Raw genomic sequence first — 57,671 nt, 5'->3', positions numbered from 1 at the left:
CATCCGTTTGTGCCCGAGAACGGCCAGGTGTGCGCGCGCCGAAACAAGAGGGCCGCAATCATCGACACGTTCTCTTCCACCGGAGCTCCCCCATGAGACGTCGGTTCTTCCTCACATCCGCTGGTATCGCCCTCGCGGTCAGTACGCTCGGCGCTTGCGCATCCCACCCGGAGTCCCACCCCACCATGGCTGGCATCACGGCGGCCCAGGAGACGGACGCGGCGGCCTGGCGGGCGGCGCGACGCTTCGCTCCGCTCTCATTCGGAAAGATTGCCTACGTGGAGCGCGGCTCGGGTGACGCGGCCCTGTTCCTCCACGGAGCCCCCCTCAACGGCTTCCAGTGGCGCGGCGCGTTCGACCGGCTGTGCGACGTCCGGCGCTGCATCGCCCCTGACTTCATGGGACTGGGCTACTCGGAGGTCCCCGAGCACCAGTCGCTGGCCGCCACCGCCCAGGTGGACATGCTCGCGGCCCTGCTCGACTCGCTCGGCGTCTCACAGGTCGACATCGTCGCCAGTGACAGCGGCGGCGCGGTCGCCCAGCTCTTCCTGGTCAAGTTCCCGCAGCGGGTCCGCACCCTCCTCCTGACGAACTGCGACACCGAGCCGAACAGCCCTCCGCCCAAGGTCATGCCGGCCATTGAGCTGGCTCGCGCTGGGACGCTCGCGTCCTCCACCGCGGCGTGGCTCACCGACCCGGCCATGGCCCGCTCGACGTTCGGCGCGGCTGTCTTCCAGCACCCCAACACCCTCACCAACGAGGTCATCGAGACCTACGCCTCGCCCGTCGTGAGCTCGCCCAAGCGACAGGCGCAGTACCACGCCTTCCACAAGGCGATGCTCCCCAACCCGCTGGCGGGAATCGAGGCGAAGCTCCTTGGCGCGCGCGTCCCAGTCCGCATCGTCTGGGGTGAGAACGACGACATCTTCTCGAACGAGGACGCGCACTACCTCGACCGCACATTCCCCGGCTCCCGGGGGATCCGCTTCGTGCCGGGCGGGAAGCTGTTCTTCCAGGAGGAGAACCCCGACATCATCGCCGAAGAGGCCCTCCGCCTGTGGAAGGTCGACTGAATGCGTCCATCCTCCCGCCGCGCGCGGCCAGTGGGCTACTCGCCCTTGGGGGCGTAGAACTCCCTCGGGCCGGCGAGCCACACGGTGGTACCCGCCGTGCGCTCCAGCAGTTCCTCCGCCAGCTCGGCCCAGTCCTCATACGGGCCCATGGCATCCACGCTGGAGGGCACGTAGCCGAGGAACTTCTGGGGGCCGACGGCGAGGACTGTCGCGGAGGGCGCGCGGTACGGGCCCTCGGTGTGGATGCCGTAGACACCCCAGGTCTTCCAGGAGCGACTCAGCGCGTCGTAGCGCAGCGGCGCGCAGCTCGTCTCGGCGATTTGCTTGGCATCCTTGTCGCTCTCACCCGAGCAGACCTGAAGGCTGTCACCGAGCTTCACGTCCTCGAGCGGACAGGAGACCTGGAGGGAGTGATTGCAGTGGCCGATGGGGCTGGGCGTGCCGCGGTCGCTCCAATAGGTCTGGATGAAGGCCGCCAGGCCCTTCGGGTCCTCCCACTGGATGGATTCGCCCAGACCCTGGAGGACGACCCATGGCACCGCAGTGGCTTCCACGAGTGACCCGGCCAACCGCTCCTTCTCCGTGGAGTATCCGATGGGCTCCATGCTGAAGGGGACGAACGCCACATAGCCGCCCGACTCCAGGGCCGCCAGGGTGCCGGCGCCGTCGAGCGAGACGCCGCTCCCCGTCGAACCTCCCGGACGTCCCAGGACACCGCCGTTGTTGCCATTGCCAGCCCCCGGCGAGTCCTTGCTGGCCCTATCACAGAGGATGGTGCAGGAGGTCTCGGCGTCCCTGTCGGCCCACGCCTGGCTCTCGTTGGAGCAGCCCATGGCGGAATCGAAGCTGGCGACGGTAGGGGGAGTGCAAGTACAAGGTTTGTAGGTCGCCCTGTACTTGCAAGCCGCCTCGACCCACGGCGGCGGGCCTCGACGGTCGTAATACCCGACGCCGATGACGCCCCCGGGCGCACGCGCCTGAGCCGGCGTGCTCCAGGTGACAGCGCTCAGGATGGACAGGAGCGCGAGCAGGGAAATCCTCGACGTGAAACGAATCAAGCGCGATTGCGGGAACATGTGACCTCCATCGGTAATTCGTACGAAACCCCAGACAGTCCACTGACTGCGGCTGGACAGCCATGGCGCGCCCCTCTGGACGGGCGCATGCTGACTCTCCGGCGCTCAGCTCCCAGGCCCGTTGGGCCAGGAAGTAGCTCGCGGAACGTACGAGAACCTGTTGAGTAAGGGCATCACCCATAAGGGTGACGCCCTCCCGAGCCAGTCATGAGGGGACAGTCGTCACCGTGCATGGGACACCTGGCTGTCTGTCTTCACGAACCGGCTGAAATGAAAACGGCGGCCTTCCCCAAGGAAGGCCGCCGCTCTCACTGCTTCGGACTCCGGACTACTGAGCGGTGGTGAGGGTACCCACCGCCACGTTGATGGACTGCAGCGAGCCGGAAGCCGGCAGCGCATGCGCCTTGATGACGTTCAGCGGCACCACGGTACCGGCCGGCGTCTCCGCGTTGGCCTCCACGGTCAGCGACACGGACAGCAGCGCGCCGTCGTAGGCGTGCGCCGGAGCGTCCTTCTGGTACACCCCCACGCTCAGCCTGCTGCCCTTCACACCCGACTTGAGCAGGTGGGGCGCGGCGCCGAGCTCGTAGCCACGGTTGGCCACGTACTCGGAGCCGTCCACGGTGGACCAGGACGCGGTGGCCGCATCCAACCCCAGCGTCAGGTCCGCGCCGCGGCCGGACTGGCCCGTGGGGCCCACCAGGTCCAGCACCAGCGTGTTGCCCGAGGACAAGCTGGCGTTGCGAACCAGGCGCCAGCCCGTACCCGTGGGGTCCACGTAAGCCACCGTGCTGGCGACGGGCACGGTGATGACGGCGGAGTCCGTCTTCGACGCATCCGCCACGCTGGTGGCAGTCACCGTGTACGTGCCCGGCCGGCCTGGCGCGGTGTACACGCCCGTGCTGCTCACGGTGCCGTTGGCCGAACCGCCCTCGACGGCCCAGGTCACCGCGACGACGGAGGTGCCCGTGACTTCGGCCGTGAGGTTGACGACGGCTCCCGGCCCCACGGTCGCCGTCTTCGGAGTCACACTCACCGCCACCGTCGGAACGACGATGGGGTCCACGGTGAGGGTGGCCGAGTCGGACTTCGTCGGGTCCGCCACGCTGGTGGCCGTCACGGTGAACGTGCCCGCGCGGCGCGGCGCCCGGTACACGCCCGTGCTGCTCACGGTGCCGTTGTCGTCACCGCCCGCCACGGCCCACTGCACCGCGAGGTTGTTCGTCCCCGTGACGTGCGCGGACAGGGAGAAGGAGCCATCCTGCTCCACCGTGCCCGTCTTCGGAGAGACGGTCACCGCCACCTCCTCGACGACGACAGCCTCCACTGTGATGGAGGCGGAGCCCTTCTTCGTCGGGTCCGCCACGCTGGTGGCCGTCACGGTGAACGTGCCCGTCTTCTTCGGCGCGCGGTACACGCCCGTGCTGCTGACGAAGCCGTTCGCGTCGCCACCTTCCACGGACCACTGCACCGCGAGGTTGTTGGTGCCGGTGACCTCGGCCGTCAACTGGACGGTGCCATCCCAGGTGGTGCTGCCCGACGAGGGGCTCACCGTCACCGTCACCTCCCCGACGACGACAGGCTCCACCGTCACGGAGGCGGAGCCCTTCTTCGTCGGGTCCGCCACACTGGTGGCCGTCACGGTGTACGTACCCGGCGCGTTGGGCGCCGTGTACCGGCCCGTGCTGCTGACAGTGCCGTTCTCGTCGCCACCCTCCACGGACCACTGCACCGCGGTGATGGAGGAACCGGAGACCTCCGCCGTGAGGTCGGTGGAGGTCCCCTGCCCGATGGTCACCACCTCCGGCGTCACCTTCACGATGACCGTCGGAGTCTGGACCGCCTCCACCTTGACGGTGGCCGTGTCCTTCTTCGAGGTGTCCACCGCGTTGGTGGCCACCACGGTGTACGTGCCAGCCTCGGCCGGCGCGGTGTAGATGCCCGAGCTGCTGATGGTGCCGTGGGAGTCGCCTCCCTCCACCGACCAGAGGACACGCGGGTCCTTCGCGTCCTTCACCGAAGCGCTGAAGGTCGCCTTCTCACCGGCCTTCACCGTGACGGTCTTCGGAGTCACCGTCACCGGCCCCGAATCGGAGTCGGAGCAGGCCACCAGCGCCCCAATCAGGAGCGGAACAATGAGCTTCATCCACGTTTTCATGGGGTTACCGTCCGAACTGGCTGACGAAGAGGGAGATGTCGCTGTCATTCACGGAGCCGGCGCCGTCGAGGTTCGTCTCCTCGGAGCCGTTGGTGCCGTAGTCCTGCGCGAGCAGGCCCATGTCCTCTCCGTCCACGACGTTGTCGCCATTGATGTCGCCCGTGTAGACCCGGATGGCCGCCACGGCCTTCGCCGTCGGCACCACGACGCTCACCGCGGACACGTGGCACAGACCACGGACCTGCGGCGCGGCGTAGACGCCATTCTCGTTGACGGTGCCGCAGATGCGGCCCTCCGCCACGGACCAGCTCACCGTCGTGTCCACCGCGTTCGCCACGTTCGCCTGCAGGGCGACGGAGCCCCCCACCGGCACCACGTGCTGCGCGACCGAGAACTCCACCGAGACGGGGTGGAGCGTGAAGGGCGTGGTCGCCTTGGACCAGTTGCCGTAGGCGTCGTACGCCACCGCCTCGAGGACGTGCTCCCCCGCCGCCAGTGGAATCGGGAACAGCGGCAGCGTGTACGGCTCGGACGAGCTCCTCCCCTTCAGCGCGCCGTCCACGTAGAACTCCACGTAGGCCACGCCCGTGTCGTCGGTGGCCTCGGCCCGCATCGTGTAGTTCTCATACAGGCCCTCCACGCTGGCGGTGATGTGCGGCGCGCCCTGGTCCTGGATGGTGGAGTTGCGCACCTCGAAGGTCACCGTGCGCTCCGTCGTGTTGCCCGCCTTGTCCGTGGCCGTCGCCTTGAACTGGTGCGAGCCGTTGGACAGGCTCCGCGTGTCGAACGCCGTCGCGTAGACGCCCTCGACGTTCGTGAACGAGCTCACCGGGGTGCCGTCCACCTGGAACGCGAGGGTGGGCGTCCACACGTTGTCGGTCACGGAGGCCCGCAGCTGCACCGTCCCGTAGCTTCCCTCGACCGATGCGGAGAGCGTGGGGCTCTGGAGATCCGCCTGGGTCGAGGTGACCAGGTTGACGTCGTCCAGGAAGAACTGGGTGACTTCGTCGGGGACTTGCGGGGCCGCCGTCTGGTCCACGTCGAAGAACAGCTGCACCGTCTGGCCCGCGTAGGCCGTCAGGTCGAAGCGGTGCTGGATGTACTCCGCGTTGGTGTCATCCACGTTGGAGAGCGTCCTCAGCGTCGCCAGCTCGGTACCGGCGGAATCCCGAACCTTCGCGCTGAAGGTGTGACGGGCCACCGCGTCGGTGAACGCACCGTTGTAGATGCGCAGCCAGAAGCTGAAGATGGCCGAGGTCGCGGTCGCCGGAATGGCCACGGACTGACGCACGGAGTGCCGTGCCGGACCCGCGTTGGTCCAGAAGACATACATGCGGGTGCCGGTGTGCGCGAAGGACGCGCTGCTGAAGATGCCCGCCGAGCCCGACAAGGTCGTCGCACCCGTCCAGCTCGCGGAGGTCTCGAAGCTGGGATTGAGCACGCGCTGCGTGGCGGTGGTGTCCACGTAGAACGTCACCGCGGGAGATTCCCCCACGTTGCCGCCCGCGTCCGTGGCCCGGGCGACGAGCGTGTGCGCGCCGGCCGTCAACGAGGAGAGGGGCGCGACCCGGGCGAACGATTTGACCGAGTTGCCCAGGGACACGCCGTCGACGAGGAACTCCACCGCGTTGACGAAGCCGTTGTCGGACACGTCCGCGAGGTAGCCCACGCGCGTGCCGGAGAAGAGCACGGAGGCCCTCACCCGGGGCGCCTCGGCATCCGCCGCGTGCGTGACGCGCAGCGCGAAGTCATCCAACTGGAAGCTGGTGGCGACCGAAGCGTTCTCGCGGCCCTCCACGAAGATGCGCACCGTCTGGCCCGCGTAGGCCGTCAGGTCCACGCTCTGCTGCACCCAGCCCGGCGTCGCGTCCAGGTTGGACCACGTCGCCAGCGTCCCCAGCACCGTACCGGAGGTGTCCTGTATCTGGAGTGTCAGCGTGTCGCGGACGGCGGTGGTCGTCGTCTCGGAGGTGATGAGGTTGAGGAAGAAGGTCAGCGAGGCCCGGGTGGCGCCGGCGGGAATGGTGACGTCCTGCCACAGCCGGTCGACGTGCGTCGTGCCCCAGCCGTTGAGCCACACGTAGCCCTGGCCAGAGTGCGTGCCGGAGGAGACCGGGAAGTTGATGTTCTCCGGCGGGTCCGCCATCCAGCCCTGGCCGGCCAGCTCGAAGCCCGGATCGCTCAGGAGCTGCTCGAAGCTGTTGGAGACGGTGAAGCTCGCGGGAGCGGACGCGGTGGAGTTGCCGGCCGCGTCGTACGCCACCGCCACCAGCTGGTGCGCGCCGTTGGACAGCGGGGTCGCGTCCAGCGGAATCTGGTACGGCTGGGCGGAGAGGTTCCCCGCCAGGGCGCCGTCGACGAAGAACTCCACGCGGGCCACGCCGACGTTGTCGTCGGCCTGCGCATGCAGTTGGAACTCGGGCGCGCTGCCAGAGACGCTCGCGACGACGGTGGGGGCCGTGCGGTCGTCGTACGTCCCGGCGGTGTAGCCCACGTTGATGGCCGCGAAGGCGTTCTGCACCGCGCGGTACTCGTTGGACTGGGAGCCGAAGAGGTCCGCCGCGGCCTGGAGGCTGCTGGTGCGGGCCGACATGTAGTTGGACGACGGGAACAGGTAGACGGTGAGCGCGCGGTACCAGATGGCCGCCGCCTTGTCGTTGCCGATGCCCCTCATGCCCGTGGGCAGGTAGGTGCTGGAGTAGTCCGTGCCGATGGCCAGCGGCTGCGCGCCCTGGGACAGGAAGTAGAAGGCACGGTTCATCGGGCCGCTGCTGAAGTGCACGTCGATGTTGCCGAGGCCGGGGTACCAGGCATCCACGCTCGCGCCGTCCAGCGACGGGCGGAACATGACGCGCAGCGGGAAGGCACTGAGTTGCTCGGCCATGAGCCAGTTGCCGCCGGTGTCACCAATGGTGCCGCCGCGGCCGTTGGCCACCCAGAACTCCGTCAGGGTGCCGAAGATGTCCGAGTTGGCCTCGTTGAGGCCGCCGGACTCACCCTCGTAGATGAGGCCGGCCGTGTGCGAGGCGACGCCGTGGGTCATCTCGTGGCCCGTCACGTCGAGCACGCCCATGGACCTGAAGCCGCCAGCGGCCGGGAACGAGCCGTCGCCGTAGCTCATGCAGAAGCAGCCGTCACTCCAGAAGGCGTTGTCGTAGAGGTTGCTGGCGTGCACCCGGTTGTAGGTGGGCGAGCCGAAGCCGTCCACGCCGTCGCGGCCGAAGATCTTCTTGTAGAAGTCCCACGTCGCCAGGAGGCCGTAATGCGCGTCGACAGCGGCCGTCTGACCGTTGGCGCTCAGGGTGTTGTTGGCGCCGACGATGTAGTTCTGCCCGTCGCCCCAGACGTTGTCGGCGTCGGTGTAGAGGGTGAGCGTGGGAATGACGCCGTTCTGCACGGCGGCGTGGTTGACGTCGTAGGTGCGGATGCCCTCGCCACCGGCGCGCGTGACGTCGCGCAGCTCGAAGAGGCCCTGGGGGTTCTGGAAGACGTCCAGCGGGACTTCACCGCTGTATTGCGAGCGGCCGAGGCCCTTGGCGGCGGCCGTCTGGAGCGAGCTCCACTTCTTCAGCACGTCGCCCGAGTGCGCGTCGATGATGAAGTCCGTGTGCTTGACGCCGTCCTTCGCGTTCTCCAGCTCGGTGTGCACGTGGTACGCGAGCCGGTAGGCAACGACCTGCGTGTCGAAGTCCGCCGCGTTCTGCTTCGCGACGGGCTTGCCGGGGTAGCGGTTCACGAGCCGCGTCTGGGGGTAGACGATGAGCTCGCTCTTCGGCGCGACGCCGAACTCGCCCTTGGGCGCCAGTTCCTGGGTGGCCTTCGCCACCGCGGACTTCGCGTCCAGCGTGGGCGTCACGTCCAGGCGGATGCCCTTGCGCAGGCCGTCGCTGGTGAGGCGGATGTCCCCCGCTGACAGTCCCTGGTGGGTGATGGCCACGGCACCCCATACGGGTACGCCCTGGTATGTCTGCGCGAAGCGCGCGTGCGTCTGACCAAAGGAATCCGTGCTGGAGCTGGACAGCTGAAAGCCGTCCCGCGAACCCAGCCCGAGTTTGAGGCTTTGCGTCTTGAGGTTTGCCAGGGATTCCGCCACACGCGCTGGCTCCCGGACCTGGAGTTGCGTCAGCGTGGGGAGGGAAACAGGGGTGAGCTTCTCAGCCGCGAGGGAAGAGCTCGCCGAGAAAAGACTGGCGAGGAGCAGAGGCCACCGAGGCCACGGCTTGGGCATTGAATTGACTCCACACAGCGTTCAGGGGAACTCCCGCCGTCGGCACCCGTGGTGGCGTGCCGCCGTCGGAAGGATCACGCTCATGGCGGAGGGGCCGAACAGCCTCGGACCTTTGCCCCGTGGGGTCCATGGTCAGCGTAATTATCCGCCAGCATACATTATCGAAACCCAAATGAAATGGGGGGGTCCCTGACGGACACAAACGGAAACAAGAACCACACAGAGTTGCGCCTGCTTCACATTGAGTCCTGGGAGATTGGTCAGACAACAAGGAAGACCCTGCCTCAATAGGAAGACATGGAAAGCGGCCAAACAGACCCGTCTGACAGGGAAGTCTGGTCTTGGCACCAGCATTGACGGACGACCGACCCGAGGCTTCGGCTGAGGTGGAGTCCAACGAGACCTACACGCTCCATCCGCACGCGAAGTAGGATGTGCGCATGCTCAAGGTCTATGGCTTCTCACGAGTGAACAAGATGGCCCGCACCAGGACCCGCGACCTGCGCGTGCTGTGGGCCCTGGAGGAGATGGGCCTGCCGTACGAGGTGGTGGGGATGGACCATCCGCGGCACGACCTGGATACGCCCGAGTATCGCGCGCTCAATCCGTTCGGACAGATTCCGGCGATCGACGACGATGGCGTGGTCGTCACCGAGTCGGGCGCCATCCTGCTCTACCTCGCCCGCAAGAGCGGCAAGCTGATGCCGCGCGACCTCGCCGGCGAAGCGCAGGTGCTGCGCTGGTGCGTCGCGGCGCTGAATTCAATCGAAGTCCCGCTCCTGAGCGCGTGGTTCGTCGACCTGAACGGCGGCAAGGGCACCCAGGGAAGCAATGCGCTTCACCAGTGGGGGGAGATGCGCCTGAAGCAGCTCGACGGCTGGCTCGCGGGCAGGGAGTTCATCGCGACCGACGCGTTCACGGTCGCGGACCTCTTGATGACGCACGTGCTGGGCGCCGGCATCGACGAGAGTGTCGTCAAGGACCATCCCAACGTGCTCGCCTTCCAGAGGCGCTGCATCGCGCGCCCGGCATGGAAGAAGACGTTCGACGCCTACTGCGACCGCGTCGAAGCGGGCTGAGCGCGGCGCTTCGGGGCGGACCCATTCCTTCTGATGTCACACCTGGAGTCCTCGATCGGGGGCGGCAGAGTGAAGGGCACCGCTGCTCGGCGGCGCGCCGTCTCTCTCAGACTGCTTCAGGGCCACCGGTAACCCCGTCGACTTCACAGGCGACGAACGCTGAGGCGGATGCTGCCCACGTCCTCCGAGGACAGGCCATCCACGACGATGTTGATGGCTTCACCCTCCGACAGCTCAACCTCGACCCGCGTCGGGTAGTCGCTGTTCGCCGGAGTCCCGTCACACACCTTGGCCTGTTCAGGACGGCATGACGCTGGGTAGACCGCGAGCACGGTCCCGATGCTGGAGCCCGCCGTATCAATCCGGTACGTGCCCGCCTCAGGCGCCACCCAGAAATACACCTTCTCCGGGCCCGTCGATCCAAACCCACAGGCGTCGTGGTCGATGCGACTCACACCCGACGTGTTCGCCGTCGTCCAGATCGGCAACGGATCGGTCAGCACGGTGCCTTCGATCCCCTGGCAGTTCGCACGCTCCGTCATCCCCGACGCCGACACACATTCTGGATCGGCGGGGTAGTCGACACGCCCATCCCCATCATTGTCGACGGCATCGGAACATGTCGGCGGCACGGAAGGGTCCTCCTCATCCGCGTCCATTGGGGACTCACACCCTGGCTCATGGGGGTAGTCGATGAGTCCGTCGGCGTCATCATCAACCCCATTGCCGCACTGGAAGGGCATGTCGACCCTCAATGCAAAGTCAGCGGCCTCCCTGCTATCGATGACGACCACGACATGTTCGTGAGCGGCGAGGGATACCACATACTCGGCGGATCCACCTTCCGCCGTGGACTGACACGACGCGAAGCCCTCCCCTCTGCACGTTCCTCTCCGGAGGGAAAGGTATGCAGTGGCAGCGCTTTCAACCCGGAACCGGTAGGCCCCCGGCATGGGAGCAATGAAGTCATAGGCGTTGGCATGTGCGACGGACCTCGACACGCAGGTGCTCACGTACTTGCCTGACTCGAGCAGTCGTCCCTGAATGACCAGCGAGGACAGGGGCAGGTTCGCGGTGGTGAGCACCTCGCCGCAGTAGAACTCGTCGTCATCCGCCGCGCTCATGCACGACGGATCCACCGTCGGGTCCCACGACTGACCAAAGTCGATCTGGCCGTCCTTGAATCCCTCGGGCTCGTTGTCCAACGCGTCACCACAGGCCGGCGCCGGAACGGGATCCGTCTCGTCGTCGTCAGACGGGTCCACGCATCCTGGGTCATTGGGGAAGTCGGACTGTCCGTCCCCATCGTCATCTTCACCATTGCCGCATCGGGGCGATCGACACTGGAACTCCGACGAGGACACCGCTCCACCCGGGTCCACCTGAGGAAAACACCCCTGCCCTTCGCGACACGGAAACCACGGCTGAGAAGGATCGCAGGTGGCATCCGTGTCCAGGAATCCGCTGATCTCAACCTGGCCCACCCCCGCGCCCTCGACCACGGCGTAGATCGGCCCCCGCTGGTCCACCCACAAGCCCGTGGAGACAGCGCGGGTCTCGCCAGCCTGCCGCGCCTGACATGACGCGTCCCGAGTCGAGTTGGCGCAAGCGCTCCGCAATGACAATCCGAGGACCTGCGCATCGCCCGAGAGGGTAATGGAGCCCGGTCCAGGCATGAGGATGCCAATGACGCGGTCCCCCAGCGCAACACCTGGCGACGAACAAACCAACGACTCATCGTCCGAGGCCACTCCGAAGTCGAACGTGAGCACGGCCTGAGTCGTGCTCTCCTCCATGGCTGTCATCAGGTCAATCGGCTCGGAACAGGTCTCTCCCGCCCCATTCTCGGACTCACCCGCGGCGCTTCCGCAGCCGGGATCCTCGGGCCAGTCCTTGCGCCCGTCCCCATCGTTGTCCACATCGTCGGAGCACTCGGGCAGAGGCCCCACGTCTGTCTCATCATCATCTTCCGGTGAGTCACAGCCCGGGTCGTTCGGATAGTCCGCGACGTCATCTCCATCCCCATTGTTCACCCCGTCATCGCACTGCCTGCTCTGGCAGCGATACTCCGGCGATTCCGGCGTGCCCTCGGACTGGCACGTGCCACGGGCGCACGTGAACGCCTCCGAAGACGGAACACACAAGGCCCCAATCCCCAGCTTCGCGGAGCGAATCCTGATCCCCTGGTTGAAGGGCATCTGGGGAATGAAGACCTTCGCGTCTCTCGATAGCGGCCCCGTCGTGAGTTCATAGCTTGCCGAAGAGAACCGGCACGTCACCGCGCCAGTCACCGGCGTGCATCCTTCCATCCCCGTCATGTCCTGGACGAACAGGGTCGGTAGACGATTCGTGGACTCCAGGACGAGGGTCTCGACGGGCCCATCGAATGGAAGCGAATGCCACGACCCCGTGCCAAAGAATGGCGCACCCGTGCAAGGGTTCGTGAAGGACGGATTCACCTGGACACCCGTCGGGTAGAAGTACGACCCCATGGGCATCACAACGGCTCTGCCACAGGATTCCCCTGCCCCCGTGGGGAACACGGGCAGTTCCACGGAGGGCGAGGTTCCAACCAGTCCCAGGGAATCCGTCGCTGTCGCCGCGAACGACACAGCTCCCGCCGTGGCGGGCGTGTACGAGCCCGTCAAGAAGAGCCCTCCCGGGGACACCTCCTGCGCACCTGTCCCCGCGAAGGAGACCCCATTGGCCAGGATGTTCATCGAGCCGAGCGCCCGCTCGTCGAACGCCGTGGCATCGACCCGCATGGGGCGCCCCACGACGCCATAGCTCGGCCACGGGCGAGCCTCGAGCCTGGGCGGAGCATTGACCCCGACCGAATAGGATCTCGTCTCCGTGGCAATCCTGCCGCCCACATCCGTCGCCAGCACACTCACGACGAGTTCTCCTTGCGTGAGCACCAGCGGCCCCACCGTCCCCACGCAGCTGGTCGGAGACGGACAGGTCACGGTCCCCCCGGTGGAGGTCCCATCTGGCAGGGTCGCGACCATCGTCATCCCAGCGATTCCAGACAAGTCGTCCGCGTAGGCGACGATTTCAACCGGATATCCCGCCGCCAGGGGCAGGGACCACCCCTTGGGATCGACGTAGATGTCTGGTGGCCTGTCCTCTTGGACGAAGATCTGGATGTACCGCCGCACCTCATGGCCTGACAGGTCCGTCCCCACCGCCATCAGCACCAGCTCGTCCTGATCCGCCATTCGAGGGTCCGACAAGAGCGGCACCGTGAACGACGCGTCGAGCACATCGCCTTGGACCTCCATGATGTGCGCGGGGGCCGAGCCTCCCTCGATTCGCACGCGATCAATGTAGGTCGCGCCATAGATGGCCCAGACACTCACGCGCTCCAGGTCTCCATCGACATCGGAGGCCTCGACATGAATGGAGGTCGCTGTTCCCTCCATGATGCCGCTCTGGGCATCGAAGACGTCGATCGTCGGGATGGCCACGAGGGGGTTGAGGACATACCTCAGCTCCCCGGTGTCCAGCTTTTGCCCCAGGGTGTCCTCGACGACGACCCGCAGCCACACGGTGTCGCCCGGCAGCTTCGTGGGAATTTCCAGCTCGCAGTCCAACTCGTTCGGGCTGCCACCCCACTGATGGTAGTTGCTCGCGACGACGACCCCGTCAACGTAGAGCCGGAGAACGTTCGGTCCATCATCCACCGCGGACAGATGGATGCGATTCTTCACGGGAGCCACGAACAAGCGCTCCGGCACCCCCTGCAGTTCGCCGGGAACGCCCGTGGTGCGCTCCGCCTGGATGAACCTCGACTGGCGCAGCGACTGACCCGAGCTGTCCAGGACGTCGATGTGCAGGGTCGCCCCACCCTGGAGCTGCGGCGGCATGCGCATCGAGCCTTCGTACCGACCTCCTGAACCTGGGACGGGCGTGAGCAGACCCAGGACCAGGTCATTCACGCTCGCGCTGACGGTATACGGCGGATGTCCGCCCCAGATCCTCGTGGAGACCCTGATGGGCTCTCCCGAACGATACGGGGTGTCATCCCAGGGGCGTTCAATCGCCATCGCGAGCGGCTCCTCGGAGGGAGACACTCCCGCGCGGACAACGCGGCGCTCGGAGACGCCTGTCATTCCACCGACACCCCGGGCGCGAACCTGAAGCGTCCACTCCGTGCCCTGCGCTGAAGACGACGGCACCCTCCACTGGCCCGTGGAGGAGACCCCGGGCTCGATCCGCGCCCAATGCTGGCCGTTCACCAGGAGCTCGGCATCGTCCACCTTCGCGCCAGACGTCCTCGCCTCGAAAGTCACGAGCTCGCCAGGCGCCGTGACGAGCGGCTCCACCGGCCGCACCCACTCCGCGATGGGAGCTGGCAGGATGGCGGGCGCGGCGAAGACTCGCAATCCATCGTGGCCTTGCGCCACCACCACGCTCTCGCCCGCGACCACCGCGTCCCGGGCATCCGGCGCGGCATGCCTCGCCAGCAACACGGGCGAAACAGGCTCGACATCCCAGAGCTGCACATCCTGCTCGGTCGTGACGACCGCCAGACGTCCCGTCATCCGGAGGCGGCGAATGGGCGACTGCGTCCCCGCCGCTCCTCGCGACACCAACCCTCCCGCGCTGTTCAGCGTGTAGACACGGAACCCGGTGGTGCCACCAGCAAGCATGAGGTCACCGTCCAGCGCCACGGCGTGGATGGCCTCGGTCGTCAGGCTCGCGCGACGGAACAGCTCGCCGGTCCGGTCCACCTCGACCACCGTCAAGCCCGCGGCCCCCCGAGCCACGACCGCCCGACGCTCGTCTCCGGCCACGTCCAACACCGACCCCTGCAGGTCGAGTTGCTTGACGGTCAGAACCCCGGGAAGCGCCGCCGTCGAGACGATGCCCGCCCCCACCGACCACAGCCGGCCCGGCCTGACGTGGAACCGGTCCACGACACCCAACGTCGCCAGCCGTGAATCCCGCGAGCTGTCCGCGAAGTACAGGCCATCCGAGGTCCGCTGCGTCAGCACGGACAGCGCGCTCGCATTCAGGAGGAAGGTGTCCGTCCCCAGCTGCTCCACCTGTCGCACCGCGGTCCGGCTCGACACGGCCTGCTGCCGCGCCGGACGGTACGGAAGGCCGACGTCCACCAGTGAGGCGCCATCCAGGCCAGCAGCCACGATGACACCCCGACGGGCCGGCGTCAGGCCCACGACAGCGTCGGTCGTGGCCCACGCTCCCGGGGTGGCAGCGGTCGCCACGTCGGCGACGTTCACCAACGACTTCAAGACGAGCCCGGAGTCCGTGGCGGCCAACAACAGCCCCCCGGAGACGCGAAGCGCATGGGCCGCGAGAGGTTCACGCCCCACAACGCGAGGCGCATGAGGCTCGCGGACGTCCACCACGCGCAGGATGCCGTCGGTCCCCACCACATAGGCACGCCCCTGGCTCACCGCCAGGGCTCGCGCGCCCACTCCCAGCATCACGCTCCCTTGCGCGGTGAGGCTCGAGGTCTCGAGCGCGGCGACATGAACCCCCACGTCCGTCCCCACCACGACAGTGCTCCCCTCCACGTCGACGACGAGAGGTCGTCCCGCGAACTGCGCGGCGAGCGCGGCGACATAGTCAGCCGGAGGCGTCACGCTCACCTGGGTGGCCTGGAGCCACGAGCCCGAGGCATGGAACATCCGCTCACCGGTCACCGCCAGCAACGGCGCGGCCCCCGCCATGGCGGGCCGGTTGACGTAATGGACGAAGCTCGGCACCTCGGGACTCGACAGGTCCAGTTCGAAAAGGCGTGCATCGCCCCTCACCGCGAAGGCTCGACTCGCCGCCTTGAGCGACGTGACATCATTCGTATCGGACCAGCCCACGACTCGCGGCAGCTCGGGCCGGGAGACATCCAGTGCGAAGACCGTCCCCTGCTCGACCGCCACGAGCACGTGCTGCCCCAGGACAGCCAGCTCCCGGGGCGTCCCCTCGACTCGCACCGTCCCCAGTGGCGTGACGGAAGCGTTGGTTCCGGAGTGGACCAGCCGCCCCAGTGAGACGCCCTTCCCGGTCGCGACAGCCACCACGTCGCCCAGCACCGTGACGTCACGCGCCCCCGCGAAGAGCCCCCCGTACACGATGGCCTCCGGGCCCACGACGGGCGCGGTCACCTCTCGCTGCTGGAAGACTTCCTTCAGATGACCCCGAGCATCCGTCGCCCAGGCCTCGATTCGCAGCACGGTCCCAGCAGGCGTCCGAGCCGGAACCGCATAGCTCACGGAACCACCACCCGTCGCCACGACGGTCTCGCCCAGCCTCACGCGCAGGCCCAGCTCCGCCACGTTCCGCGAGTCATCGCTCACCTCCAGCGTCGCGGCGACCGTGGAGCCCGCGGCCACCACCGAGCCAGTCGGCTCCACGTCGAACCGGGTGATGCTCGGGGACGCCGAGTCAGCCGCCACCGTGACCTGGGTCCACGCCACCGACTCACGTCCTTCATCGTCGATCAGCCAGGCGATGATTCGCATGGGGGCACTCGTCACCCCCTCCGGCAGCCAGGGCATCCTGAGCATCGTGAACGCCTCGGGCGAAACGAGGACGCGCTGCTCAACGGCGGCCTCCTCCGTCAGGCCGACGGAGAAACTCAACGTGTACGGGAAGCCCGGAGGCACCTCGCCGGGGAAGTGCGCTGACACCGAGAGGGCCTGCCCCTCGACGACCTGCGCCGACACGGCCTGCAGCGAGAACGGACGCCCCGAAGGCAGGCTGTTCGGCAGGATGCGCACGACCACGGGCGCGGAGATGGCCTGGCGCGTCCCATCGGAGGCGACGGCCTCCAGCGTCACCGCGCGACCATACTCCTCGGTGATGCCGAGCACGGGAACGGACAGCACCGCCTTCAACGACGGAGCGCTCACCGTGACGGAGTCCAGCACCGTGGCTCCGTCCCGCAGCTCCACCGTGACGAACTTCACCCGCGCCGGGTCGACGAACACAGGCACCACTTCCAGGCGCGCGCCCTCCAACACGGAAGGCCGGGCCTGGAGCGAAATGAACTCAGGCCCCGAGGTGGGCTCGGTCAGGTTGACGGTGTCCTCCGCCTTGACGGAGTTGCCGGCCTGGTCATGCACCCACAGCTCAAGACGCGCCGTGGCTCCCGTCAGGGGCAGGTCCACCGAATCAGGCACCTGTCCGTCGAGCACCTCCACGGTCCGACCGTTCACCTTCAGCTCCGCCACATAGGACTGGAAGGCGTCCACGCCATCATTCACCGTCGCGGCCAACGCCACCCGAGCACCCTTCACACCCGTCTCCGGCGCCACCAAGGACACCGCGGGCACTCCCGGACCACGGCCCAGCGGCAAGCGTGACACTCCGCGAGCATTCGCCGCGTAGAGGTCCGCGGCCCCAGCGGCGGCCATGCCCTCGAGCGCGGGGAACTCACCGACGCTGAACGGATAATCCATGGCCGCGCGAGGCTCCGACCTTGCGTCATGGACGAGAAGCCCCTGCGCCGTGCCCAGGACAAGCCACGGCCCCAAGACCGAGGCGGACTGCGCGGGCACCTCGAACCGAGCGTCCGTGGCCCCCAGGCGCGCGAGGGCACCGTCAGCGTCCTCGTAGCAGCGGACAAAGCCCGCTCCGGTGCGAACTCCGACCACGCATGCACGGTCCGGTGCCACGGCCGCGACGAAGGACGCCCCTTCGATAGACTCCGAAAGCCGCGCCTTGGGAGCGTGCGGAACCGAGAGGTCCACGGACTTCAACCGCCCCGTCTCCAGCACCCAGCCCCGCTCCGCATTCGCCGCGAGCGCCTTGACGGGGCCCCCTGACAGACGCCCCATGAGCGCACCCGCCGCCGTCCGCACCTCCAGCCCCTCATCCGTGCCCACCAGAAGCCAGGCACCTCGCGAGGAGGCCACCGCGGTCGGAGGACGGCGCAGCGACACCGTCGTCGTGACCAGGTCAGGCAAGGACAACAGCTCGAGGACGCCCGAGCCCACTCGCTCCAACACCACCGCGAGCCGGTCCTCCACGAAGGCCAATCCAATCGCGCGCCCCTTCAGCTTCCGCGTCCCCAGGACCTCGAAGCTTCCACGAGCGCGAAGTTCGACGACGCTCTCTCCCGCGAGGTCATCACGCAGGACGGCCCAGACATCGCTTCGCGCCGCCACACCGACCACCGGCGCCCCGACCTCTGGCTTCACGCTTTCCGCACCGCGAGCGAAGACCGCCAGTGTCCCCTGCTTCGTCGCCGCGAACCGCTGCGAGCCCGTCTCCAATGCCCCCACCGTGGCAATCACCGGCGCGGCCTCTTCGCCCAAGGGCAATCGGAAGGCGCCCTCTTGCGTCGCGAGGATGGAGGCCCCCGCCACCCGCAGCGAGGCGGTGGAGGTCAGCGCGGCCTCCGTGTCGTCCACTCGCAGGGTGGAGCCACCCAGCCAGACCGGGCCCTCCGGTCTCGTCGAGACAAGGAGCTCGGGGGTCGGCAGCTCCCAATCGCTCACGAGCCAGAAGAACTGCGCGAGCGGTTCGCTTTGCAGCCCGTTCACGTCCGTCGCGCTCGCATGGACGGGGATCCGGTACGGCTGCTCTCCCACGAGCAGTGGGAGCTTGAACACATGGCGCCAGGGAGCATGTGTCAGCGTCACGCGCTGGGTGTCGACGCCCAACGTGACCGAGGCCACACCCGCCGGTGAGACCACGTCGACGACGACCTCCACGGTCCTTCCTTCGATCAGATCTCCCCGGTCCCTCGTCGGCTCGAGCAATGACACGTACGGCTTCGCGGCGCCCGGGGCCGCGGGAACCACCGTGACGTCGAGCAAGGCTTCGCCTTCATTGCCACGACCGTCCCGCGCGACGACCCGGAGCTTGACCTGGGTGTCCTCGTGAACAGTGGGCGCTACCCACCGCAACGGCTCGGGGAGCCCCTGGAAGGAAGCAAGCTCCTTCAGCATCCCGGCGCCCACCCGCTGTTGGAAGACGGTGGTGACGACACGGGTGTCATCGGCGACGGCGACCCGGAGATCCATCGCAGCCCCCGAGGTCATCCTCGCGCCCTGCGACGGCATCCGCCACGAGACGGTCGGACGGGTGACGTCGCGCTCAACCATCACCTGCAGCAGCGTCGGAGGCGACGTCTGGCCTCGTGAATCGACCGCCACGGCGACAAGCTCGTGGAGCTCCGACACGTCACCCGCCAGGGTCAACGAGAGCGTCTCCTCCAGAATCTCCTGCGTCTTCGCGGCGATGGTGATGCGCCGGAGCGGCACGCCGTCGAGGCTCAGCTCGATGGCCCGGAGTTCCTCGGCATCGTCCGCACTCACTTGCAGGGCCAGCGACGCGCCCTCCTTGAGGCTGACACTCGCCTGCCCCGGCTGCGTGAAGCGGACCGACGGCAACCGGTCGCTGGTCAGGTTCACGGTCGCCGACAACGTGCCGACGTTGCCACCACCATCCGTCACCCTGGCCAACAGGCTGGAGGTTCCCCCCGGGGGAACGGCCCGCCACACGTGACGGAACTCGTGTGTCGCGGCATTCGAGACCGAAAGCGGCACCCCGTCCACGAGGAGCTCGACCTTCGCCAGATGGTTGCTGTCGTCCGTCGCCTTCACGACGAAGGCGTACTCGGTACCCACGCCAAGCATGGCATTGCCCACGGGCTCGTTCCGTCCCGCGAAGGCCAGCGACACCGTGGGGTCCACGGTGTCTTCCGCCACGAAGTCATGGGGCGCTGGCGCCGGTCTCTGATTGCCCGCGAGGTCATAGATGTTCGAGAGCGTCAGCCTGTAGGTGCGGACCGAAGGAAGGTCCGCGGCCCCTGGCGGTCGCGTGAACACCACCATCGCGCCCGAAACGCTCACGGTTCCAGGCATGGCGAGCCCTGTCGCGAGGTCCGTCAAGACAGCCGTCGTCGGCGCATCCATCCCCGTCCCCAGGCGCACGGGCTCGTCGAACGTCGCGCTGAACACCTTCTCGTCGCTGGCGACGGCGCCCGCTGGTGCATACGTCGGCTGCTGTGTCGGCGGCCGCAGGTCCCCTCGGTGGAGCGACTGAGTCAACGTCAGGCTGGCCCCCGACTGCGAGAGGAACAGCGGCACCCAGCCTTCGCCTCCCGGAGGAACGAGCACGTCCACACGGCCCGTCGCGAAGTTCATCAACCGCGCCCGGGCTCCATGCTCCGTGAAGCGGACCTCGAGACCGCGCGTGAAGCCGGTGCCCAGCAACGACACCCACTGGCCCCCGAAGTCGACCTTCGACGGAACGACCTCCGAGACGGCGAACGGCGCCGTGTAGACGAAGCCTCCCGGCACGTCCGCGGTCCCCGCGCCACTCACGACGCGCACGCGGACAGGGCCCGCATGCGCCGTGGGCGGAGTCAGGACCCGCAGCTCCGAGGACGAAGCCTCGTGCGTCGGGTCATCCGTCGCGAGCGTGGCACCGAAGAACACCTGTGTTCCCGGAGCGAAGCCCGCTCCCGACAACGTCACGACGGTGCCACCCGCGACCGGACCCTGAGCTGGCACGAGCTCGCTGACGGAAACACCCGGAGCCAGTGCCCCACTGCGCAGCTCGAAGTTCCAGGTGCCACGCAGATTGCCGCCCATGAACGACGTCGGCTTGAGCCCGACACGCGCCGCGTAGACACGGCCCGGGGTCAGCTCGCCCTGCGGCAGGAAGCGCAGAGTCGACCCCGAGCGCGACACGGACGACGCCGGGACGACGGTCTCCCCCTCCAAGATTTCGAGCGTCGAGCCCGAGGCCACGGTAAGCGGCAGCTCGCTCGCGAAGGACACCGTCACCGGAGCCCCGAGCGGTAGCTCCTCGCCCGGACGCGGCGACGTGCGCCACACCGTCGGGTACGGCAACGTGTCGAAGAGCTGGGTACCGGAAGACTGGCTCACCAGTGCGAGGCCATCTCCGAGCAGGGCCTTCGGCGATGTGGACGCGGCGTGGAGGAAGAAGGTCCGCTCCACGAACGGCGCCGACGCCGTGGTGTCAACCCACGAGGCGCGCTCGGTGCCCACGGCCAACAGCCAGGGCCCGGCCAGCGCCAGGGAGCGCGGCTGCGTTCCCACGCCTCCCTGGGCGGTCCAGGAGCCAAGACGCCTCGGCGCCGTCGGGTCCATCACCTCCAGGAGATGCGCGGACGCACCCGTCGCCACGGCGACCCGACTGCCATCCACCACCAGGTCATGTGCCGTACCCGGGAGCCCCTGCACCTCACTCAGCAGATGCAGCGCGCCATCGTCCAAGCTCCGGAGTTCGAGCCGCGAGACCTGCTGTTCCTCCAGCAAGAGCACGAGCGAGGAGCCCACGACACCCAGCCCGGCGATGCGCGCCGGTGCCACGGAGTGCTGTGCCACCACCATGAGCCGGTCTCGCGCCTGCCCCGCGTCTCGCAGCATCGTCAGCACCACCAGCTCACTGCCACCCGACACCGCGACCGTCGTCGCGTCCGGCGTCGCCGCCACCGAGGACAGCGACTGTCCCGCCACCAGCGGCACGCGGTCGACCTCCACGGGGCTGCAACCCACACCAGGCCCACTGCCACAGCTCCCCAGCGCGTAGCGCACCACTTCGCGCTCACCCAGCAACACGGCATGGCTTCCGGCGACAACCAGCGCCGTGGCACCACTCACACCCGGGACACGCCCCAGCTCCAGCTTGTTGCCCGACGTCGACAGGTCGACGGCGACCAACTCACCCGCGCGAGCCTGAAGCAGGGTGCCACCCACGAGCGCGCTCGCGGGGCCGCCGCCCTCCATTTCCTCGCGTCGGGCCAGCGTGAAGGTAAACCCACCCAGGAGCTGGCTCGACACGGAGCCCCCCGCTGTCGGCGTTTCGACTCGCACATCGACGGGTCCCACAATCCCGTCGGGCAGCGTCGCCGTCAGGGTGCCCGACACATCCACCGAGGTGGCGCGGGCGGGGATGCCGGAGAACGTCACGCGAGAGCCCGCGTAGAACCCCTCACCGTGGATGCGAATCTGCTCGCGGCTCATCGTCTCCGCGAAGCTCGGCACCACGCTCGAAATCCTCGGCGCCACCAGATAGCGGTACGCCCCAAGTCGGGACACGCCAAGGCCGTCCAAGTTGACGACTTCAACCGAGGCGGCGCCAACGACTCCAGGCGGCGCGGTGACGGTGATTCGCGTTCCGGCATCGGACACCACGCAGCTCCCCGCCGCCGTGGCCCCCGCGAGCTGTCCACCGATACGAACCTTGCAACCCTCCTTGAAGCCCGTACCGAAGAGATCCACCGTCTCACCCCCCGACGTCAGGCCGTAGCCGGGCGTGACCTCGGCCAGCGTCGGCCTTTCAACCGAGGCCTGTGACGCGGTCTGGAACCGGACCTCCGCGTCCGTCCCCAGCACCCCTCCCTGAACATCGGCGAGTCCACTGCCCACCTTGAGGACGTAGTGCGCCGCCACCTGAAGGTTCGTCGCGGGGTCGAACACCGCGCGAGCCCCGCCCTCGTCGGAGCGAGCCTCGACAGTGCCGGCCACGGGCTGTCCACCCAGGGTCTCCAGGCGGACCTCCGAAAGGGTGGCGGCGCTCGGCAGCTCCGACAGAAGCACCGTCGGCGAGATTCCCACGGGCACCACCTCGCCCTCGGAGGGAATGGTGCCGCGCAGCTCGATGTGGTCCAGCTTCACCGAGGCAATCGTCCCGGCGAGTGCTCCCGAGCCATCCTCGGGAGGCTGGATGGGCAGCTCCACCGCCCGGCCTGCCTTGTCGAGGACGAGCGTCCCCACCAGGAGGTGGCGGTCCATCATCGCCAGCGTGCTGGCATCGCCGTGGACCAGCGCGTGTGAGAGCTTCGTCGGAGAGCCTGCCAGGGGCACGCGGAAGCGCTGCACCTTGCCTCCGCCCGCGGCGACGTAGGCGATTCCGGCGGCCACTCGCGTCTGCTCCGCGGACACCCGCCCGCTGTTCATCACGTCCTCGAGCAACAATGCCCCCGCCATTGAAGGCCGCGCGGGAGTCGACAGGTCGACGATGGCCACCCGGGCCTTCTCTCCGAGCGACACGAAGGCGCGAGCTCCCTCGGTCGTGATGTGGCTCGCGGGTCCCAGCAATGGCAGCTCGCTCACCTTCGCCAGATCTCCCCTGCGCGCATCCAGCACGAGCAGCCGCGCTCCATCAGCGCCTTCGGCCGCGGCGAGCAGGTAGTCACCATGCAGGGCAAGCGCCGTCACCCCTCCCGGGATGAGCCTCTGCTGGGTCAGCCGAGGCTGCTCGGCCTCCGTCGTGCGGTAGGCACGAACGCCCGAGGAGTCCGCGGCGAAGAGCATCTCGCCCCCCACCGCGACGCCCACGGTCGTTCCCGTGCCAGCCAGCGTGTACCTCAACGACGGCGTGGAAGGCCGCGTCACGTCCACGACCTTCAGGCCACCCGTCCCCGCGGCGACGTAGAGCAACGAGCCCGCCTTCACGAGCTGATACGCCCCCGACCTCGAACTGTCCGAGAACATGAGACGCGCCACCTGTCGGACGGCCGTCGGCTCCGAGGGGTCCGCGATGAACAACCCGCCCTGTGCCTGTGCTCGCTCACCACCGCCGGCCACGGCAACGCCCTGAGGGCCTGTCACCTCGACCTCACCGCCGATGGACGCATACACGACGCCCCGGTCCACGACGACGTGGCGCAACGGAGGTGTCTCAAGGCGCGCGACCGCACCCGCGCCATACAGGAAGGGGCGTGGGCTGACGGCGGAGTGCGATTGTGTGCCGCCTGAATGGGTCGGCGTCTGGAGCTGGGCCCTGACCTCCACGAGTCCAGCCGCGTGCGGCGGCGCCACGGCGGTGACGCGCACGGAAGAGTGAACCCGGACATCGAGCGAGGGACTGTCACCGAAGAGGATGCCCATCCCCGGCATGAAGCCCCTCCCAGTGAAGGCCACCTCGACGCCTCCCGACTGACCGGCATGGTCCGGCGTGGGCGCCCCCAGCGTGAGCGGCTCGCGATAGACGAAGCCTCCCAGTCGCGTGGCAACCGCGCCCTCGGGATAGCCGACCTGCACCGCCGCCGGCCCCGCGACCGAAGCGGGCGGAACCTTCACGGTGAGCGCCTCCAGCGCGCCAGCGGTCCACACGACATTGCCCGCGCCAGTGATGGGCTTCCCCCCGATGGAGACGACCCGTCCGGTTCCACCGAAACCCGTCCCCTCGATGCGGACCGTCGTCGTCTCCGTCAACAGCCCGCTGGCGGGCACCACCTTGGAGATGACCGGCTGTGGGCGGCCTCCTGAGTCCACCTGGAACCCGAAGGCGACAGGGCTCGCCAGGGAGCGCGTCACCCCCGACTCCAACAGCAGCGACTTGATGCCATGGGCGGCGAGCGAGACCTCAATCCGCTCTCCTGGCGCGAAGCTCGAATCCGGCGTGAAGAGGAGATACGAACCTCGCGTGCCGGAGAAGATGACCTCGCTCTCGCCACTCACCGTGCGACCCGTGGGGGCCGGATGGGCCCCCGAGAACGCCTTCACCACGAAGCTCGCGGCCTGGAGCGAGCTCTCATCGACGTGCATGTTGAAGTCGATGTGGATCCGCGAATCCACGGCCGCCACCGCACCCTGCGCGGGGAAGTGTCCCACCGCGAGCAGCTCCGTGGGCGAGACCTCGACAATCGTCTCGTTCGCGTCGCGCGTGGCCACCAGCAGGCTGCCGCCGTACCACGTCAAGCCCGTGCCCTCGGCCACGAGGGCCGTGGCCTGGAGCTTCACGGGTTCCGCCTCGTGCTGCGGCGACACGTCGAAGACGTAGAGACGCGTCCCCACGGAGACATAGGCGCGGCCCGAGCGCACCGCGATGCGCGCGCGCAGCAACGCGTCCAGGGGCAGGCCCGCGTCGATCACCACCCCACCCTTGCGTGCGCCCTCCCGGTCGTAGACGCCGAGCCGCAACCCGTTGGCGACTCCGTCACGGATGTTCGACGTGAGGACATAGAAGCGGTCCACTCCCAGGTCGAGCGCGAGGCCGTCCTCCGGATAGAGCGGCGCGGCACGAAGGAACACGGGTTGCGGAGTGGCGAGGTCGAAGACCTGGATCTGCCCGCTGGCCGCTCCTGGCTGCGTCACGCTGACATAGGCCAGCGTTCCCTCGATTCGGACACCCGTGGCGAGGCCACCCGTGGTGGCCCGGCCCACGAAGTACGGACGCTTCAGCTCGGACACGTCCACCACGGAGATGCCCGCCCCCTCGGCGAGCACCGCCAGGTTTCCGCTGACATCCAGACCCAGCACCGCCTGCTCCGTCGCCACGCCGCCCAGACGCAGGGGACGCTCCTCGAGGGTCATGTCGAAGATATCCAGCCCCACCGAGTGGGACGGACCGCTCACGCCGACGAACAACGTGTCACTCACCCGCTTCAGCTCTGACACCTGCTTGGGTGGATAGCCCGGCAGGTCCAGGTTCATGCGGAATGGCATGTCATAGGCGAAGGTCGCCAGCGGCCACCCGTCGGCCCCTGCCTGCCCCTGCGCGGCGTCGACCAGCTTGACGGTGGCAAGCCCTGCCTCGTTGGCGCGTGGCACCGTGAAGCGCACCGTGCGGAGGTCGACGACGTCCACATCCACCGCCGGCGCACCCGCCACGCGGACCGTCATCCCCGGCATCAGCGCATCTCGGTCGAGCACCATCGTGACCCGCGTGCCTCCCGCCACGGGGCCATGGTCTGGAGACAGGGTCGCCTGAGCCTCGGACGCGGTCTCCAGATAGAACAGCGCGGAGTGCAGCTCGGACGAAGGCCCTCCCGGGTGGACGACCTTCACCTCCACGGCTCCCGACCGTTCCGCGCCGGGTGCGGTGAGAGTCAGCGTCGTCCCCTCTCCCGCCACGACACAGCCACCGACCGAGCAGTCCACCACGCGCGGCTCCTGCCCGCTGCCCGTGAAGATGACCCGCTCCGTGCCCGTGAACCCCGTCCCCAGGAGGGTCAGGCCCCCACCCGTGGCGCGTGGAAGGCTCCGCGGCTCGAGGTCGGCCACCAACGGCCGACGGCTGTTCGCCTTGCCTGTCTGGAACGTGGCGGCGAAGGGCAACAACAGGCGCCCGCCAGACTGGTCCGTCACGCCCGTCGTCAGCCGCAGCACATACGACGTCTCGGGCTTCAGCGTGCCCTGCACGCGAACCTTCACGCCATGAAGGCGCGTGTCGAGGTCGTTCTCCACCGTCAGCGTGACACCCACGGGCTGTCCGTCCGCGCCAACCGCCGGAAGCCCGTCGGTGCCCACGAGCTGGACCGTGCCCGGATGGACGCTCGGAGCGTGGATGGGGCGGTTGATCCTGACGAGCAGCTCCGGCCCATCGGGAGGGATGATGGACCCGCGTGAGGGCACCACGTCGGTGATGAACGAGAAGGGAACGACCAGCTCCGTCAGCCGGTCACCGCCCGCCAACACCAGACGGTCCCCGGCGACCGCCGTGTCGAAGGCCACCTCGGTGTTGCCGCCACTGATGAGCTGGGGCGCGCGCGGGTTCGCGACGTCCACCAACACCACGCCGCCTCGATTCGAGGCCACGAAAAGCATGTCCCCCAGGAGTCGCAGTCGCTGCGGCTCACCGGGCGTATTGGAGAGCTCTTCGTCGAAGGGGATGCGCAGGGCGGTCAGCTCCACCGCGCTCGCCGGCTCGGAGACATCGAAGAAGAGCACCCCGAGCTCCGCCGCCGCGACGATGGCCGTGTCACCCACGACCACCACGTCGGTGAAGGTGGCTGGGTACTCCAGCCGCTTCACCCGCGCCGCGCCTGGATGCGCGGACGCGTAGATCTCCAGGGCGCCTCGGGGGGCCGCGCCCTCGGAGTGATACGTCGTGCGCTGTCCGCCCCGTGCACCACCGCCCAGGGAGTACTCGGGCGGCGGAGGAAATGTTCCCTGCGGGTTGGCGCAGTAGTGCACGCCTTCATGGTTGCCGGTGACCACGTAGAGTCGGCCAGCCCCCACCGCCATGCCATACGGCTCGTCCTGCAGGGGAATGCTCCCGACGAGCAACGGGTCTGCCGGATAGCGCGTATCCATCAGCCTCAGCACGCCGGACGTGCCGACCGCGGGCTCCGAGAGGATGCACTGGCCAGCCCCTGGCGGAGGATTGGGCGTCATGCCGTTGAACGCCACCCAACCGCCGACCTGGGTGGGGAGCAGGCGCGTGGCGAGCTGTGGCTCTCCCCACGTCCCGAAACTCGCGCGCCCCAGCACCTCCATGGCAGTGCCCGTCGAGCGCGTCACGGCCAGGCCCGACGCACCATTCGCGACGAGCACCTGCCCACCGCGCGTCGCCACGTCGAGCGAGTCCGGGGTGAGGTCCAGCTCGGGCCACGGAGTCTCGGCGGGCAGATAGCCCGTCAGGATGGCCTGGAGCACATCCACTCGCGAAGTGTCGGGCTCGGCCCGCGCTTCCAGCGACGCCATGGGAGCACCCGCGCGCTGGACGTCGAAGCTCCCCACGACGAACGCGTCGAGGAAGTGGCCCGACGGGTTGTACACGCCCGAGTACTCCGTCCGCAGGCGGTTGCCGCCCACGGACGCACCCGCCGAGGCGTAGAGCATCAAGGGATTGTCCGACGCCACGGCGAGTGACTTCGGCATGAACGAGTTGACCGCGACCTCTCCCGGAGTGGGCGGCGGTGGCAACGGGTCCACGACACCACCGCGTTCCAGGCCATACGTCACCGCCTGGTCGAGAGCGTGCTCTTCGTCCCACACCGCGCTGGTGCCCTCGCCCGAGTTGCGCGGCAGCGAGGACACCACCTTGATTTTCGCATAGCGCTCGAGTGAGTCGAACGAGCCTGGCGGCGCCGTCACGCTCAACTCGGTGGTCGACACGACTGAAACGGACGCGGACTCAAGCCCGCCGACGAAGACCCTGGGCGCGCCCAGGGCGCCATAGGCCCAGGCTGGCAGGAAGCCGTCACCCGTGATTCGCATCTGGCTGTTGCCCTTCGGGTTGAGGAACCGAGGCGTCGCCTTGGCCAGATACAGAGGAGCCTTGTAGAGGAAGGCCCCCGCGCGCCGATCCCACAGGCCCGAGCCAGAGCCCGGCACGAGCTGCCCCTGGGAATCCAGTTCGCCATTGAGGACCACCACGTCGGCGAGCCCTGGGAGCCCCGGCGGGACGTTGACCACCAATCGCGTCGGGTCATGAGGCAACGACAGCTGCACTTCGGCAGGAACGCCGCCGATGAGGACGGTGGTCTTCTCCGCGAAGTTCTCGCCCAGAATCTGAACGAAGGCGTCCCCCTCCGTGGAGGCGACCCGGGGGACGACCTGGCCGAGCACGGGACGAAGGCCATGGGCGGAGGCCGCCGCGAAGCTCACCTCGAAGGGCGACAACAGATGACGCGCATCCGGGGTCAAGAGCGCCGTCGAGACCGAGAGTCGCAAGCTGGCGCCCTGCGGAAGCCGCGACTCCGGACGCAAGCGGATGAGGACCGTGCTGACAGGCTCCGCCTCGCTCCCTGCTTCCAGGTCCACGAGCGGCGATGCCGTGCGCAGCCACTCCTCGCCATTCACGGTCAGCGACACCGCGGCACGAGCGCTCTGGGCAGCCACCGTCGAGGAAAAGGTAAGCAACAGTGACGACAGATCGCGAGGAACGATCTCACCGGCCTTCACGCTCGCGGAGACCAGCGTCAACTCGGCCGCCGGGCCGAACTCCAGGGACCAGCCATGAGCGCCCCGGTCGCGCGCGCTGACCACGCGTCCACCCGCCACGGCCACCCGCTCGGCGGAGCCTCCGCTGGCCCCCGCGACGTGGTGCGACAGCCGGGGGTTCAGCACGTCACTCAGGTCCACCACGGCCACGCCCGCCGCCCCAACGGCCACGTACGCGAGCTCTCCCACCAGTCGGACATCGGACGCGAAGCCCTTGAGCACGTCGGTGCCGAGCGAGGGCCCTCGGTGGATGTCACCGGGCTGGGACACGTCGACCAACACGAGGCCCTCGTTACCAGCAGCCACCACCGCCCAGTGATCCGGACGCAAGCGGACCCGCTGCACGTCGAGCGCCAGGAAATCCTGATGTGTGGGGGCCCGGTCCACGCGAACCGTGTGCAGACGTCCCCCGGTGAAGCGGTGGCCAGGAGTCCAACGTCCGGAGCCCACGACCGCGAGCCCGTCTTCCGCCGCCAGGGCCGAGACCTCGGGGCCGCTGCCTTCCGACCCCAGGGGGGACGGCAACACGTTCATGAGGAAGGGCCTGTGGGTGATATCGAAGCCGCGCAGACCCGCCGAGCCAGCGGCGGCCAGCAGGCGATCCCCACGCGCATCCAGACCGAACACGCCCCCCGCTCCGGAGGACGTCACGGTCACTTCCTGGGGCTCGGCGGGCCGGGAGATGTCCAGTTCGATCACCTGACCCTTGACGTACGTCCCTTGCTCGGAGAACACGCCCGCGCCCACGAAGAGCCGGTCATTCCATTCCGACGTGTAGGAGAGGGAGAGCAGCTCGCCCCCGGCGTAGCTCCACGCTCCGACGATGCGGTCATCCACCCGGTCGCCGTCCTCGTCGATGAGTTCGTTGCGTCGCTCGGGCGGGATGGGCGTTCCCGCGAGCCTCCCCAGGCGATAGAGGCCGGAGAGGTCGACGATCCGCAGGCCCTCCGCGCCCACCATGTAGACATGGTCACCGATGGCCACCATGTCCCGAATCCCCCCCTTGAAGGCGACCGAGGAGTCGGTGGGCTGGTCGAAGACGTACGCCTCCTGCAACGTGTCTCGCGCGCCGTTCGGATGAACCACCGTCACATCCACCGCGCCGCGGAGCCCGTTGGGAGTGAAGGCTTCGATGCGCTCCATCCCCAGCGTGCGAACGCGCAGGGCTGGAGTGCCGTCGAACAGGACCTGCATCAGCCCGGTGGTCGTGAAGCCACGACCCGTCAGCACCACCTTCGAGCCGCCTGACGAAGGCCCTCGTCCAGGAGAGAGGGAGAGCAACTCCAGCGGCTGCATGTAGATGAAGGCGCCGGTGCGAATCAGTGTTCCGCCCGACGGATTGCGCACCTCGAGCGCCACCGCTCCCGCCGCCAGCGCCGCCGGGGTCCGGACCTTCAACTCCGTCGGAGAGACGGACTCGACCACGGCGGGAACACCGCCGAAGCGGACCTCCAGCCCACTTTCGAAGCTCGCACCCGACAGCGTGACGAGCGTCCCGCCCGCCACCGGCCCCTCGCGAGGAGACAGCGCCGCGACGACCGGCTGACGAGACACCGTCTCGTCCGACGCCTCGAACTCCATCACGAAGCGACCGGGCATGAGGGAGCCCACCTGGGCGCCCTTCAGTCCCGTGACGACAACCCGATAGCGCATCCCCGTCTCGAGGAGGTTGGCGGGCGTGATGACGATGCGGTCGGGACGCTCCTGAGGGAGCGTGACGGTCGCCGTCACCCACTCACCCTCGACGGAGCCGTTCAGCTTGACGAGCCGCACATCGAGCCGTCCCGGAGTCGCCACGGGCATGTTGAGGTCCAGGACGACGTTGATCGTCCTGGGCACCCCCGTCTCGTGAGCCCGGGGCTGCGTCGAAACAATCATGGGGAACGGCACTTCGATGATCGCCAACCCATCATTCGGAGCGACCTGGTTCGGCGGCGAGTAGACCTCGCTGAGGGACGCCACCACCACGCCGCGGTCCATCGCGATGCCGCCCAGGGCGGTCGCCGGCCAGAGGTCCACGGCGTCCACGGGGAGCGGCTCCAAGGGCTCGGAGCTCGCGGTGAGCTGCACCACGCTCCCACCAGCGCTCACGCCCAGGTGAGGACCCAGCGCCGACATCGAGAAGCGGGTTTCGACCAGCGCGGCCACGGAGGAGACCTTGCGCGGAAGCGTCGGCGGCACCAGGGAGGCGAGGCTCGCCTCGCCATTCACCGCGGACAGGCCCGTCCCCTCGAAGAGGGCCACTTCTCCCAGCGCCGGGGCCTCGCCCACCACGGGAAAGCCGGGGCGCGCCAGGTCCACCACGAGTGTCGCTCGCGCGTTGTCCGAGGATGCATCGAGGACGCCATAGCGCCCCATCACCTTCACGCTCTGGATGGAGACGGGCCGCACCGCCCCCTTCATCAGGAAGGACCGGAGGGCGCCCAGCAGCGAAGGACGCAGCGGGTCCACGACCGAGAACACCGCGAGGCCGCCTTCACCCGCGGCGACGAGCGCGAGGTCATCCACCACGGCGACCTCCAGCGCCTTGCCTTCAAAGGGAAGCGCTGACACCAGCCGAGGCTGCGCCGGAAGGCTCACGTCCACCACGAGCAGCGAAGCTCCGCCCTCCCCCACCATGTCCACATAGGGAAGCTCTTCCGCCTCCGCCGCCACATAAGCGACGCTCCCACGCACGGTGAGCGCCTGGGGCTTGTACGGAGGAGGAAACGACGCACCGCCCATCACGCTCGCGCTCGCGGGCACCGCGAAGTCCACCACGGAGAGAGCACCCAGGGTGCTGCCCTTCAACACCTCGGTGATGTCCTTCGACTCCTTCGCGATGGAGGCGTCGGAGAGCAGATAGGCCCTGTTGTCGGCGAGCACGACCCGGCCGGGACGCCCCTGGGGCAGCCGATCAGCGGGACGACCTTCCGGTCCATCCACGACGGGCGTGTAGCGAGCGATCCGCTTCGTCGTCGCCAGATTCGAATACAGGTACGCGCTCTGCGCCACCGCGCGCTGCCCGTCTGGATTGATGACGATGACGTCAGCGGGCCCGAAGCTCCCGGGCGGCGTCATCACCCGCATTCGGCCCGGCGAGAGCACCGTGGCCACGGTCGACTTGATTCCCTGCGGCGCATCCGAGGACAGCCCTCGGAAATAGACCTCCGCGCCGAACTGGAACCCCGCCCCTGACAGCTCCACCGCCTGCCCACCCACCAGCGGCCCCGAGGAGGGACTGGCCAGGTTCACCTGGAGGATGTCCATGTACACGAAACCACCCAGCAGGCTCCCCGCGAGCCCGTCTGGGTTGATCACCGTAACTCGCGCGGGGCCTTCCACGTGCCGGGGCGTACGCGCCATGACGAAGGCACCGCCCCCGTCGACGATGACGTCCATCGCCTCGACGCCCGAGAAGTACACGCGTGCGCCCGTCACGAAGTGCTCGCCGGAGATTTTCACGAGCGTGCCGCCATCCACGGCCCCCGCCCTTGGCACCACGCCGCTCACCCGTGGCGCGGCTCCCGTCGCCGTCCCCGTGCGGAAGCGAGCCATGAAGCGCTTCTCCAACGCCTGGTTGAACGGAGGCTGGCTCCGGAGGCCCGCTTCGACAGTGATGGAGTACTGGGTGTCAGGCTCCAGCATCGTGTTCTGAGGCAGGACGAGCTCGATGCGGTGGTCATCTGACTCGCTCACGCGCACGGTGACGTCGACAGGCGCGCTGTTCAGCAGCCCCTTGCGAAGGGCAACCCGTGCGGAAGTCACAGTCAGGGGATCCACCGGTTGAGAGAAGCCGATGGAAAGCTCCAACGGTTCTCCCCCGAGCGCGACCTGCTCCTCGCCATCCGAGGGCGTCACGTCGGTGACGAGCAGTCGGGGGACGGTGAACTCCGCGATGCCAGCGTGGCCAAACAGGGTCATCGGCCCCTTCGACGTCAAGAGCACGTCCTGGGCCGCCGGCACATTGGCGTGGACGAGCTTCGTCGCGACGCCCTCGTCATCCACCATGGACGTGGTGAGCAGCCCCTTCACGGGGCGGGCTTCCGCGTCGACATACTGCACCGTGGACACGGACAGGTTGCCCAGGGCAGCCACCGAGCGCTGCCCCGTGGCCAGCAGGTCCGCACGGGCTGACGCGTGGGACAGCAAGGACAGAACGCGCGGCGTTCCGCGCAGCTCCACCACCGCGAGCGCAGCGGACGCGCCCTGACACCCGACGAAGACCCGCGTCCCCTCGGCCGTCACGGTCTCCGCGCTGCCAGGAAGAGGGACAAAGCCCAGCTCCCCCAGCTCCGGGTCCGTCAGGTCGTGGATTCGGAGTCCTCCGGTCCCCGCCGCCACGAGCAGCCGGTCGCCCACGACCGCGACGTCGCGGGCCCCACCTGTCACTGCCAGCGTCGTGAGCCGCTGCGGATAGGCCGGACTCGCCAGGTCCACCACCACGACGCCCGCCGCGCCATTGGCCACGAAGCCGAGCTTCCCCGCCGCCGCCACGCCGCCCACCTCGGGGCCCGTCAGGTCAATGGAGCCCTCGCGCTTGATGTTGCCGACTTCCCGGATGTCGAAGAGCACCAGCGCTCCGGCACCGTCCCGTGCGGTGTGGCGAACGCTGACGAGCGCCAGCTGCTCATGGAACGCCGAGGCCACGGGCACGCCGTCCAGCGCGTGCGCGACAAGCCCTGCAATCGGCTCTTGCGCCGCGGCCGACACCTGGAAGAACTCGACCCCCTGGGACACGGGCGCCCCCCAGGGCGCTCCCGTGATGCCCACCACGCCCACCGTGTTCCCATCGAAGGCCAGCGCCGACAGGCGCATGCTCTCACCCGCGATGCCGAACGGTTGATAGGGCGGTCGCGCGGGGCGCATGCCGCCTTCCAGCCGGACGACCTGGGACACGCCCGAGTTCCCGGACAAGTCGCTCGCGCGGGCCTGGAGCGTGCGCTGTTGTCCCGCCATGGGCGTCGGCAGCAACCAGGAGTATCGGTAGTGCGTCCGCCCCGAGCTGGCCAGAACGGGCATGGCCGTCGAGCCGAGCTCTTCGGTCACCGAGCCGCCACCCGGCAGGTCCCTCGTCGCGGTGAATGACACCCGGTCGATCCCGGCGTTGTCCTCCGCGAACGCGGACATGAGGAGCGGTTCGCCTTCCGTCACGATATCGAGATGCGGCGGATCGACGAGCTCCACCTCCGGCGCCACGGTGTCTGGAATCGTTCCGACCTTGCGCACCGCGGAGGCGGTCTCCTGTCCGGCCTTGTCCACGGCCACGGCCTGCACGTCGAACGTCCGGCTCCCGCTGCCCAGCGGAGCGACGAAGCTTCCGACATAGGCGCCCGGCCTGCCTGGAATGCCAGCAGCCGAGGTGGCCGTGGCGACCTTGCGCCCGTCCACGAAGAAGGACACGGACGCGATACCACTGTCCGCGTCCGCCGCGTTGGCCTCCATGCGAACGCGAGCACCCGCGAAGACGACGCTGTTGGCTTCGGGGCGCGTCAGCTCCACCGTGGGCCTCTGGTCCTCCCTCACGGTGAAGTCCACGACCTCCGACAGCGTCGACTGCCCGGCCGAGTCCACCGCGCGAGCCGCCATCCACAGCCGCTGCCCCACCTGGGACGCCTCCGCCACGAAGACGTAGTCGTAGGGCGCCACGAAGAGGCGACCCACTTCGACGAGTTGGTCCGGCGCGGGGCCTACGAGGAACGTGACGTGCGAAAGGGCGACCCAGTCCCTGGCGTCCGCATGGAAGGTGGCCGGCTGTCGCACCACCACGGGCTTGCTGGGAGCCACCAGCGTCACGCTGGGGGCCTCATCATCCACCACGCTCACCGTCACGGTGGCGGTCGCGGACAGGTTGCTCAGGTCGACCGCCTTGGCGGTGAAGCTCACGGGCACGGCGGCCCCGCTCGCGGGGACCAGGGCCTTGGGCACGGAGTAGGAGAAGCGGTAGGGAGGCGCGGCGAAGCGAGCCACCTCGACAGGGGGGCTGTCGCCGACCTGTGCGGCGAACGTCACGCTCGCGAGGCCCACGTTGTCGTCAGCGCGAGCCTCCACGTCGAGCCGCAGCCCCTCGCGTATCGCGGAGCCGTTGGCCGGAGAGGACCACTTCACCGTGGGAGGCGTCGTGTCGGGCTGCACCGTGACGGAGACAGGCTGGGCCTGGGTCGTCTGGTTGGCCGAGTCACGAGCCTTGGCGTTGAGGGTGAGCCGATGCCCCCGCGAGCCATGCGGCAGCGGAATCCGGAAGACATAGGGCCGGGTGGTGCTGACGAAGTGCAGCGGCCCGTTCAGTCCTCCCTCCACGGTGACCTCGACGCCACGGACCTCGACGTCATCCTGCGCGGCGACGAGGACGGAGACGTCGCGGCCTTCGTAGACAATGCTCTCGTTGCCTGGCTGGGCGATGGCCACCGTGGGGGGCTGGTCCTTCGCCACCGTCAAGATGACCGTCTGGGAGACGACGTCATGGCCGAAGCTGTCCTTGGCCCGGCCCTGCAAGCGAAGCGTTCCGCCCTCCGTCTGCGGCACGGGGACCAGGAAGTTGAACGGGGGCTGGGTCAGCGTGGCGACGGGGAGCGCGGCACCGTCGAGATGGAGCGAGACGGACGTCACACCGACGTCGTCTTCCGCGGACATCACCACGGGGAGCAGGTTCATCGCCACCGCGCGCGTACCATCCGCCGGAGACAGGATGGACAGCGCGGGCTCCCGGTCCCTCACCACGTCGATCTGCTGGTACTCCATCTCACCGTAGTTCCCGGAGACATCACGGGCCCGCGTGGCGATGAAGTACGGGACATTGTCCAGACCTCCGAGTCGGGCCAATTCCGGCACCGAGTGCTGGAACGTCACCACGGGCGAGTACACGTCGAAGGCCGAGCCCGGCAGCGCGTTCTCAGGCGGGAAACCTCCCGCGACGTGCACGAGTTCCAGCGCCTCCGCGCTGGGGCCGGCGTAGATCTCCACCCGGTCCACGAAGGCGTTGTCGTGCGCCTGGACTTGAACGAGCACGGGCGTGCCTTCGATGACGTCGCGGCCCAGGCTAGGCCGCAGGACGCTCGCGATGGGCAGTCGCGAGTCGGAGACGATGCGGACCCGTCGCTCCATGGAGGACCGATTGCCCTCCAGGTCCCGAGCCTCCACCCGGATCTGCACGAAGCTCTCCGAGCGGTTCGGGTCCAACCGGACGAAGCCCGCCGGCAACGACAACAGCCCCCGGAAGATGCGGTAGCGAGCAATCTCCTCCGGCACCACACGCAGGTTGGCGAGCGCTTCGCGGACGGTGACGTCCGAAGCGACGGGGTCGCCTTCGTCATTGAAGAACGTCGGGACGGAAACGCCGTGGCGCTCCTCGAGTTGGAGCACGGGCTTGCCGTTGACGAAGAACTCCACCCCCGTCACTCGCGTGTCGTCCGCCGACAACGCGCCCAGGCGAAGCTGGATGCTGCCTTCCACGAGCGAGGCATCCACCGCGGGTTCCAGGAAGGCCAGCTCGGGGGCACGAGGCCTGCGGCTCTCCACCACCAGCCGAGCACTCTGCTCATGGTCGGCCGTGTCCTTGACCGTCACCGTGAGGACGGTGGGAAGGCCCTCTGGCCCCATGGGCGGAGTCAACGACACGGAGAGCGGGCTGCTCCCCACGGCGGGGACGAAGGTCTGCGTCCGGGGAGCCTCCGAGCCAAAGACGGTGGTCACGGACTTCAAACCGACGTCGTCCTTGACGGTGAAGTACAGCGTCGCGGTCTGGCCCTGAAGCAGACTGACGAAGCCACCCTCCAACTCCGTGCGGCTCACCGTCTCGCCAAGGGCCTCCAGACGGTCCAGTTGGACCACGGGCGCCCCGTCCTGGACCACCTGCAGGTACGACGGCTGCGAAATCGACGGATTGCCGACGCGGTCCCAGACCTGGGCATACAACTCGACGGCACCGAGGGCTTCCCGCGTCACCGGGAACGAGAGTTCCTGTGAGGTGCCCACCAGGAGCTGCTCACCCTGGGGAACACCATCCACCAGCAAGCGGACCCGCGCGAGGCTCGCGTTGTCGGACACGCGCACGCGCACGGCGTGCGGCTGGCCTGCCACGACCGCTGCGCCCTCCCCCATCCCGAGAATGCTCACCTGGGGTGCCACGGCGTCGGGCACCACCGGCAGTCCACGCGTGTCACGCACCGTGGCCCCGCGAGAGTCCACCGCCAGCGTGGTCAGCCGCACGTCCGAGGACGTCCAGGACTCGGGGATGCGGAAGTCGACCTGCCGCGAGGTCAGCGCCCCTGGCTTGAGGTCCACGAGCAGCGGATCCACGGCCACCTGCTGCCCCGCCGCGATGGCGCGGACCTGATACGGCTGACCGGACTGATAGCGAACGGCGAGCCCGGAGACGAGCATGGGGTGGGTCTCCCCCCCAGCCCGGAGCAACTCCACCCGGACTTGCTCGACGTCCACCACCCTGGCCGGGAACCCGATATCCACCGAGGTGTCCGCATTGGGACTCAGGGCCACAATGCGCGGCTGCGTGAGGTCGCCCGAGGGAAAGTTCGCCTTGAAGGCCTCCAGCGCGGGGCGGTCCTCCACCGGCAGGTTCTCCTTGGGACGGAGGTGATAGGTGACGCGCGCCTGGGCTCCCTGAGTCGCTCCCGCGACCTTCAACTTGAGGACGCCATGAGCGCCGTCGTTGCCCACGGCCACCTGGGGAGTGACTCGCAGGGCACCTTCTTCGCCGGCCACGGTGAAGGCGCTGGTCTCGCCAGGAAGCGGATGCACGCCGAAAGAAAGGGTGGCGCGTGAGAACGCGAAGTCGGTGGCGTTGAACGGTGCTGACTCCGTCCCGTCCAGGGCCGGGGCACGAAGCGCGAAATGGGTCGCCGCCACCGACCCCACGTCGGAGGTGGAGGCCACCAGCCAGGCGGCCTGGAGTCCCACGTCGTCCTGAAGCTCCAGTGAGCCGCTGTAGCGTTGCTCCTCGACCAGGTCCCCGCTCGTCGGCGCGACCCAGCGGACGACGGGAGCCGAGTCCGGAACCAACAGGCAGGAGTACGCCGACACGGTCCGGCGGTCCTTCGTGTCCACCGCCGTGGCCTCGAAGCTCACGGTGCGAGACTCGGAGCCGGTCAACACAGGCAGGGTGAAATCTCCCGTCAGGGAGACACTGGTGGCCGGCAGAGTCGAGGGCGTCTGCAAAAGCCCCGCGATGGGAGCGCCCCCGTCGAAGCGCACGGACAAAGACTGAACCGCGCTGTCATCCGAGGCGCGGACATCGAGCTTCACCTTGGCCCCCGAGACACAGGACTGCGCATTGGGGACACCGTCCAACGAGACGCGCACCACCGGTGGCAACTTGTCCTCGACAGGGACGATCTCGAACTCGACCTTCGAGGTATTGGTGAAGTTACCGGCCGGGTCATACGCGCGGGCGAAGAGGACGTGCCTCACGGGCGCGGGCTTGAAGCGGTCATCAGCGGGGGGCCGGAAGGAAACGGTTCCGGAGTACGTGCCCACGTAGCGGCGGCTGACCAGGATGTCGCCTGGCCCCTGGGGGTTCGGCGCACGCACCTCTTCGAAGTCCTCCTGCGTGGCGCTCAGGAAGGGCTGCCCCGGGTCCTGCGGCAGCAACTCCGGGCAGGAGGGCTGCGGATTCCCAGGCGAAGTCTCCGGGCAGTCCAGGAACACGGCCACGCGCGAGACGCGGACGTCGTCGGAGACCTCGACCCGCATGCCGAGGCTGCCGTTGGACGGGACCTGGATGACCTTGTCGGAGGCCGTCGGAATCGGGGCCATCAGCAAGGCCGTGGGGTGCTCCACGTCGTCGATGATGTCGAGCGACACATCCGCCTGCCCCACCTGGGGCACGGGGCTCACGTCCCTGACGGCGACGCCTACGGAGCGCTCCGATGCGGGCGCGGATGCGTTGACGATGGGTGCCCGCACCACGAGCTTCTGCTGGACCGAGGCATCGATGGGGCCGATGAACGGCTCCAGGGTGACACCGCCCGAGCGAGGCGCGACGCTCGCAACACCTTCGTCGTCGGCGACGGTGAAGGTGACGGTGACGTCCTGGCCCTCCTTCACCGGAGAACGCGGAGCGGGCGTCATCAGGGAGACGATGGGAGCGGTGTTCTGCACCGCCTGGAGCACGAGGGTGCGCTCCGCCCTCCGGTTTCCATCGTCCACCGCCACGGCGCGCAGGCTCAGCATCTTGTCCGCGTATGCAGCCGGCACATCCAGCTTCCACTTGAAGACCTGGTACAGCCCGTCCTGAGTGCCGGACACGGGCCCCGAGCCCACCAACAACTCCGGAGCCGTGGAGCCCTTGGGTGCCGTGGGGTCGCGCAGATAAAGCAACGCGTGCTGGACCCGGACGTTGTCGGTCGCCACCACCACGATGTCCACGCCGCGGCTGGCACCGGCGAAGACCTTGCTGCCCTCGGAGGGGCTGCGGAAGGCCACCATCGGAGGCTCGTCATCTGCCGCGACGTTCAGCGTGAGGGTGACATCCCCGGCGTTCTCCACTCCGGCGCTGTCGAACGCCTTCGCCTTCAACGTGAACGGGCCAGGAGTCGTCGGCAGCAGCAAGTCGAACCGGTATGGCGGCAGCGTCGCCGAACCGATGGAGTGGGCAGTTCCGCCCCGCATCTCGAACAGGTCGACGCGGGAGACCGCCACGTCATCCTCTGCGTGAAGGACGATGGGGATGCGAGTGGCCGCCGTGACAGTGGTGGCATTGCCTGGACTGACGAACTCCAGGGTTGGCGCGCGGTCCGCCTTGAGAAAGACGGTGTGGCTCGCCTCCTTGCGATTGTTCGCCGCGTCGACCACGCGGGCGGTCAGTTCGAGCTGATCCTTGGCGAGCTGCCCCTGGAAGAACTTCTCCCGGGGGATGACGACGTAGCTGATGAACGAGCCAGCCACGCCCGCGTTCTTTCCTGGCGACACATCCGTGAAGAAGGCGGTCTGTTCGTCGTCGAGGAAGACCTCCACTTTCACCACGTCGACGTTGTCGACGCCCGCGACGGTGACGAGAAGTCCCTGGGAGTTGGGAGCCTGGGAGTGGTGGCTCGGCGTCAGGATGGAGACGGTGGGCGGGGATGAATCCTTGATGAGCGAGACCCGGATGGCCCCGCTTTCTTGCACATGCCCCTGGGCGTCCCGTGCGACGGCCGCCACCTCCAGGCTGCTGGCGGACGGCGGGGAGTTCTCGGTGATGACAGGGGTGGTGTAGAGCGTCCGGTACGGTGGCGTGGAGGACTGGCCCACGGCCTGACCGTTGACCTTCCAGGTCACCTGCGGCGGCTCTCCGCTGTCATCCGTGGCCGCAGCGGTGAGCACGATGCTCGTGCCGCCCATGAAGGAGGCATTTTCGACAGGGGTCAGGATGGAGATGGAGGGAGGGCCGTCCGCCTTGATGACGGCCTCGAAGCCCACGCGTCGCTCCAGTCCGGCATGGTCGATGGCTTGGATTTCGACGCGAGAGCGCTTGCCCGCGCGGCCGGAAGGCGGCGTCCAGGAGAGCTTGAAGTCCTGGGCGCCCCGAGCCGTTCCGCCCTGTCCGCCCTGATCCAACCGAGTGGTGGCGACCGCATTGCCATCGACGAGCAACGCCACCTGGACGCTGAAGAAGAGTGCGTCGTCGCTGACCGTGCCCTCGACGGACAAGGGGACGTTCTCGGTCACCTCGACGGTGTCACCCTGGGGGCTGCGACGAGTGACGAGTGGTGGTGCGTTGCCGACGATTCGAACCAGGAGCGAGGCACCCGCGGCCGTGGCGCCATGACGGTCCACGGCGACCGCCTGGATGGCTGCCGAGGTGCCCTGGGTGCCTGGAGGGGGAATGTAATGGACCTCCCAAAGCGGAACGGCGGCGATCTGCTGTGGCTTGGTATTGGGGACGGGACGCAACTCCACCCGAGGCGTCTGGGCGACACCCACGGGAGCGCCGTCAACGGTGAATCGCACCGCCTGGAAATCGAGAGCTGCGAGGGAGCCCGAAGTCCAGTCGCCGCTGGTGACGCGGAGGGTGTGGGGGACGCCCTCGATGAGGCTCGCGCCCGAGGCAGGCAATTCATAGACGACGTTCATCGCGCTGGGACCGTCAGGGGGGATGACCTTGACGTCGAGCGTGGATTGGGAGGAGGACTTGCCGCTCGAGTCCACGGCGATGGCCGCCAGGCGCAGGATGGAGCCGGCGACGGGCGGGGCCTGGATGCTCAAGGTGTAAGGGGCGGAGTCATCCTCGGCGGTGGGGACGCCGTTGAGCAGGAAGGTGACGTGCTTGATGGAAACGTCATCGGAGGCGGTGGCACGGACCTCGAAGTTCGCACCGGCGGCGATGGAGGTAGGGCCTGCGAGGTGGACCTGAGGATCCCCATCGAGGGCCTCGACCCGAGCCTCCTCGGTCCACACGACGTCCTCCGCCGTGGTGTGAGTCGCGGTGATGGTGACCGAGCCGACGCCACGAGAGGTCAGCTTGCCGTCGGCGGAGACGGAGACAGTGGCTGAGTTGCTAGAGCTCCAGACCGTGTTCAGGGTGGAGGGAGACAAGTCGATGACTCGACCGGAGACAGGGTCATCCAGGAGTCCTTCGAGCTTGAGTTGGAGGGTCGCACCCACGCGCGCCAGGGTCACCGTGCTCGGGGCAATGCGTGTCTCGACGATGCGCGAGGGGTCGGTGACGATGACAGGCACGTCCGCCGTGCGCTCCGCATAGGTGACCTTGAGGGTGGCGTCACCCTGCCCCAGCGCGATGACTTCACCCGTCTGTGTAACGGCGACAACGGCGGGGTTGCTCGACGAATAGAGGACACCATGCCGACCGCCGGACAGGTCCACATCTCCGGCGACGGCGAAGTTGCCGAAGACCTTGAGCTGCTCGCGACGGCCGACCTGATCCATCAGGAGGGAGTCGGGCTGCACGGAGATGGAGACAAGCGGGTCGAACGAAGCGGAGTTGGTGAACTCGACAGCGGAGGTATGGACGGTGCGGCCAAAAGGGTCCTGAAGGGCCACGTCGGCGATGACGACGCCGTCGGGAGGAACCTTGCCGTCGACGGTGGGAACGAAAAACTGGATTCGGCCCGGTGCGCTGGCGCGAGGACGGCCCATGAGGCGACGGGAGGTAACGAAGGCCTGCGCCTCCGCCTCACTCAGATCACCGAACGCAGTGCGAAGCACGAGCGAGGAGGCGCCCATCATGGACAGTTCGGCGGAGGCCACCTGTCCCGTGTAGGCGACCTCGAGCATGATGCCGCCCGCGGTCGAGTCGGTGCGCACCGTCACGGGCGTCGTCCCGAAACCCGGAGGGCTGGCCTTGGCGTCATAGGTGGTGGTGAACGCGGCGCCCGGAATTGAATCGGGGCCAACGGGAATCGCGGTGACCTTCAGCGCACCGTCCTCGGGGAACGGGGCCTTCAGCGGGACGAGGACGTGGAACGGCAAGGCGCCGGCGAAGTCACGGTCGATTCGCAGGTTCGACAGGGTGACGAAGGCACCGTGAGTCGCGGAGGCCCCTTCGACGGAGACAAGGACCTGCGACACCTGATGTTCGATGTCGAAGCCAATCTCGACGCTGGACGCGCCAGGGCGCAACGGGGCAACGGGATAGGCCCCCGTCACCACGGGTGATTGCGCGCTGGCCGTCAAGGCGACGCCCAAGCACATAACTACAAACACAGCGCGAACACCATTCCACCCGAACCAACTCACTGCCCCTCCAACCTACATCCCACCAGGGACGCACCGATACAACATCAACGACTTAACCATGCCAAACCCACTTACTAATCTCAGCCACGATTCAAAACTGCCCTCAGGCACCTGCCGAAACTCCCACCAAACGACCTCATCCCCAAGCACACTACCGCCCCCAGCTACCCGCCAATCCCAGCCACTCCAAACAACACCCGCCACGCAACAGCTCCTACCGCCTTGCCGCAAAAAGGTTTGCACCTTCAAGCTGCGCATACTCCAGACAAGCCCCAGTCAGATCGGCCCCTTCAAGGTCCGCTCCACGAAGATCCGCACGACTCAGATCGACGCCATTGAGCATCGCGCGCTTTAGGGATGCCCCCGCCAAGTCCATTGATGACATATCCGACCTACTTAGAATCGCATCATCAAAACATGCAGCCTTCGCCCAAGCCCCATGCAGCATTACGCCTGATGCTCTTACTCCCCTCATGGAAGCATCATTCAAATTAACTGCAAGCAGATAGGCTCCTTCCAAGTCGCAATCATCCAACACAGCATAATTCAACCAAGACCAATGAAGCCTGACACCAACCAAGCTCATCCCGCTGAGATCAATTCCGCGCAGATCGGCTCCAGCAGGAACTCCCTCCACACCAGGAAGTTCGCGCACCACATCCAACCAGTCTCCGCTATAAAGCCCCATACAGACCTGACGATAGACATCCAAGCCACTCGGAGTTTTCCATCGCCGAACCAGAAAATCCCTATCCATCCCACCTCCAACGAGGCCCAAAGCCATAACACCCTAAGACTACCCAAAGCAACCTACAACTCACTCTTCCTGAAGAGACGTTGCCGCACCAGGCTGTAGAACCATCACGCTCCCGAATCCACCCACCCTTGCGCGGCCATACCGGAGACCCATTCCACGCAGGCTCGACTGCCGGCGTGGCACCTCGCCATACGAAGACGTCACCACCCCACTATAAAAAGACATCCGCGTCTCACTCATCCCCACTCCCGACTTGCGCCTGTAATTAGGATTATCCACCAAGCTAAATTCCAACCTCCCACGGCGATCTCTCACGATCTGTGCGTATCGACGAATCTGATACGGCTCAACCCTCCCTGGGATTGCAAACTCCCCTTCCGCAGTCATCAAATTACCCCTAAAACGGTCTCCACGCCGCACTCTCCCGTCAAGCAAGGTGTTGACATCCCAGGTTGGGACATCAGTAATCTCATAAACCCACCCACCCTCACCCGCCCATGCAATGGGCCCTCCCCCCCCTGGACTACCCACCTGATTGGCAGTGCCACGATAGGCTGAGTTGCCTACTGCGTGGGCATGATTCTCCAAATCCCAATCACTGCCTCGGCGGCCCAACCCCTCAACCAGAGCAATTTCGGGAGGAATCTCACTTGTCCCATGAAATCCACCTGCGTAACTCGTGGGCGGATAGCGCCGTCCAGCAATGATGGCTTCCGGCTCGAAAGCGGGCAATCGGTCAACGACAGCCACATCCGGCCGGAGATTCCAACCCTCGACCAGCGCAGCATTCAGTTCCGAATCTGAAATATATCCCTTAAATGATCCCGTCAGCCTCCCCCTGCCCAAGAGCACGGGACCTCGCACTCCTGCGGCCTCAAATCCACCGAGTACCACCGCACCAATTTCAGCCACCCCGCCTACACATTCCGCCACACCCAACCACCGACTGTCACTGTTCCGAGCATCATCAAATGCATTGCCACATCCATCCATGGCACGACCAGGCGCCATCAACAGACTGACAGTGGCGTGTTCCGAATTGAAGAACATATTAGGAAAAGCAAGAGCAACCCCAACACCAAACTGAGCACCTGTCGTCGTGACAGTCCCTGCAATCACGTATCCCTGCCCGACAAGAAACTCCCCCTCAGCCTCCGCCCGGCGGCCGAAATCACGCTGGTACTCATGAATCTTGCCTCCCACCCAGTCCTTGAATCCGCTATACTTTACAGCAAGCGGGATCGAAGGAATAAGCAATGGCACTCCAGCCTCTCCCGTTGGGTCCACATAGCGCAAGGGGTTGCCATTGGCATACGCCCAAGGCTGCATTCCTGTAGGCAACTCAAGGTACGCGCTGGCCCCCACCGGGTCTTCGGAGAGAAATCGTCCCGTACTAGAATCGTACCAACGCTGCTGGGCATAGGTCATACCTACCTCCGCATCCCAGGAATGGCCCGTATACCCTATGCTCGGCTGCGTCGAAGCGGGCCCCTCCCTTCTCCCAACATTGCCCCAGGCATCGTACCGATATGTTACAAACCCTCCGTCTGACGTTACTTGTCCTGCCACACTGCTTAGCGAATCATGCGCAAAGCGCTCGCCGCCCATGGAGATCGCCACACCCGAGAGAGACTCTTGATGCAAACGCATTCCACCCATGGGCTGTTCCTCAACAATCTCCCCACCGGCCCACACATAGCGCGAACTACTAACTCCAGTGTCCCTGAACCGCCGAAGTCCATCAAACCCGTAACGATGTCGAGTCGTAGTAACTGCTTCAGCTCCCAAATCATCGAGCGCTTGTTTTCGAACTTGAACCAATCTCCCACTGACATCCCAATCAAGCGACGTCCATTCGACCGCCGAACGAGCAATTCGTCGAACTCGTCCTGAACCATCCGTGAAGTATGTCGCTTGGCGCCTTGCATCCACCGGAAGCGCCATGTCGTCGATGGTCTTCAGCCCACCGGCACCATCGAACGAGTAAACAAGTCTTTTCTCAGCGTGAGAAACCAGGTCATGGCCATCAACACCCAAAGACCCCGAGTGGTTCAAAACATGGCGCAGACCAAGCCGCGTACCATCCGCGGCGAGACTGTAGAGCTCAGCAACTCCTCCCGGATACCTCACACCAGTGAGACGATCCGCCTTGTCGTAGCCATAGTCAGTGAACTCATTGACGGCAGCTTCCTGCGAGTCTTGATACTGCACGTCCTCTCGAAGTCTATTCCCTCGAGAGTCGTACGTGTAGCGGAAGCCCATCTTTGTAGCAGCCGGGGACTGGTTGCAGTCAGCATCCGCAATCGCTGTGGTAGTCCGAACCGACTCCAGCCACCCACGGCCATCGTAGCACCACCGCTCCACAAGCGCCGCATCCGCAACCCGAGTGAGCTGCCCACCGCCGGGCTCCCACTCCACAGTGCGACTCGGAACCAGCGGCCCCCCATCCCTCGTAAGCACGGAGTTGATGCGCCCCAGCAGGTCGTACCCAAGCTCCTGCTCAAAACGAGGACCATCTGCAGCCAGCCCAGACACGCGCCGTTTGAGCAGATCCGCACCCAGGACATACGTGTACTCGACCAGATCCTCTTTATCCAAGGCAGAATCTTTCCCACGTCGAACCTGGTCAAGTCTCCCACGCGAGTCATAACGAAAGCTATTCAGCACATTCCCGCTGTTCCGTACTTCATTTGCCTGGACGAGTTCGTCACCCGCATCATAGGCAAACGTCAAGCGCGTAATGTCTTGCTGAGGTGCGGAAGACGGCCCCGGGTTGAACGTCTTCCAGACCGGCCGGCCACGGCCGTCCTTCAGTGTTTCGACAAGATCGCGATCTCCACCGCCCGCCCCCTCTGCATTGCTCGGACTGGTCGCCCGCTCGACGCCATTCACCCACGACGTCGTCCAATCCGAGGTGCCGCGCACCCGCCTCGTAGACCGCCCCTGGTAGTCATACTCGAACGACTCCGACGGCACCCCGCCAGGAGGACGATTGATGCTCGTCAGTCGCCGCAGCCCATCGTAGCCATACGAGAAGGCACTAAACCCAGGCGGCGTCACACTCACCAACTCACCCAGAGGGCCGTACTTGTACTGCCAGAAGTCCGCGGTGCTATCCGGGTCCTTCCAGACGCGCGACACGAAACCACCGGCGTCATAGGCGTACTTCGTCTCCGCGAACTCGCCGTCCTTGCCGAAGATCTCTTGAGTCACCAGACCCCGTGGTCCATAGGAAAGCGACCGCACGCGATTGGCAGGGTCGGTCACGCTCTTGAGGCGACCATCCAGGCGATATGCCATCCGGGTATGTTCGGTCAGCCCCCCTGCCCCATAGGCAATATCAACGAGCAGGCCCTGGTCGTATGAATAAGACGTCGCAGGCTGCCCTGCCGGCTGCGCCTTCATCATCAGACCTACAGCATCATAAACCCATGAGTCCGTCAGGCCCCCCTGTGACCGGGACACCGTCTGCCCAAGACTGTTGGTGGCCGCGTCGAACTGTCGAGTGGGCAGCAACACCGTCGGCGAGGTGCTGACTGTCCCAGTCTGAGTGACTGAGACGGTACGCCCCGCCCACGGGGACTGCGTCACGTACTCGTATGAGTCAGTGCCTCGCTGCCAATGCTCACGGCTCTCCAGTGAGCGCCCACGGTCGTCGAACTTCTTGTGCTCCACGGTCAGCACAGTCGGTGAACCGGCCACAGCATCGGTCTTTTCCGTCGTAACCTGTTTCTGGAGCCAGTCACCCGCGTACGCGTAGGTCGTGGTGACCGTGTTCCCGTTCGTGCTCGTTCCCCCCCCTGCAACAGCCCGCTTGTCCTCCCGGACCTCCTTGAGGAGCTGATAGCGAGCATTGAAGAAGCGATACGTCTTGTATCCGAGCGGGTCCGTCTCCTCGACGGCGATGTTCGGCACCGTTCCATCAGCCCCAGGCTTGTTCGTCAGCCCATAGCCAAAGGTCCACAGCGCTCCCACGGGGTTCGCCGTCGTGGCGACCAACTCCTTGGTCTTGAGTTGCCCGAACGCGTCATACGTGTACTGCCAGTCCGCATCGGGGTGCGGCCCCTGCTGGCGGACGACGCGCCCTTCGGCGTCCACGAAAGTCTCCGTGACGGCGGCCGGATTGTTCGCATCCCCCGGCGCGCTCATGCGGTACAGATTTCCCGCCAAGTCGTACTGGAAGGTCGTGGTCTCCGTCCCAGTGCCTTCTGTCGGGGCGATGATGGACTGCACCTGCCCCCGAGCGTTGTACGTGTACTTCCACGAGGCCCGCTGGCCAGAGACCAGGCGAACCTGTTCCATCAGCCTGCCGGTGACGTCATGAAATTCCTCGGTCTGCTCGGTGCGCGGCGGCCCTTCCGCCATCTCGATGGTGCGAGTCACCGAGACCTTCCGCAGCCCCGTCGAGGCGTGCGTCGCATCCTCGTACCGACGCTCTTCCACGAGTTCGAGAGGCCCCTCCCCAGACTCAATCGTCCGGGAGTAACGCGTCAGGCGCCCAAGCGCGTCATGGTATTCGAACCGCTCATCCGTCCCCATGACGAGGTCCCGCTGCCGGACCACCCGCCCAAGGCCGTCATACTCCGCCGAAGAGTCGACGCTCGTGATGGCGCTTCCCGAGAGGTTGGTCTTCGTGGAGCGAACACGCCCCAGCGCATCTGGGACCACGTCGAGGACGTGGCTCGAGGCACTGTTCCCAAAAGCCCGGTACAGCACGTCACCACCGAAGTTGCGCCGCCACTCTTCCGAGGAGCGCTCGCCGCTCACCGTCTCGGCACCGGTGTAGTCCCAGTACATGACGCGACCGAGGAAGTCGTAACCCACCCGCGTCAGCAGCCCGTTCTGGTCCAACACCGCTCGTGCATTCCCGTTGGAGTCGAAGTCCTGGTAGCGCGACTCGTAGGCATCCGAAGGCCCAGCGGTCGTGCCAGCACCTACGATGTGAACTCCCGTCAGCCGCCCCGACGCGTCATACTCGTAGGAGCGCTCAACCCCCACTCCGTCGGTCGTCGCCACCACCCGACCGTTCTGGAGGTGGCGCTTCCGGACCGCCACCTTCTCCTGTCCGGGGGGCCCATAGGGCGTGCGGTCCTCGACGTAGACGCCGCGACTCGCCTCGTCGCCTTCGACCACCTCCCACGTATCCACCGTCCTGAGCGGTTCAGAGCCATTGAGCCGCTCCTGAACCGTCACACGCCGGTTCGCCTGCGTATACGTGTACGTCCATTCCTGTGACGGCTGCGCCTTGATGAAATGGCGCGTCACCCGTCCCAGGCTGTCGTACTGCCATGCCTCCTCGGCCTCTGTTTCGTTTTCCTTCAGCCCCACCACCCGGCCCAAAGCGTCGTACGTCACCTGCCGGGTCAGGGTCGCCAGGCCCAGCGCGCCCGCTTGCGGGTGGGTCAGAGTGATGACCTGCGGGAGCCCCAAGTCATTCGGCTCACCGTAGGTAATCTGCTGATTGAGCGCATCCGTCTCCGCGGTGAGAACACCCGAACCATCCGTCCGGAACGTGCGCACCCCTGAGTTCAGTGCTGTCGTACCGTCACTGTTCACGACGGAGACACCTTCAATCTCACCTGCATCCGTGACGCGGGTGATGACGGACTGAGTTCCCGCCTGCGCGGGCGTGATGCGCTGGTCGGGAATACCGAACTGCTTGTTCACCGCCTGGGTGAACGTCTGTCGAACCAGCGTCGAGCCACTACCCACCCCCGTCGTGCCACGGAAGCCTTCGGCAGTGGGCGGCGCCTTCTGGAGTTCCAGCGACAGCAAGCGATGCGCGGCATCGATGTCGTACTTGAGCTCCGCCTGATTCGAGAGCGTCACGAGCGACGGTGAGATCTGCCCGTCCTCTCGCCACTGCGTCTTCTGCTCGGGAAGAGCGCCGACCTTCACGCTCCTGGCACTGCCGTACTCCGTCAGCGCGAACACCACGTCCACACCATCGGGACGCTTCACCCGACGCTGTCCCGCCCCAGGATAGGCGTACTGGTAGGGCTTCGGCCCGCTCCCCGTGCTGACCGCCGAGTCGATGACTTCGCCCGGGTGGACATGCTCGTAGGTCTTGGACGTGCCCTTGCTCTCGTAGTTGGCGACCCACTGGTCGAAATACTCCAGGTCTCCTGTCCCTGGCGGCGCCGTGTCCTGCGTGACGCGGTAGTGAGACGCGCGCAACTCATTGACCAGCCGCCAGCGAGTGTACCCGGTGGCCGTACTGGGGACGGGTGCGTACTCGTACGCCCAGGCCTGACGAGGCTGGCCCGTCCGCCGCACGGCCTTCAGCAGATTGCCCCAGGAGTCATGCTCGAACTCGACCCGGTGGAGGGCCGACGCCGGGTTGACTGGTTGCCCCGCGCCCGCTGGAACGCTCGAGTTCGGGTAGAGCCCCACCGCGGACAACAGCTTCAGGCCCCGAGAACGCGCGAGCAGCCGCAGTTTCTCCGCGTACTCCTTCCCGTCGACGTCCTTGTACTCGAAGGCCAGCGTGACATGGCCTGGAGCACGCGAGACCCGGGCCACGAGATCCGAGCCGGGCACGTAGGACACCGTCGTCCAGCCCTGCTTGGGAGAATCCTTCCCCTGCCCATCGGAGAACTCCGTCAGGACCCATCGCCTCTGGTCGGGAATCCCCGTGGCCAGGGCCGACTCGGTCTTGAACCGGTAGACCATCCCCGTCTCGGTCCTGAACTCCGCCCCCTCCAGGTCGACCGTCAGGCTTCCGCCATGGGACTTGTCGGTCTTGCAGTCACTCGCCGAGGAGAACACCGGGTCCACCGTCGTGCAGGATGGGAAGTCATAGGACTGGCCATTCAGCACGACGACGTAGCGACCGAGCTCTTCCTCCACGACGAAGCCCTCGTAGCTGTGCGACCAACCCACGCCCAGCGGCGACACCTCGTTGTTCTGGTTGTTGAAGGTCCGGGAGAACGACACGGTCTCGGAGAGCTGCGGCACCGAGAAGTCCTCATGCGTGACGCTGAGATGACCTCCCGCGAGGTTGACGCCCTGAACCACGGTCTGCCCCGCGGCCCTGGCGTTCACGAAGGCATAGCGCCCCACCGGCTCGCCCAACACTTGCTTCACCGGCCTGCCGGCCCCCGAAGGGCCCGCCTTCGGCTCGATGGTCAGGACCACCTCGCGCCCCTGGGCGCCCATGTCCTGCATGCGTCCCAGATGATTCGCGAGTGGCAGCGCGAAGCGTCCCGCGCCGTTCGCACCGGGCTTCGGCTGGATGATGAGTGGCTGGGCAATATCCGCGTCCGCCTCATCGAGATACCGCACCACCTGGTACTGCCCATTCCCAGTCGACTCATCGCGGACGTACCTCAGCTCCACGGCCTTGAGCAGGGTGTCCTTGTTGCACACCGTCCCTTCGCAGAGACGAATCGTTCCTTCCGTCAGCACATCCGGCTCGATGGCGAACTGAGCCATGGCCTTGACGGAGATGGGGCGTTCCGTCGCACCCGCGGGTGATGGAGCCGCGGGCGTCGCCCGCGCCAGTGAGCGCGCCTGCGTGTCCTCGCTGCCCGCCGTGACGAAGTCCGTCCTCGGCGAGATGCCATGGAAGTTGAAGCGATACAGCACGTTGTCTGCGTTGCCGCTCAGGTACAGCTCGAAGTACAGGATGTCCGCAGCCGACAGCACCTCCGGGAGGTATTCCCCGTCGCAGGTCCCGCTAATCGTCTTCTGCTCGGGGTTGAACTCCACCGGGCATTCGATGCCGAAGTCATCCGTCCCAAGGCGCAGGCGGTACTGGCCACTCAGCGTGCCTGCCCGCCCGGCCTCCGGTTCCTGCAAGCCGTTGAGGAGGAACTGGTAGGCCACATCATCATCCGTGGCCTCGGGCCGCGTTCCCGCGAGCACCCGCCCCGCGTCGACCCCACCCACGCCCCCATCGGGCCTCACATGCTCGCCACCCTCGGCGATGACCGTGGCGGCGCCCAGCTCCAGCACGCGGAACTCATGCTCGCGCGCACGGTCGTACCGCTCCAGCGCCGAGCCATTCACCTCGCGGTGCCGGTAGACGTTCTTCAAGCCCACCGCCCACTTGGGCAGTGACTCCGGATTCTCTCCCGCTTCGGGGGCCGCCTCCGGCTCACCGTCCCTGTTCGCGCACTCCCCCGGCTCACAGAAATTCGGCGGTGGCGCATTCACCTCGTTGGACTGAAGGAAACCGTCGTCGTTCCGGTCCCGCTCGAGCATCGGATGCCCGACGACGTGCAGGTAGTAGTTCGCCATGGGCAGAGCGCCCACGGTCGCCAGCGCTCCCTGCCCATCCACATACGTCAGCGGAGTCTGGACGGACGCCGTGTGGCGGCCCGGGCGCACCGGGAACGTCACCACCACCGGCTGCTCCTCGGCCGTCCCCGTCACCCTCACCACCCGGCCGGCCAGCGACGGCACGCCAGGAGGGACATCCACCACACGAGGCGTCCCCGTGTCACAACGACCGAGCAGACGCTGGGGCGAGGACGCCGGCAGCTCGGAGCAGAACTGTTCCAGCTCCTCTCCTGGTACCCCCAGGTCCCGCAGCCGCCCCGGCTCGCAAATGCCACCATCCGGCAGGAAGCCCACTGCCAGACACGACGCCTCGTCCGCTCCCCCATCCCCAGGAGAGGGGGTTCCGGCGTCACCGCCATCGCCTCCGTCGAGCGCCACTTCTGGCAGCTGTCGGACGCGCCAGTGCGTGTCGAGCTGGAGGAAATCGTCCCGCGTCGTCCCTGCCCCTCCGTGGCGGATGAGGCTGGGCCGCGCCGCCACTTGAACGCCCTCTGGCGTCATGCGCCGGGACACGCGGATGTCGAGCTCCGGAGGAAAGAGCTGGAGGTCCGCGGGAATCCCCAGCTCCGCCTGGGTGCACCGCGACAGCGTCATCGTCTCGCCGAGCTCCGTCACCTGGAGCGGCCCCCCCGCGTCGTCGTCCGCCTGGCACGCGCCCGTCGAGGTGCGCTCAGCGCGATTCACGGCGGGCACCGTGACGCGCGTCATCCCCGAGTAGCCCGTTGCGTGATTCACCGCGAACACAACCAGGCGATCCCCCGGGCTCAGCCGAAGGTGATTCGTCCGGTTGTCGCGGCAGTTTCCATCGTAATACCCCTGGTCCGCGTCACTCAGGCCACCACCGTCGGACGCCCCCCGCTCCCGCTCCAACTCTCGACACCGCTCGCGCGCCACCTGACGGATGCGCGCCGCTGGTCCCGTCCTCACTCGCGTGTAATACCCGTGCGGATCTCCCAGCTGATACGTCCCCTGAGAGCACACGGTTCCATTGGGCGTCCCCGCCGCGAACGTGGCGATGGGGTGCTCCAGGTCGTCCTCCCGGAAGAAGTGCACCTCCGTCGTCTTCACGTCTCGCAGCGCGATATCCGCGAACTCCCCCGGCGTCTGCGCCTTCTCGCTGTGAGCGTCCTCTTCACAGTTCAGCGCGAGCGGCTCCCCCCGCCGAGTCACGAAGGTCAGCGCGCCATGGAGCATCCGTACGTCCACCTGGATGTCCGCGCGCGTGGTGCTCCCGGGGTTCACCTGGAAGGTCTGGGAGCAGATGGGGAACTGGTTGAGCGTGGGCGTGTAGTGGACCACACCATCCTCCCCCACCCGCTCCACGAGCCGGGGGCCCGTGGGCACCTCCGTGCAGGCAATTCCCATCTCCCCGCCCGTCAGCCCCGTCACGGGGATGCCATACCCGCCCGATGCTCCCGTCATCCCGACCGAGCCTCCTCCAGGGCCGGTCACCGTCACCCGAAGGTTCTTGAAGCGAATCGGACTGTGGACGGCTTCGTCTCCCAGCTCGCTGAAGGTGTCCTCCACCGTGCGCAGCCGCAGCTTCGCCCGAGGAGGACCGCCGTCCCCTGGCTCCGGAACCAGCTCCGCCTCGAGCTTCAGGGAGCGATGCGTGGACTTCGACAGCGCGGACAGGATCAGCTCCGTCCGACCTTCGGGGAGGGCCAGGTCCTGCACCACGGCGGCCTCACCCACCCCCTGCGACTGCCAGACCCCAGGAGCTGGCTCCGGCAGCGGTCCGTGGGGCCCCTCCGCCGTCAGCTTCACGAGAACCGTCTCGGGATTCGCCACGTCGTAGGGATCCGCCGACACGAAGCGGGACCGGAAGTCGAGCGCCAGCGTATAGGGCAGCGTGACGATCCGCTCCACCGCGGGCATGCCCTGCTTGGGGATGATCGGCTTGCTCACATCCAGCTCGAGCTGTCGCTCCAGCGGCGCACGCACCGAGCCCGTCACCGCTCCCGGTACGGCCTGCCGCGCGAGGGTGTCGAAGGCGTTGTATGCGGCCTGCGTCAGCCCTCCACCCAGCTGGGCGTGCGCCTCCGTCACCGTGAAGTTCGCCAGGAACTTCCTCCACAACGGCTCCGACGGATGCGAAGGGCGAACCCGCTCGCGCAACCCCTGAAGCCCACTTCCCCCATCCGCCGGCGCTCCCGCTCCTCCATCACCGGTTCCCAACCCCAATGCCGTGGCAACCGCCTCATGTTGGGTCTCATTGAGCGGCACGTAGCCCAGGAACTCCAGCGACGTGAGCCCCAGGGGACTCACGGGCGACAACACGGTCTCATCCGCGCTCACCCGCGCGAAGCCCACGCGCTTGAGTTGGTGGCGCTGAGGGTCATGCCCGAGGACCATCACCAACCGACCCGCGGGCAGATTCGACCGGTTGGGGAACGTCACGGAGACAGACTTCTGGAGTCTCAGGCCCGCCGGGCCCACCTGCCACAACGCACCGAGCCCCGCGCGCCCTTCCATGGGCAGAGGCAGCGCATACGGTTGAATCTCCGTCGCGGTGACAAGCCCATGCGTGGTCCCATCCTCGAAGAAGAGGCCGTCCGCCGGCACGTCGACGCGCAGGCCCGGATGACGCCCGGCGAAGTCCAGCTCCATGCGGCGCAGCGAATCCACCCCCTGGGCGGAGGCCGTATCCACGGCCGTGAGCGCCAGCGGTGCATCCAGCGTGTCGCCTTCCTCGTTGACGAACAGGCGACGGCGCACCGTGGGGAACGCCTGTCCCTCGGACGTCAGGCCCCCCTCATAGCGAAGCACCCGTTCGCCGCCGCGCGGCGTGAAGAGCGTCCAGTTGCCATCCGGGCCACTCAGGGTTGACAGCGCCGTACCCTCCACCGACACCTTCACTCCCGGCAGGGGACGGTAGTCCGCGTCCACCACGTACCCGCGCACCCGCGTCAGGGGCCGGCGCACCGTGAACTCACTGGAGAACTCCCCACTCCCCATTCCCGGGGCTGTTACCGGTTCGAAGTCCTTCACCCTCACCGTCAGACGAGCGCCCTCCGGCAGCGGATCCCTCGCGATGAAGGACACTGTCTGCCCCCCCGGGGCCACCGAGTAGCCACCAGGAAGGGGGGCTCCCTCACCAGCCACCTGGACCGTGAAGCGATCCGCCAGCGCCGTGCTTCGGATCGGCTTGTTGAAGGACACACTCACCAGCGAGTCCGGCTCCACGCCCTGCTCGCCGGCCCGTGGCGAGACACCCGTCACGGAGAGAGGCTCCTGATTCGCGTCGCGGTAGCGCACGGTGACACTGTCCGCGCCCACCATTCCCCCCGGCTCACCCTCGGAGAGCTGTGTGTCCTCCGCGATGACCTGGATGACGTTTCCCCCCAGGCTCAAGTGGACTTTCGCGGTGTACTCCTCTCGCGCCGGAGACAGCTCGATCGACTCCGTGCCAATCCGAAGACTCCGCAAGGGTGCGGCGCTGATGACGCGCACACGGACCATCACCTCGGGCTTCGTGGCTTCGAAGCCGTCCAAGGGCTCGAGGATGGTGACCTGGGGGGCGCTGCCACGCAGCGTGAGCGTGACGGTCCGTTGGGTGCGATTGCCCGCCACGTCGCGGGCCGTGACGACGACCTGCGTGGGCACCTGGGGAGGCAGCGCCACATAAGCACTGAACGTGCCCGCGACCACCCGCGCCGGAAATCCATCCACCTGCACTTCCGACAGGTGGAGATCTCCCACGGTTCCCGTCAGCAGGTAGGGCGATTGTGAAACGCGCTCCCAGCTCTGCGGCGGAGTGGGCGGCGTGAGGGTGAGCTGCGGCGGGCTGTGGTCCACCACCACGGCCCGCGTCCGCGCATGCGTCCTTCCTCGCGCGTCCGTCACCCGGAACTGGAGAGAGTAGTCCCCTTCGGCGAGTGCCAGCGCCCCGGTGAACTCACGACCGTTCACCGCCATGTTCACGCCTTGCACGGTGACTCTCAGCGGAAGCGTTCCGCCCTCGATGCGTCCGCTGACGACGAAGTGGGCGCCGCCATACACACCCCCTTCGAGCGGAGCCTCCACCACCAGGACCGGGGCTGCCCCCTCGTTCGCTCCCGCATCCGAACTCGAGCCAGCCCCCGCGTCGCTCCCGCCCGATTCGCCCGCGTCCCGTGGAGGCGTACCCGCGTCTTGTGAAGGAGTCCCAGCGTCTTGAGAGGGGGTGCCCGCATCCTGGGAAGGCGTCCCCGCGTCCTGCTCCGATCCACCGTCTGGAATGCCGCCGTCGACGCCCTGCGTCCGACGGAGGGTCCTCGAAACCTCCCTCGTCAGGCCGTAGCCGTCGCGGGCCACCACTGAAAGGGCGTGGGTCTCCCCCACGGACAGGGAGATGGCTCGTGAGAAGTGCCCCGAGGCATCGACCTCCACGAGAACACCGTCGACTGTCACCGTGACGGAATCCGAGCTGTCCGCCGACGAGGCCGTGCCACGCACCATCACCGAGCCGGCCTCCGTCACGAGGCCATCCTGCGGCTCACTGAGGGTCAGGGTCGGTTGCGTCGCGTTCGCCCGCACATTCAACGTCCGTACGGTTTCGTTGCCGGCCGCATCTGTCGCGCGCAGCTCCAGCGCAGTCGCTCCCGGAGAAAGCGCTCGCTCGAGGCTGAACGAGCCGTCGGCCCCCAGCGCCGCCGGAGTCCCATTCAGCTTGAGAGCCACGGCTGTCGCGTCCGTGACGACGCCCCGCACTGTCACCGTGAGCCCTGGGATGCGGGCCCCTTCTTGGGGCTCCGCCACGGTCAGCACCGGGCTCGTGGAATCCCGTACGACCGACACACTTCGCGTGGAGGTATTCCCCGCCGCGTCCACGACCGTGACGACAAGGAGATTGGAACCTTCGAGCACCGGGACCGCTCGCCGCCACCGACCATCGGCGCCCTTGCTCAACAGCTCCCCACCCACCTCCACGTGGTCGACCGGGCTGGCATCCACCACCTCGACCTCCACCTCCACCTGGGACTCACGTGTCACCAGGCCGGACGTGGGCTTGCGAATGGTCACTTCCGCGGCCGTCACATCGATGGTGAAGTGTCGCCGCGCTTCACGGACATTTCCGACGCGGTCCGTGGCCGTGATGATGAGAAGGTGCGCCCCTTCGACGGAGACCGTGCTTCCGCTCGTGAACGGCATCCCATCCAACGTGGCGCTGACCGTCCCGGGATGCGCATCCTCCACGGTCCAGGAGATCGTCGTCGGAGTCCTGCGCAGCTCTCCCTCCTGGATGCCCGTCACGGAGACAAGAGGTGGCGAACGATCCACGACGAAATGCTTGACGGTACTCGTCGCGTTTCCAGCACGGTCCTCCGCCTGGACTTCCAGCAGGTAGGAGCCATCGTCGGCGACCTCCGTGCCTGAAACGAAAGGCTCGCCGTTCAGCGTCGCACTCACGCCCCCAAGATTCGTGTCGGTTGCACTGAAGGTAGGAGTGACAACCTGGGCCACCGGGCTCTCTTCTGGAACTCCCGTGACCGTGAGGAGCGGCGGCGTGTAGTCCAGGGTGAAGGACACACTCGAAGTGGTGCGGTTGTTCGCCTTGTCACGCGCGACGACCTTCACGGTGTGAAGCCCCTCGGCGGAGATGGTGTCTCCGCCGAGATAGGGCTGACCGTCCAGAAGGGCTTGGACTCCATCCGGAGCCATGTGGCTGTCCGTGGCCGTGTAGCTCACCACGACAGGCGCGTTGACGTAGGCGCCATCGACGACGCCCGACAACGTCACCACCGGATAGGTCCAGTCGATGGTGAAAGTCACCGAGGCGAGGCCATAGTTGCCAGCGCGGTCCTTGGCGACGATGTAGAGCGTGTGTGTCCCCTCCTGGGTGACGGGCGTGTTGTTCTCGTGCCCCACGCCATTCACCGTGATGTTGAGCACCTCCAGATAGGGGCTGGTGACCTGGATGGACGGCGTCACCCACCCTGGCGCGAACTCCCCTTCGGAGACGCCTGTCACCTCGATGAGCGGTGCTCTCAGCAAGAGCGTGAAGCGAACCCGCTTCATCGCCACCCGACCCTCGGGATCCTCGGCGGTGACGAGCAGGTCGTACTCACCTTCCGCCGACACCGTCGTGTTGTTCTGGAGAGGGGTGCCATTGAGTGTCGCCACGGTGGTGACCACGTAGGGACTCACGGCGTCCCATCCCACGGTGACCGGTCCTTGGGTCACATCACCTTCGGACACTCCACTGACCGTGATGACCGGAGCATGGAGATCCAGCACGACGGCCCGACACACCCGGGAGACGTTGCCGCAAGAGTCCGCCATGACAGCCGTGACGGAGTTCACTCCATCCACGAGCGGCACTGGCGAGTTGTAGCCGTCGGACCCCACGAGCCAGGCTGGGACTCCATTGATCGTCAGCGACCTCCCGTCGCGCCCGTACTTGCCCGCGACAGCAATCGGGGAGCTGGTGAAGTAGGCGCCGGCCTCTGGCTCGGTGATGGAAAGACTGGTGGGCAGCGTGTCCGCGTCGAAGATCGCGACACGCACGTTGGAATCCGGTCCTCCCTGCGCCAGGACCTCCAGGTGATTGGTGGCATTCAGCGCAATGGCCGTGGCATAGACGCGGCGCTGCGCCGAAGCGACTCCAGACAGGACATCGACTCCGTTCAGGAGGACCTGGGCATCAGGGGTCGCTCCCATCATGTCCACCAGCAGGACGCCAAGGGTGCCCTCTCCCTTGGGCTCGAAGTCGAACACCGCGGGAGCCGGCGTTTGCCCCGGCTGGAG

Annotated in this window: 8 protein-coding genes (1 of these 8 only partly in view); 2 read left to right on the top strand and 6 right to left on the bottom strand. The window is 67.2% G+C overall.

Translation table 11 applies throughout. The features are described from left to right. Window positions 1-185 precede the first annotated feature (185 nt). Complete coding sequence (locus G4D83_RS22870; protein ID WP_240356508.1) at window positions 186-1,073, top strand: alpha/beta fold hydrolase; 888 nt, start codon at window positions 186-188, stop codon at window positions 1,071-1,073. Window positions 1,074-1,108: 35 nt separating this feature from the next. On the opposite strand, the gene G4D83_RS22865 is transcribed toward G4D83_RS22870, so the two are convergent. From G4D83_RS22865 to G4D83_RS22855, 3 genes are all read right to left on the bottom strand, one after another. Continuing rightward, window positions 1,109-2,149: a hypothetical protein gene (locus G4D83_RS22865; protein WP_163866935.1), complete on the bottom strand. Its 1,041-nt coding sequence runs from the start codon at window positions 2,147-2,149 to the stop codon at window positions 1,109-1,111. Between the two features lie 328 nt (window positions 2,150-2,477). After that, window positions 2,478-4,295: an Ig-like domain-containing protein gene (locus G4D83_RS22860; protein ID WP_163866934.1), complete on the bottom strand. Its 1,818-nt coding sequence runs from the start codon at window positions 4,293-4,295 to the stop codon at window positions 2,478-2,480. A gap of 16 nt (window positions 4,296-4,311) precedes the next feature. Continuing rightward, window positions 4,312-8,400 (bottom strand): M4 family metallopeptidase, encoded by a 4,089-nt coding sequence (locus G4D83_RS22855; RefSeq protein WP_163866933.1) that lies wholly within the window; start codon window positions 8,398-8,400, stop codon window positions 4,312-4,314. Window positions 8,401-8,975: 575 nt separating this feature from the next. On the opposite strand from G4D83_RS22855, the gene G4D83_RS22850 reads away from it, so the two are divergent. Then, window positions 8,976-9,614, top strand: a complete 639-nt coding sequence (locus G4D83_RS22850; protein ID WP_163866932.1) for a glutathione S-transferase family protein — start codon at window positions 8,976-8,978, stop codon at window positions 9,612-9,614. A gap of 143 nt (window positions 9,615-9,757) precedes the next feature. Here the strand turns inward: G4D83_RS22850 and G4D83_RS22845 are convergent, their stop codons facing one another. The 3 genes from G4D83_RS22845 to G4D83_RS22835 form a co-directional block, all read right to left on the bottom strand. Then, a complete protein-coding gene (locus G4D83_RS22845) occupies window positions 9,758-41,851 on the bottom strand; it encodes an Ig-like domain-containing protein (protein WP_163866931.1) in 32,094 nt (10,697 codons plus the stop codon). Between the two features lie 265 nt (window positions 41,852-42,116). After that, a complete protein-coding gene (locus tag G4D83_RS22840) occupies window positions 42,117-42,614 on the bottom strand; it encodes a pentapeptide repeat-containing protein (protein ID WP_163866930.1) in 498 nt (165 codons plus the stop codon). A gap of 105 nt (window positions 42,615-42,719) precedes the next feature. After that, window positions 42,720-57,671, bottom strand: the 3' portion of a protein-coding gene (locus G4D83_RS22835) for an RHS repeat-associated core domain-containing protein (protein WP_163866929.1). Its footprint extends 507 nt past the window's final position; 14,952 of the gene's 15,459 nt are visible here — the last part of the coding sequence; the start codon falls outside the window, past its right edge — the gene reads right to left on this strand; it ends in the stop codon at window positions 42,720-42,722.

Origin of the sequence: Myxococcus eversor (genome assembly GCF_010894455.1) — a bacterium.
In the GTDB taxonomy this organism is placed as follows: domain Bacteria; phylum Myxococcota; class Myxococcia; order Myxococcales; family Myxococcaceae; genus Myxococcus; species Myxococcus eversor.
This window is presented reverse-complemented; position numbering and strand designations above follow the sequence as displayed.

Excerpts from the sequence above, each read along its gene's own strand:
- G4D83_RS22870 (WP_240356508.1), top strand. The coding sequence starts at position 186 with ATGGCTGGCATCACGGCGGCCCAGGAGACGGACGCGGCGGCCTGGCGG.
- G4D83_RS22865 (WP_163866935.1), bottom strand. The coding sequence starts at position 2,149 with ATGTTCCCGCAATCGCGCTTGATTCGTTTCACGTCGAGGATTTCCCTG.
- G4D83_RS22860 (WP_163866934.1), bottom strand. The coding sequence starts at position 4,295 with ATGAAGCTCATTGTTCCGCTCCTGATTGGGGCGCTGGTGGCCTGCTCC.
- G4D83_RS22850 (WP_163866932.1), top strand. The coding sequence starts at position 8,976 with ATGCTCAAGGTCTATGGCTTCTCACGAGTGAACAAGATGGCCCGCACC.